Origin of the sequence: Paenalcaligenes sp. Me131 (genome assembly GCF_050487225.1) — a bacterium.
Taxonomy (GTDB): domain Bacteria; phylum Pseudomonadota; class Gammaproteobacteria; order Burkholderiales; family Burkholderiaceae_B; genus Paenalcaligenes.
Genome location: NZ_JBKQGY010000001.1, coordinates 1260089 through 1317759 on the forward strand (window position 1 = coordinate 1260089; position 57671 = coordinate 1317759).

A 57671-nucleotide genomic window follows, 5' to 3' on the forward strand; every position below is an offset into this window, starting at 1 on the left:
GTGTGAAGTCAAAGAAAAATAGCAAAACGCTATTCTACCATTGCCAGAGCATGCCTTTATCTACTCATCCCACAAGCAACAATCCGACCTACCCGAAAGCATCGACATTAACAAGGTGAAGTACATAGAGGGGGTATTTCTAGACATATAAACCACACTCTTCTGTAGTTACTCGATGCTGTATGCCCAGACAGGTGATTTAACATGTTTTCGCGTCCCTTCCTGCTATACTTTTCTCGGATTGGATTGATGTAATACCTATGAAACTTCTCGGTTCTCTAACAAGCCCCTATACCCGCAAAGTCCGGGTAGTGATGGCAGAAAAAAAACTGGATCATGAGCTCATACTGGAAAACGTATGGTCAGCTGATTCCGACATTAGTCGTTATAACCCCCTAGGCAAAATTCCTTGCCTGTTGGCTGACGACGATAGCTCCCTGTTCGACTCCCGCGTAATCGTTGAATACCTGGATACGCTTTCCCCGGTTGGTAGACTGATTCCCCAATCAGGCCGTGAACGTGCCGCTACCAAATGCTGGGAAGCTATTGCGGATGGCTTGCTTGATGCAGCCGTAGCGATTCATATAGAACGCAATCGTCGCCCCCCTGAGCTGTATTACGCAGATTGGGTTACCCGACAAGAAGGCAAAATTCATGCTGCTCTTGAGCACATGAACACTGCACTTGGCGAGCAGCCATTTTGCACCGGTATCAGCTTCACCTTAGCGGATATCGCCGTAGGCTGTGCCTTGGGTTTTCTGGATCTTCGACTGCCCAGCATTAACTGGCGCGAGTCCTTCCCAAACCTAGATCGCCTGCACGAGAAATTGTTAGAACGCCCATCGTTCTCCAGCACAGTTCCTCCGCAACAAGCCTAAAAAAAAGCACTGTATTTACACAGTGCTTTTTTTCTGTACTAGCGCTTAGCCTATTAGGCCACCGCCCAAACACACATCACCGTCATACATCACCACCGATTGGCCGGGAGTGACGGCCCATTGTGGTTCTGTGAATTCCAGCGACAACGTTTGGTCATCGCCTTGCATCAACATGCATTCGGCATCAGGTTGTCTGTAGCGTGTTTTAGCGGCGTACATGCCTTTGGCAGGCGCTTCCCCGGAAACCCAGCTCACGTGATCTGCTTTTAGTTGGCGATCCAACAACCACGGGTGATCGTGTCCTTGCACCACGTAAAGGGTGTTGTTCTCCAAATCTTTGCGTGCGGCGTACCATGCATCAGCCGTACCATCTGCATTCTGATGGCCTTTGATACCGCCTATACCCAAGCCCTTGCGTTGCCCGAAAGTATAAAAAGCCAAACCTACGTGCTGCCCTAAAACTTGCCCTTCTGGAGTTTTGATAGGGCCTGGCGCGGTAGGCAAATAGCGATTCAAAAACTCTCTAAAAGGACGCTCACCAATAAAACAAATACCGGTAGAGTCTTTTTTCTTGGCATTCGGCAATTGCAGTTCTTCGGCAATACGACGCACCTCGGTTTTAGGCAACTCGCCTAAGGGGAACAAGGTACGCGACAATTGCGCCTGATTTAGCCTATGCAAGAAATAGCTTTGGTCTTTGCTGCTATCTAAGCCTTTCAACAACTGGTACTGCGTACGGCCAGCTTCCTCAACAGCCCGCACACGTGCGTAATGCCCCGTCGCGATGAGGTCTGCCCCTAGGGACATGGCATGGTCCAAAAACGCTTTGAACTTGATTTCCGCATTACACAGCACATCGGGATTAGGCGTACGACCAGCCGAGTACTCGCGCAGAAACTCTGCAAATACTCGGTCTTTATATTCTGCAGCGAAGTTCACTGCCTCAATATCAACGCCTACCAGGTCTGCTACGCTGGCGGCATCTAGCCAATCTTGCCTAGACGAACAGTATTCTGAATCGTCATCGTCTTCCCAGTTTTTCATGAAGAGGCCGATCACTTCATAGCCTTGCTGCTTCAGCAGCCAAGCACTTACCGAGGAGTCCACACCTCCGGACATCCCCACTACCACACGACCTTTTTTCATGGATGAATGCTGCATAACACCTTACCGTTTCCTATTTAGGCTGTTTCACCAGCCTCTTGTTTGGCAGCCAACACGCTACGACGTGTACGACGCGCTTGTGCCAAACGCTCCATCACTGCAATGGAGCTTTCCCAACCTATACAACCATCGGTAATACTTTTACCGTAGGTCAACTCTTGGCCCTCTACCAAATCTTGACGGCCTTCTACCAAGTGGCTTTCTACCATCACACCAAAGATACGCTCATCGCCATTTTCGATTTGCTCACAAATCTCGTTAATGACTTCAGGCTGACGACGGTAGTCTTTGTTGCTATTAGCGTGGCTAGCATCAATCATAATACGAGCACGCAAACCATTGGACTCCATTTCTTGGCTAGTTTTTTCTACGCTTTCTGCATCGTAGTTAGCCGTTTTCCCACCACGCAAAATGATGTGGCAATCTTGGTTACCCGTTGTAGACACAATGGCAGAATGGCCGCCTTTGGTCACGGACAAGAAATGGTGTGGTGATGCCGCAGCTTTAATAGCATCTACAGCAATACGTGTGCTGCCGCCTGTACCGTTTTTGAAACCTACTGGGCAAGACAAACCAGAAGAAAGCTCACGGTGAACCTGACTTTCTGTCGTACGCGCACCAATCGCGCCCCACGATACCAAATCAGCAATGTACTGAGGTGTGATCATATCCAAGAACTCACAACCAGCAGGCAAGCCCAAGGAGTTCACTTCCAACAACAACTCACGTGCGGTACGCAGACCTTGATTGATGTTGAAGCTGCCATCCATATTGGGGTCATTGATCAAGCCTTTCCAACCCACCGTGGTACGAGGCTTCTCAAAGTACACACGCATGATAATCAGCAAATCATCTTTGAAACGTTGCTGCTCCACTTGCAAACGACGCGCGTAATCCATGGCGGCTGCCGTGTCGTGAATAGAGCAAGGCCCAATCACGACGACGAGTCGATCATCTTTGTCATGCAAGATGTCGTGAACCTCACGGCGTGTTTGGTGCACGGTAGAGGCTACTTCGGTGGAACAAGGGAACTCGCGCATGACATGGGCAGGCGGGCAAAGCTCTTTAATTTCTTTAATACGCAGATCATCTGTATTGTGCGACACGATTTCACTCCATTGAACTGTGCCGGTAGCAAATAAGTGCGGCACAAAAAAAGCCGCCTTTTTTGCTGGCGGCTTTTTTAAGGATTTCGTTTACTAGTTTGCGTGTGTAGCAGACATCCTTCCTAGCGCCAGCGGCCTCGGAAAAGCAAAAAAGTAAGCGAAAAAATAAGATTTCTGTAAAAGCATTCAATCATGCTAGCACAAAGAAAAATGCACTACAACGATAAATTGAACAAAGCGCAACACCCGCGCACATTCTACGGACACGCTTACGCGTGACCCATTTACTCACACTATGTCAACCTCAATTATTATCTATACATACAATTTGAACTGAAATCATTTTTCAGTGTACGATTTCAATGGAAATTATTTGCATGTCGCATTATTTTTCTGCGGCACCCAAAAGGAGTTTGCAATGAAACGTCCCCTCTTACGCTCAGCCATCGCCACATCGTTGGCATTGAGCTTTACCGCCCTCTTACCCGCTCACGCCGTTAGCGTAGAAGATCTACAAAAACGTGGCACCGTGCGCATTGCTGTTGCCAATGAAATCCCCTACGGCTATATGGACATGAATGGTGAAGCCAAGGGTCCAGGCCCAGAGGTAGCCGCTGCCATCATGAAAAACCTGGGGGTAGAACGTATTGAATGGGTGACCACTAACTTCGGCTCACTTATCCCTGGACTGCAAGCAAATCGCTTCGATATGGTAGCCGCCGAAATGGCTATCTTGCCTGAGCGCTGTAAACAAGTGCTGTACTCCAACCCTAACAGCTCGTATGGCGAAGGCTTGCTGGTTGCTAAAGGCAACCCCAAAGACGTGCACACCTACGAAGAGTTTGCCAAGGGAGATCACACTATTGCCATCATGGCTGGTGCAGACCAATTAGAAATGATGCAAGCCTTGGGCGTGGATGAAAGCCGTTTGGTGACTCTGGCCAATAATGCGGATGCTATTTCTGCCGTTTCCACAGGGCGCGCCGATGCGTATGCCGCCACCAGTTTAACCGTGAGCGAACTCGCTTCTAAAAGCGATAAAGTCGAACCAGCCGCTGATTTTAAAGACCCCATCGTCAATGGCGAACCAGTGCGTAGTTGGGGTGGTTTTGCCTTTGCCCAAGACTCAGAAAGCCTACGTGATGCAGTGAATGACGAACTACGTTCATTTAAAAGCACACCAGAATGGCAAGACATACTCTCGCGTTACGGATTTAGCGACACCGACATGAGCCAATCTAACGAGCGTACAACTGAACAGTTGTGCGCTGGCTAAGATGGATTGGTTTAGCTATTTGCCCCCGTTACTTGAAGGGGCTTGGGTTACGGTACAGCTCACGCTGTACTCCAGTGTATTGGGGCTGATCTTTGCCTTTGCTTTTGGGCTAGGCAAACTCTCCTCAAACTGGGTAGTGAAAGGCTTTTCCATCGCCTTTATAGAAATATTCCGAGGCACCTCGCTACTGGTGCAGTTATTCTGGCTCTATTTCGCTCTACCCGTACTAGGCGATTACCTAGGCATGGATCTACGATTGCCTGCCGTGGTGGCCGGTACCTTAGCCCTTTCATTAAACATAGGCGCTTACGGCGCAGAAGTTGTGCGCGGTGCCATACAGGCAGTGCCCCCAACGCAATTAGAAGCCGCCCTCGCCCTAGACTTCACCCCACGCCAAACCTTATGGCGTATTAGCGTCCCCCAAGCCATCCCAGAAATGATGCCCAGCTTTGGTAACTTGGCGGTTCAAAACCTTAAAGACACCGCCTTAGTATCCCTGATTAGTTTGGGCGATCTGGTGTTCAGGGCCGAACAAATACGCAACTTCACTCAAGACAGCACCACCATCTACAGCCTATTGCTATTTATGTATTTCGGTATGGCCTTGGTCTTAACCGCAGGCATCAAGCTCGTAGAACGCTACGTTTCGCGCTGGCGTCAGGGGGAACTCTAATGTTATTTGGTTATACCTGGAACACCAGTTCCAACTGGGCTTTTGCCGAATCCATTTTGCCCATCCTGCTACAAGGGATGGTGGTCACACTACAAGCCACACTATTAGGCTTTGTTGTCGCTGCACTGTTAGGGTTGGTGCTGGCTGGACTGAAAAGCGCCCCCTTTAAATGGATATCTTGGCCTGCCACCTTCCTGACAGAATTCATACGCGACACCCCGTTATTGGTGCAACTATTCTTTCTGTACTACGTACTGCCCGATTATGGCCTCGTGCTACCAGCTTTTCTAACCGGTGCCTTAGCGTTGGGGTTGCAGTACAGCGCCTACACCGCCGAAGTCTACAGAGCAGGCATTCAATCGCTGGCCAAAGGGCAGCTAGAAGCCGCTCGAGCGTTGGATATAGCACCGCTACGCACATTCACGATTGTGGTACTACCGCAGGCTATCCCACGGGTTATTCCAGCCTTAGGGAATTATCTAGTCTCTATTATGAAAGATGTACCCGTGCTGTCAGTAGTATCGGTACTAGAAATGTTGAACGTAGCAAAAATCATCGGCGATCGCACGTTTAACTACCTGATCCCCCTCTCTATGGTGGGAGGCCTATACCTGTTGATGACGTTGGTGGCCTCGTGGTTGATACGGCTACTGGATCAACGTTTACCAAAAGAAGGAATTCCACTGAAATGACTATTGCTACCCCCGACCCTGATGACATCATACGATTCGACGGTGTCAGCAAACGCTTTGGCGACCACACCGTATTGGACCAATTAGACTTTACGGTAAAGCGCGGCGAGAAGGTCACCATCATTGGTCCCTCTGGCTCAGGTAAATCCACCGTCTTGCGCATTCTGATGACCCTAGAAAACATCCAAGAAGGTGTGATCTGGGTAGCCGGGAAACCCTTGTGGCACCAAGTGGAAAACGACCAATTGCGTCCTGCTAGTGCCAACCACCTGCGCGACATGCGTAAGGAAATGGGCATGGTGTTTCAGCAGTTCAATCTGTTTCCCCACATGACGGTCAAACGCAATATCACGGAAGCACCTAGGCACGTGCTGGGCCTGAGCAAAGAGAAAGCGGATAAACGGGCTGAAGAGTATTTAGAGCTGGTGGGGTTGTCTGACCATGCCCACAAATTTCCGTGCCAACTGTCTGGCGGTCAGCAACAACGTGTTGCCATTGCTAGGGCGTTGGCGATGCGCCCTAATATCATGCTGTTTGATGAGCCTACGTCAGCACTGGACCCTGAGTTAGTAGGCGAAGTACTTAACGTCATTCAACGTTTGAGTACCAAGCATGACCTGACTATTTTACTGGTGACGCACGAAATGCAATTTGCCAAAGAGGTCTCGGATCGTGTGTGCTTTTTCGATCAAGGAAAAATGGTAGAAGAAGGCCCACCTGAGCAAATATTTGGCGCGCCACAACAAGCCAGAACACAAGAGTTCTTAAGCAGCTTTTTACAACACGCTTAACCCCTTCCTACCCCACACACATTACAGGCCCGAAAACCGGGCCTGTAATGTTTTCTGCGCCGCCGTACTGATGACTACATCAGTGGCTGCACATGCTCTCTAGCTGCCACATATTCAGGGCGCGGTGCCAAGCCATACTTAGGTTGGCGTAGCTGATTTTCTACGCTGTTGTACACCACAAAGACATTGGCTCGCGGCCACGGCGATAAATTCCCCGCCGAGGCATGCAACGTATTGCAGTCAAAAAACACCACCGAACCGGCTTTGGCCTCTACCGCCTTCAACCCACCTTGATCCGAAAGCAAGCGTAAACTCAGCTCATCTGGCACACCTACCTCTTGTTGCCGCAAAGAGGTTTTGTAGTTTTCCTCTGGCGTTTCCCCCTGACAACTCACAAACTGTCTATGCGATTGCGGGATCAACATCAATGGACCATTACACGCGGTATTGTCGGTGAGCAAGAGTGAGCAACTCACTGCTCGCATCGCAGGCATACCGTCTTCCACATGCCAGGTTTCAAAGTCTGAGTGCCAGTAAAACTCTTTGCCATTGAGGGCCGGTTTTAAGTTGATACGCGATTGATGCACATAGACTTCTGAGCCCAGAATCTGCTTGGCCACATCCAGCACTCTAGGATCTCGCACCATTTGCCCTACCGCTTCAGCCAAGTAATGCACTCCAAACACAGAACGCAGTATCTGGCTATTTGGCTCTCGCACACACTCCGGTCGTTTGCGTAGTTGAGGATCGCTCTCTAACTGTTGCAAGGTTTGCCAGAGCTGCTGCACCTCGTCAGTATCAAACAAGCCATCCAGAACCAGAAAACCCTGTTCTTCGTAGCGCTGCAATTGTTGGGCCGTCAGCCCTTGTGCATACTCACCTTGTTCGTACACCACCGGTTCTTGGCGCACAATCAGTGCGCCGCCACGGTCTGTACGAGATACATAAGGATCTGCTACAGACACATTCATGTCATTACCTCCTTTACCTCTTAGGAAGACTGCAAAGGGTACACCCCTTTTTCGTCGTGTACTTCCTGACCTGTAAGGGGCGGGTTAAACACACAAATCACCCGCAATGGCTCTTTACCTCCACGCAGCCAATGCTCGTCATGCTCATTCAAGGCATACACCACACCATCGTGCAATGCGTACTTCTTGCCATCTTTGATGGTTTCTATTTCCCCATCACCTTCTATGCACCACACGGCTTCCAAGTGATTTTGATAATGAATGTGTGTTTCGGTACCTGGAAAAATCACCGTTTCATGAAATGAGAATCCCATACCGTCCTTGCTCAGCAAAACGCGTCTGCTGAGCCAATTGTCGGTACGTACCTCATCCACAGTGCCTTTTACATCCTCTACATTTCTCACAATCATGTTCTGTCTCCTTAGGTTAGTGGGTTAGGACAGCGCTGCAGTCACGCTGTTTTCAAGAATGGCTAAGCCTTGCTGCAATACCTCATGCTCAATCGTGAGCGCGGGTAACACTTTGACTACCTCGTCTTGTGCACCGGCTGTTTCAATCACCAAACCGCGCTCAAAACATCCTTGCGTAATGCGTTCAGCCAAACCATTCGGTGGGCACACTAAGCCTTGTATCAGGCCACGCCCTCGTACACTCAACCCCGCTTCGGGGTGACTCTGTACGATGTTTTCCAAGAAATCAGCCACACGTTCGGCCTTTTGCTGCGTTTGTTGTACAAACTGCCCGTCAGACCAGTAATGCTCTAACGCATGGGTAGCCCCTACAAATGCGAGGTTGTTGCCTCTAAAAGTGCCGCTGTGCGCACCCGGCTTCCACACATCCAACTCTGGCTTCAACAGTAGCAACGACATAGGTAAACCAAAGCCCGACAACGATTTGGACAACGTAATCATGTCTGGCTCTATGCCCATACCATCAAAGCTAAAGAAATTACCAGTACGGCCGCAACCCACTTGTATGTCATCAATAATCAACAACATATCGTGTTGCTTGCACAAACCTGCCAGCTCTTGCAGCCACGCTTTAGTCGCTACATTCACGCCGCCTTCACCTTGTACGGTTTCCACAATCACCGCCGCAGGTTTATCTAAACCACTGCTAGGATCGGTGAGCATGCGCTCAAAGTAGGCGAGCGTATTCACATCTGGGCCCAAGTAACCGTCGTAAGGTAAAAAGGTCACGTTACCCAGTGCCACGCCAGCCGCTTCACGGAATTTTCTATTGGCTGTCACCGCCAACGAACCACTGCTCACCCCATGAAAGCCGTGCGTAAATGACACCACATTGCTTCTGCCTTTGACCTGTCGTGCCAGTTTTAACGCGGCCTCCACCACGTTGGTTCCAGTAGGTCCGGTAAATTGCAGTACATACTCCCATCCACGGGGCTGTAATAAATGACGCTCTACTGCTTGCATGAATGCACGCTTGGCGCTGGTCGCCATATCCAAACCGTGCAAAACACCGTCAGCAGCTATGTAATCAATAATTTTCTGCTTAAGAAAAGGGTTGTTATGGCCGTAATTCAGCGTGCCTGCGCCGCTAAAAAAGTCCACATACTGTTTGCCTTGTTCATCAAAGAGTATGGAACCTTTTGCTTTGCTAAACACCACAGGAAAAGACCGTACATAACCACGTACCTCGGACTCCATCGTTTCAAAAATTTTAAGATCGGTCACAAGTTCGTTCTCCTTTTTTAGGGTGCATGTTTCCCTCCCACCTGATTCTCAGGTAGGTCTTACACACACCGTGATAAAACGTCACCCTCTAGTGGGGTGCCTTAGATTGCCGCACGCGTTGGCAAGGGGCCAATGCGCAGCAGCGGTTCTTCTGCATGTTGCTGTGGTCCAAAATGCTCAGCACCAAACCAAGCCTCTTCATTGAGGTCAGTGGAGTAATGCTCTGCCACCCGTGCAAACATGGCACGAGAAGCTGGATTGTCAGGACTAACCGTCGTTTCCACGTACTGAATGCGCGCAAGAGAAGCCCGCCGCAGTAATCGTTTGAGCATACGTATACCCAACGCTTGTCCACGGCACTGCTCATGCACGGCAACTTGCCATACAAACAGCACATCAGATTTAGAGGGAGGAATGTAGGCAGACACAAATCCGACGATGCGGCCCTGCTGTTCTGCTACGAGACTGGTTTGCGAAAAATGCGTGGTGAGAAGAAGGTAGGCGTACAGTGAATTTACGTCCAAAGGTGGACACGCCTGAATGAGTTGATGAATGCGTGCCCCGTCTTTCTCTGACGGGGCACGCAGAACAACATCTGCGTCTGTCTCCGCCAATTTCGCCGGCTGTGCCGGCTTGGCTGATGTTACGAATGTAGTAGTGGTATCACTCACACGACCAACCCGGATTCGGGAGGAACACCCCCGACCGGGACCTCCAGAATTGGTGTGATGGAATCCAATGGCTCAGAGGCCACTTCAGGATCCGAATCAATTAAGTGAACAATGCGCTCTAATGACAATGTAATAGTCGCCCTTTCTTGCTCAGGCAAATCATTGAGCGCATCCGCTAATTTCTTCTGCAATGGGGAAGGTGTGTCTTTCGCTAACTGAATACCTTCTTCAGTTGGGGTGACATACACGATACGACGGTCTTCTTTACCTCGTTCACGGCGGATTAGATTTTTGTCTTCCAATCTATCCAAAATACCCACAACCGTACTAGGGCTGACATGCATTTCACGACTAATAGCCGTTGCCGTCAGTGGCGCCTTATCAATGACCGCTCGTAAACAGATCAGCTGCGGAGCAGTGATTTTGTTGTACGCCGATAATTGACGTGAGTGCAGTGCAATAGAACGAGTAATCATGCGCAGTGCACGTAGAATGCGCAAATCGTATCCATCTTCAGTCTTCATTGACAACACATAACCCAAAACAAAAAATAGTTTGAACTGAAATAATATGACTTCTAATAATTTTAGTCAAATGCTTACCGCCTAAACGGTCCAAAAAAATGCCGAACATGTAGATGCTCGGCATTCTGTACTACACAGACCAAGCGCTATTCCTAGCCGCCGGTACCGCCAACGGTTAGGCCATCAATACGCAGTGTTGGCATGCCTACGCCCACTGGCACGCTCTGCCCTTCTTTACCGCATGTACCCACGCCCGAATCCAGCGCCATGTTATTACCAATCATGCTGACTTTATTCATGGCATCAAAACCGTTACCAATTAGCGTTGCACCTTTAACCGGGCACACCAACTTACCGTTTTCAATCAACCATGCCTCAGAGGTAGAGAACACAAATCGACCACTGGTGATATCCACTTGGCCACCACCAAAGTTAGACGCATAAATACCGTTTTTCACCGAGGCAATAATTTCATCGTGCTCATGCTGACCACTGAGCATGTAGGTATTGGTCATGCGCGGCATAGGCACATGCGCGTACGACTCTCGTCTACCATTACCGGTTAGTGGTGCATTCATAAAGCGCGCATTGCGACTATCTTGCATGTAACCCTTTAAGATACCGTCTTCGATAAGCACGGTGCGTTGTGTAGGGTTACCTTCGTCGTCCACATTCAAGGAACCACGCCGATCAGCCAAGGTACCGTCGTCAATCACCGTAACGCCGGATGCCGCTACTTTTTCACCAATGCGTCCCGAGAACATACTGGAGCCTTTATGGTTAAAGTCGCCCTCTAGACCGTGACCCACGGCCTCATGCAGCAAAATACCCGGCCAACCCGACCCCAACACTACCGTCATCTGCCCAGCAGGCGCAGCAATAGCATCCAGCGAGCGCATCGCCGAACCCACCGCTTGCTCTACGTATTGATCAATAATCTCATCTGAGAAATAGGCCAACCCAAACCGGCCACCGCCGCCAGAGGAACCCATCTCTCGTCTACCGTCGCGCTCAACCACCACATTCAGCGACAAACGTACCAAAGGACGCACATCGGCCACCAAACGGCCATCGCTGCCAGCAATCAGCACTACATCGTATTCAGCGCCCAAACTCGCCATCACTTGGATCACAGCAGAATCTGCCGCTCGTGCACGGTTTTCTACGCGCTCTAGCAAGGCTACTTTTTCAGCCGCACTCATGGTGAGCAAAGGGTCTTGCGCAGGGTATAACAAAGCTTGCGCCTGAGCAGGTGCTACATACCCTTTTACGCGTTTGTTTTGCCCTTGACGACCAATGCTGCGCACTACACGAGCAGAAGACAGCAAGGCATCTGGGCTTAAGGTATCGGAATACGCAAACGCCGTTTTCTCACCAGACAGCGCACGAACACCCACACCTTGCTCAATAGAGAAACTACCGGCTTTAACAATACCTTCTTCCAGACTCCAACCTTCGCTGCGCGTATATTGAAAATACAGATCAGCATAGTCCACTTTATGCTCAAAGATTTCGGACAACGCTTGATCCAAATTTGCTTCGTTTAACCCCCAGGGTTCCAACAAAACAGATCGGGCAATTCCTAACGCTTCAGTGGTTGGATTACTCGGTTTCATATATGCTGCACATCCTTTAAACAACTTGATTACATAACACGGTGTGCCAACGCTGGCAGGTTTTCCCGTATTTGTCGTAAATAATTCAGGTCAAGTACACCAGAAACACATCCCGGCCCCTCACCCAATACATTTTGCACCTCACCCCACGGGGTAATCAACATGGAATGCCCCCATGTGCGGCGGCCATTTTCATGTTTGCCGCCCTGAGCCGGTGCCAACACATAACATTGATTTTCTATAGCACGCGCACGCAGCAAAATCTCCCAATGCGCCTGCCCAGTAGTATAGGTAAAAGCAGAGGGTATCACTAATAATTGTATGTCGCCCATCGCCCTGAACAACTCAGGAAAACGCAGGTCGTAGCACACTGCTACCCCCACTCGACCAAACGGCGTCTCGAACACATGCGGCTCTGGTTTTCCGGCTTGAATAGAAATCGCTTCGTTATAGGATTCACTACCTTTGCTAAAACTAAATAAGTGTATTTTGTCGTAGCGCGTAATTCGTTGACCGTCCGGACCATAAACCAATAATGAATTGTAAATACGATTTGGATCATTCGTTTCTATAGGTAATGTTCCACCTATTATCCAGATAGCATATTTTTTGGATAATTTATATAGAAAATTCTGAATTTGCCCACTACCATCTGACTCTTTTAGCGCCAGTTTGTCACGGTCCTTATGTCCCATGAAACAGAAGTACTCTGGCAGTGAGACCAATTGGCAACCAGACTCCGCTGCCTCGCGAATCAACTTTTCGGCTTGGTACAAATTATCATCTAGTAAAGATGATGAAACCATTTGCAAAGCAGCAACTTGAAATGAAGAAAGCATGACTACGGGTTTCCTAAACGAAAACAAATTAAGTATTTACAGGGCTCAAAAAAAAACTATAATTTCATACTAGTGCAAAAATCTCAGAATTAAAAAAGCTTCATTTTTAAGATTGCGCTAGATTCAAATCCCTAACTAACAAAGGAACTATAATGCCACAAGAGTCCTACACTGCTGAAAAGCAAAAAATCGAGAAAGAAATTCTCAAGCTACAGCGTCAAATGCGTACACTGCAAACACGTCAGCGTCGCCCTGTAATCAACTCCATCATCCGTTCAATGGTGGATTACGATATTACGTTGGAAGAAATCACCGAAGCCTATAGCCGTCGCGGTACACGCAGCGCTACAGCCGGTGAAGGCGCTGCTAAAAGCGCACTGCCACCAAAATTTCATAATCCAGCAACGGGTGAAACATGGACAGGCCGTGGCCGTCCACCTCGTTGGATTACTGACGCTGAAGCAGCTGGTAAAAGCCGAGACAGTTTTTTGATTAAAGATTAAATCAACGTTAACTGTCTGGCTTTTCCAAAGCGCAAGTATTCATTTACTTGCGCTTTATTTTTACCTCTCGCACCTGCCCATTACTACCAGGAAAATCTTCAAAAATCGATTGCGCTAGGCTAGCCATTTCTGCCAATAGACCGCGACCATCATCATCGGTAACAGCCGTAGCACGATACACCTCTTTGTTGTCCTGTGTCGTATCCAGAATCAACACGCTCAAGCTGTACTCTTTATATTCAACAGGCACATTCACGACACGTGGACTGTAATAAATACCGCCGCCCCACCCGCCATAGTAGCCCATATACCCCCCCCAACCTGGCCAGAAAGGCCCCCAGCCATCAACATAAGGATCGGCAAAACGTTGTGCCCAGCCTTTTTTGTTTTGATCGCTGTAGTCTAAATGCACAATAAAGCGGGCATTTTCAGCACCCTCTACTAAACCTGTAGGCCCCATTGCGGCGCGTACAGTATCAGCAATAGACTCAAATTCTATTTTCCCTGCCTGCGCTGGGCCTGGTTCTATACGATACGTTTGTCCCATCGTATTTTCTGGCCAAAACTCAAACGTAGACACTTTTGCTGACCACGTATTGGCACACCCAGTCAATAACAGACCGGCAAATACCCAGATCAGGGCGCGCATTCCACTAAAAATCCGTTTGCCCATTTTCAGCCTCTTTTAATGTAAATGGTTCCTAAAAAACCAGCACAAAATAAGCAAATGCTCATCACGCACATCATACCGTCAAAATACAGCTGAATGCGGTTACAGTTAGCAATACTGAAGAACTTAGCTATTCGCACTACAATTAAGGCTGACTCAAACCTGTTTCACTTCATCCGTCATGCGTACTGAAATCAGCCCTACTATTAATCGCCACGATTGGAAGGCTTTTGCGTTCCAAATCCCAGATATCAGCCTGACGCTGGAACTGGATAACGACCTCACCACCGTCACCACTCAATTCACCGCATCCATGCTGCAAGCAGGCCCTCAGGTCTTAGAGCTGCACGGCGAGGAATTGACTCTGGTCAGCCTAAAGGTAAATGGCCAGCTTTGGGATGCATCGCGTTATTCGCTTGATGCCCAAATGCTGCGTATCCCTCTGGATTCCCTACAGAGTGAGATCGAAATTATCAGCCAATGTTCCCCATCACAAAACAGTGCCTTGATGGGGCTATACGTTTCTAACCAACAGCTATTCACACAATGTGAACCTGAAGGCTTTAGACGTATTGCTTGGTTTGCTGACCGCCCTGATGTGATGTCACGTTATCACGTAACGCTGATTGGCGATGCCACCCGTTACCCCATGATGCTCTCTAACGGCAATCTGATTGATTCTCAGCCATTGCCAGACGGTCGCCAACAAGTAGTGTGGGAAGATCCCTTTCCAAAACCCTCTTATTTATTTGCAGTAGTTGCTGGTAACTTTGATTGCCGCGAGAAACGCGTCAACACAATGTCTGGCCGTGATGTGCTGCTGCAAGTTTATAGCGACCCCGGTGATGGCGATAAAACAGCATGGGCACTAGAAAGCCTAGAGCGCTCATTACGCTGGGATGAACAACGTTTTGGCTTAGAGCTGGATCTGGACCGCTACATGGTCGTGGCCGCCCGCGATTTCAATATGGGCGCGATGGAAAATAAAGGCCTGAATGTTTTTAACTCTGCCTATGTATTAGCCGACCCGCAAACCACCACAGATGCCAGCTACAGAGATATAGAAGCTGTCATTGGTCACGAATACTTCCATAACTGGACAGGCAACCGTGTTACCTGCCGCGACTGGTTCCAACTATCGCTGAAAGAAGGTCTGACTGTTTTCCGTGAGCAAGAGTTCTCGGCTGATATGTTGGCTGCCGGCTTAGACAGCGCAGAGGCAGCTAGCGCCAAAGCCGTCAAACGCATTGATGATGTGTGTACATTGCGCGTTGCCCAATTCAGCGAAGACCGTGGCCCTATGGCCCACCCTATTCGCCCAGAGAGCTACGAAGAAATCAGCAACTTCTATACTGCCACCATTTATGAGAAAGGCGCAGAAGTTATTCGCATGCAGCACACGCTGTTAGGCGAAGAGGATTTCCAAGCGGGTATTAAAGAGTATTTCCATCGCCATGATGGGCAAGCCGTTACCTGCGATGACTTCATCGCAGCGATGGACTCGGTGTATAGCCGCACCCATCCCGGCAAAAACTTAGACGTGTTCCGTCGTTGGTATCAACAAGCTGGCACACCAACAGTGTCGGTACAAGAGCACTACGACGCCACCACACGCCAATACAGACTGCAACTGCGTCAACATAACCCTGCTGTAGGCATAGAGCGTCTAGAGGCTGCCAAAACGCCCAAACTGCCGTTGCTGATTCCTATCAAAATGGGCTTGTTAGATCTGCAAGGCAACAGCTTAAGCGTAGAGCTAAATGGCGAGCGTCATACCGAGTTCTTGCTAGAACTGGATACAGAAGAACAAAGCTGGACCTTTGATCACGTAGAAAGCCAACCCGTGCTGTCTATACTGCGTGACTTCTCCGCCCCCGTACAACTGCAACACAAACAAAGCCTAGACACCCTACAGTTACTGGCACGCTTTGATAGCAATAGTTTTGGTCGCTGGGAAGCGGCACAACAACTGGCCCGTATGGCACTGCTAGAGCTATCTACTGACACCTCAGCACCTCTGACGCACGCAAGCGTACAAGCGGTTGTGCAAGTATGGGAAGAGCTGTTGCACGATCACAGCCTATCGCCTGCATACTTAGCACGTGTTTTGTCGCTGCCATCGGTACGCGAACTGCAAACCTTGCAAAACCCGATGCGCCCCTTGGACTTGGCACACGCTCGCCATCGTCTGCAGGTACATTTGGGTGAGCGTTTGGCCGCCTTGTGGCAACAACGCTTTGCACAGCACCAACTGCCACAGCAACCCTATTCGCCTGATGCCTTGTCAGCCGGCCACAGAGCATTAAAAAATCTGGCGTTGCATTACCTGTGCGCTACGACGGATGCACAAGCCTTGGCTGCCGCACAAAAGCAATACGAAAATGCCAACAACATGACAGACTCTCTAGCAGCATTGCAAGCTATAGTCTATTATGCGAAACCTTCGGACAGTAAACCCTATCTAGATAGCTTTTACACCAAATGGCAGCACAATCCCTTGGTGGTAGATCGCTGGTTTAGCGTACAAGCCTGCTCACCCCAAACGGATGTTGCCGCCCTGCGTGCATTGATGCAGCACCCGGCCTTCACACTGCGCAATCCTAACCGTGCCCGTTCCCTGATTTTCCAATTCTGCATGAATAACAGCACTGCTATACATCAAGTAGAAGGTTACGAGTTCTGGGCCGAGCAAGTCATTGCTTTGGATGCGCTGAATCCTGAAATTGCCGCGCGCCTTGCACGTGCTTTTGACAACTGGGCGCACTACGCTGAGCCCCAACGCCATGCTTTGCACAGCGCCTTTTTGCGACTGCAAGAGCAGGCACAATCTGCCAACGTGACTGAGATCGTTGGCAAAGCACTCAATATCTGATCCCCCGGAGCATTACGTTGAAAAAAAACCTGACTCAATATTTGATTGAACAAGAACGTCAGACCCAAAGCGTTCCTACTGAACTGCGTCTGCTAATTGAAACCATTGCACGCACCTGCAAAGCTATCGCTCAAGCGGTAAACAAAGGCGCTTTGGGCAATGTGCTGGGTAGCCAAGATACCGAAAACGTACAAGGTGAAATCCAGAAAAAACTGGATGTAATTTCCAACCAAATGCTGTTGGACGCCAACGAGTGGATTGGCTGCTTGGCAGGGATGGCATCAGAAGAAATGGAGTTGCCCCACCCTATTCCGGCACACTACCCCACAGGCGACTACCTGCTGTTGTTTGATCCTCTGGATGGTTCTTCTAACATCGACGTCAACGTATCCATCGGTACTATTTTCTCGATTCTGCGTCAGCCTGAAGCCGCTAAAGGCCGTGTGGCCACCGAGCAAGACTTCTTGCAAGCTGGTACACAGCAAGTGGCTGCTGGTTACGCCGTCTACGGCCCACAAACCATGCTGATCTTGTCTATTGGTCAAGGCGTAGTAGGCTTTACGCTAGACCGTGAAACAGGCTCTTGGTTGTTGACTCAAGAAAACATTCGTATCCCAGAAGAAACTCAAGAGTTCGCCATCAATATGTCGAATATGCGCCACTGGGAAGCCCCCGTAAAACGCTACATCGACGAGTGCTTGGCTGGTAAAGAAGGCCCGCTGGGTAAAAACTACAATACCCGCTGGATCGCCTCTATGGTGGCTGATGTGCATCGCATTCTGAACCGTGGCGGTATTTTCATGTACCCACGTGACCACCGCGAGTCTGTGCGTCATGGCAAGCTGCGTTTGATGTACGAAGCCAACCCAATGAGCTTCTTGGTAGAGCAAGCCGGTGGCGCATCGGTAGATGGCAGCCGTCGCATTCTGGATCTGCAACCCGAACACCTACACCAACGCACTGGTGTGATTTTGGGTTCCAAGAAAGAAGTTGAGCGCTTGCAAAAATACCATCAAGAAGCCAACTAATCATGTGCTGTGGGCCGTACGCCCACCATGCTGCACTCATAACGATGCAACGTGACGCCTTATAAAAAAAGCCGGATGCTCTATAAGAGATCCGGCTTTTTTGTATGTTGCTGATTTAATCCAGCGTCAAAATAGTAGAGCCCACTGTTTTACGTGATGCTAATGCCTCATGTGCTTTAGCCACGTCGCGCAGAGGGAAACGCTGACCAATATCTACCTTGATATTGCCGGCCAAAATCTGCGCAAACAAATCATCCGCTGCCGCTTGCATCGTTTCTAGCGTAGGCACAAAACTCGCTAAGATAGGACGTGTCACATACAACGAGCCATGCTGTGCCAGCACGCCCAGGTTCACCCCTGTCACCGCACCCGAGGCATTACCAAAGCTCACCATCAAGCCGCGAGGACGCAAGCACTTCAATGAAGTTTCCCACGTTGCTTTACCCACACCGTCGTACACCACAGGAACCATTGCACCGTCGGTAAGTTCGCGTACTCGCTGCACTACATCTTCGGTACTGTAGTTGATGGTTGCCCACGCGCCATTGTCTTTAGCCATCTGCATTTTTTCAGCGCTAGATGCTGTACCAATCACACGTACACCCATGGCATTCGCCCATTGGCATGCCAAAGAGCCTACGCCACCGGCGGCGGCATGAAACAAAATAGTGTCGCCTTTTTTCAGGTCATACACTTGGCGCAACAAATACTGAACGGTTAGCCCTTTCAGCATGATGGCAGCACCTTCCTCAAAGCTAATACCCTCTGGCAAGCGCACAACGCGATTAGCGGGGATATTACGCGCTTCGGCATATGCACCCAGCGGGCCTTGGCCGTACGCCACTCTATCGCCCACTTTGACGTGATGTACGTCTTTACCAACAGCCTCAACAATACCGGCGGCCTCAAAACCCAAGCCATGTGGCAATGGGCTAGGATACAAACCATCACGGAAATAAATATCAATAAAGTTGAGACCTATGGCTTTGTGGCGAACACATACCTCGTTATCGGCTGGAGCGGACAGTGGTACGGACACCCACTTCAACACTTCTGGACCACCATTTTTCTCTATACGTATTGCGTTGACTTCTGTTGCCATGACGAACTCCTTCTGTCTCTACGTTATGATTTAAGCATCATTAACTGTTCAACCCTTAAATCTACCCTGTTCACCTATATTCGACAATGACCCATCAACGCGCCTTACTCCAGAGCCATCTGGCCGCTGTACTTTTTGGTCTCACTGGTATTCTGGGGGAGTTGATCAAGAGCGATCCCATCATGATCACCACCTTCCGCGCATTCTTTGCGGCCATGGTGCTGTTTTTGATCATTCGCTCTCAAGGTAGACGACTCACTGAAGGCTTGAACAAAAAAGATGCTGGCATGCTACTGCTGGCCTCTATTATGCTGGCCATACACTGGGTCAGCTTCTTTATTGCGGTCAAAACTGGCGGTATTGCCATCGCCACACTGGGGTTTGCCAGCTTCCCTGCTTTTATCACGTTAAGTGAATGGCTAGTACTACGCGAGCGCGTTCGTACGGATGAATGGTTAATTCTGGGGCTGGTCACATTTGGGTTGATTCTGGTGACCCCAGAATTCGATCTCGCCGCTGAAGCCACCATAGGTTTGCTTTGGGCTGTGTTATCGGGCTTTACCTTTGCGCTCTTTACGATCATCAATAGACGCACGGCTTCGCACATGCCAGCCCTACAAGTGGCCTATTGGGAAAACCTCTTTGTCACGCTCTTGTGCTTGCCCTTTGCCCTACCCTATTTGGGGCAACCTAGCACAGCGGACTGGTTCTGGATGGCCATGCTAGGCATATTCTGCACGGCACTGTCACACTACTTGCTGGTCTCTAGCCTGACACGTATGAATGCTCGTAGCGCTGGCATTATCATTGCGCTAGAGCCCATTTACGCCATCGCCTTTGCGGCACTACTCTTTGCACAATACCCTAGCATTCAAGCCATACTGGGTGGGACGATCATTGTGGGGGCTATAGTTTGGTCAGGCATGCGTAAACAGCCTGACCAAAGCTAAGCGTTATTTACTGCGTAACAACGAACCCAACACGCCACGTAAAAACTTTGTGGCACCTCGTCTGGCTTCGGTTTTGATGGTGGCTTGTACCAAACCATCTTTACGCCCCCCTCTAGGCCCGGTAGAGCCAAACAGGAAGTCATTCAGCATGCCCACCACCCCTGAATTCTTTTCAGCGGAGGCTTGAGTTTGCTGAGCGGCTTCTTGCTCTTGCTTCATCAGCACCTCATAGGCCGATTCTCGGTCAATGCTGGTGTCGTATTTCAGACCAAACAACGACGCTGCCAAAATTTGTTTTTTCTCTGCTTCCGTGGCTGGGCCAATGCGGCTACCAGGCGCATACATCCATACACGCTCCGTAGGTGTAGGAATCCCTTTAGCATCCAACATCGAGACTAACGCCTCACCCACACCCAACTCGGTAATGGCTGCCTCAATATCCAGCCCCTGATTAGGACGCATCGTTTGTGCAGCAGTTTTCACGGCTTTCTGATCACGTGGTGTATAAGCGCGCAAGGCATGCTGTACTCTATGACCCAACTGTCCCAACACAGCCTCAGGAATATCCAATGGGTTTTGGGTGACAAAGTAAATCCCCACCCCTTTAGAGCGCACTAAACGCACCACTTGTTCGATTTTTTCCACCAAGGCTTTGGGGGCTTCATTGAACAGCAAGTGCGCTTCGTCAAAGAAAAACACAAACTTCGGTTTATCCAAATCACCCACTTCAGGCAAACGTTCATAGAGCTCTGCCAACATCCACAATAAAAAGACAGAGTACAGACGAGGCGACTGTATTAAACGATCCGCCATCAGCACGTTGACCGTCCCTTTGCCTTGCGCATCGGTACGAATCCAATCGGCAATATCCAATGCAGGTTCACCGAAGAACTGCTCGGCACCTTCACTTTCCAAACGTAGTAGCGCACGCTGAATCGCCCCTACCGAGGCAGCAGACACATTCCCATATTTGGCTCGTAGCTCTGTGGCTCGCTTGGTCACATGATTCAGCATGGCGCGCAGATCTTTCATGTCCAACAACAGTTGGCCTTCATCATCTGCCAGTCGGAAGGCAATATTCAAAATACCTTCTTGGGTGTCATTCAGCTCTAGGATACGAGCCAACAACATAGGGCCCATGTCGGACACCGTCGCACGTATAGCGTGACCGGATTGCCCAAACACATCCCAAAACACTACGGAGTTACCGGAGAATTCTGGTGTAGGTAACCCCAACTCTTGTAATCTGGCTTCCAGCTTGGGGTTAGTTTCCCCTTTCATGGCGATACCGCTTAAGTCGCCTTTGACATCAGCCACAAAAACCGCTGTGCCTTGACGGGAAAAAGCCTCAGCCATCAACTGTAGACTAATAGTTTTCCCTGTACCCGTCGCGCCTGTAATACAGCCGTGCCGATTTGCCATACGCGGCAACAGCACAACCTCAGCCGCCTTTCCTCGTGCAAGATTGATTGTTTCTGCCATGACTCTATCCCAGATAAAAAATAGCCTGCTATATACTACAGGTACCTGATGCTGCCAGTGTAGTGCAGGCGAAGTTTTACGCACAGGTTAAAATAGTGATCTGAAACGTAATTTTATAATTTTTAAATTGGTACGAAGTTATGGCCGGACATAGTAAATGGGCGAATATTCAGCACCGTAAAGGGCGTCAAGATGCCAGACGCGGCAAGCTGTGGACTAAAATCATCCGTGAAATCACCGTTGCTGCACGCGAAGGTGGGCCTGACCCCGACTCCAATCCCCGTCTACGTTTAGCCTCTGAAAAAGCCGCTGCGGCGAACATGCCTAAAGACAACGTTAACCGTGCGATTCAACGTGGTGCTGGTGGCGCAGATGGCGCTAACTTCGAAGAAATCCGGTTTGAAGGTTATGGCATTGGTGGTGCTGCCGTCATTGTGGACTGCATGACCGATAACCGTCAGCGTACCGTCTCCGATGTGCGTCACGCTTTTAGTAAACATGGCGGAAATCTGGGTATTGATGGCTCAGTTGTGTTCCAATTCCAACACTGTGGGCAGTTTCTCTTTGCCCCAGGCGCTGATGAAGACAAAATCATGGAAGTAGGCCTAGAGGCCGGGGCAGATGACATCATGACCGACGAAGAAGGTCTGATCGAAGTCGTTTGTTCTCCATCCAACTATGCAGCAGTCAACCAGGCCTTTAACGATGCAGGCCTGAAACCCGAAGTCAGTGACGTCATCATGAAAGCGTTAAGCGAAACTGAGCTAGAAGGCGATGACGCTGAAAAAATGCAAAAAATGCTAGATGCCCTTGAGGGTCTAGACGACGTGCAAGAGGTGTACACCACTGCCGTCATGGATGAAACCGAATAATCCTGTTAACCCTGTGGGGCGTCTAGCCCCTTTTTCTTTGAAATCCTATGAAGTTACTCGTCATTGGCGGCGGGGGCCGTGAACATGCACTGGCCTGGCGCCTCGCCCAATCACAACGTGTCAGCACGGTGTTTGTTGCTCCTGGTAATGGCGGCACGGCAACTGCCGAACGTCTACAAAACGTACCTATTACCGATGTAGACCAATTGGTAGAGTTTGCCCAAAACGAAGACATTGCACTGGCCGTTGTTGGCCCTGAGGCCCCTCTGGCGGCTGGTGTAGTAGATGCTTTCCGTGCAGCAGGCCTAAAAATCTTTGGTGCAACCAAAGCGGCCGCTCAGCTAGAAAGCTCCAAAGACTACGCCAAAGCATTCATGGTGCGTCACCAGATTCCCACGGCTGAATACCAAACCTTTACCGACCTAGAAGCCGCTAAAGCGTACGTACGCGAAAAAGGCGCTCCTATTGTTGTGAAAGCCGACGGTTTGGCCGCAGGTAAAGGCGTTATCGTCGCCATGACCGAAGACGAAGCTCTGACAGCTATCGACGATATGTTGGGCGGTGGCATGTTTGGTAACGCCGGTGCGCGCGTGGTGGTAGAAGAGTTCCTCACCGGTGAAGAGGCTAGCTTCATCATTATGTGTGATGGCAAAAACGTGCTGCCATTGGCCACCAGCCAAGACCACAAACGTCTGAAAGACGGTGACGAAGGCCCGAACACTGGCGGTATGGGTGCGTACTCCCCTGCCCCTATCGTTTCACCCACCTTGCACAACCGCATCATGCGCGAAGTCATTTTGCCTTCCATTCAAGGTATGGCAAAAGACGGTATTCCTTACACAGGCTTCCTGTACGCAGGTCTGATGATTGGCGATGGCCCAGACAGCACTCGTACGCTGAAAGTCTTGGAATACAACTGCCGTTTGGGCGATCCTGAAGCGCAACCTATCATGATGCGTATCAAGAACGACTTTAGCGAAGTGCTGGAACAAGCTATTGCAGGTGACCTAGATACCGCCAATATTGATTGGGACCGTCGCACTGCGCTGGGCGTAGTCATGGCTGCTGCCAACTACCCAGAAAACCCACGCAAAGGTGATGTCATCCAACAATTGCCGGAAGACACCGACAACTGCATGGTATTCCACGCAGGCACTGAGCTGGTAGATGGCCAATTGCTGACATCGGGTGGCCGCGTATTGTGCGTAACCGCATTGGGTGACTCCATTCGTCGCGCTCAAGACAAAGCCTATGCTGCTGCCGCTCAAATCCAATTTGATGGCAAACAATTCCGCAGCGATATTGGCTGGCGAGCCATCCCTAGTACCGACGAGTCCTAAGCCGTAAAAGAGGATATTGCATGAACCATTCCGTCGCCGACGTCCGCGAATATTTCTTGGACCTACAACAGCGTATTGTTAAACACCTAGAACTTGCCGATGGTTGCAAGTTTCAAGCTGATCAGTGGGAACGTGAAGAAGGAGGCGGCGGTCTGTCGCGTTACTTGGAAGCCGGCAACCTGTTCGAGCGTGGTGCAGTGTTGTTTAGCCATGTCAAAGGTAAAACACTGCCTCCGTCCGCCACAGCACAGCGCCCTGAGCTGGCAGGCCGCCCATGGGAAGCCATGGGTGTGTCATTGGTTCTGCACCCTCACAACCCCTACGTCCCCACCACCCACATGAATGTGCGCTTGTTTATTGCCGAATCTAGGCATGAAAGCGAAGCAACCATTTTCTGGTTTGGTGGTGGTCTGGACCTCACTCCTTATTACGCTTTTGAAGAAGATGCCCGGCATTTTCACCAAAAGTGTGCCGATGCCTTAGCGCCATTTGGTGAGCAGAAATACCCCGCCTATAAAAAATGGTGTGATGAGTATTTCTACCTGAAGCACCGTGACGAAACCCGTGGCATTGGCGGTATTTTCTTTGACGACTTGAACGAAGAAGGCTTTGATCGCAGTTTTGAACTGGTCAAATCCGTAGGCGATCATTTCCTTAAAGCGTACATCCCCATTGTGGAACAACGCCGTCACCTCAGCTACGGTGAGCGCGAACGTGACTTCCAAGCATACCGACGTGGTCGTTATGTGGAATTCAATTTGGTATTTGACCGAGGCACCTTGTTTGGACTGCAATCCGGTGGTCGTACCGAATCCATTCTGCTCTCCATGCCTCCTATAGTGAAATGGCGTTACCAATGGGCACCTGAAGCTGACTCTCCAGAAGCCAAATTGGCCGATTTTCTGAAACCACGCGAATGGCTGAGCAACAACACATAGGATTACTCGGTGGCAGCTTTGATCCTGTACACCGAGCCCACATTGCTCTGGCAGAACGTGCTCTGACAGAGCTACAACTGGACTCGCTGCAGCTAATCCCTGCTGCCAATCCGTGGCAGCGAGCGCCGCTGGCGGCAACCCCTGAACAACGTGTACACATGCTAGAACTTGCCTGTGCACACAACCCAAAACTACACATCAACCGTAGTGAAATTAACCGCGGCGGTGCAACATATACGATTGACACCTTGCGACAGCTACTCAAAGGACCGGTATACTACTGGATATTGGGTGCTGATCAATTACAGAACTTCTGCAGCTGGAATCACTGGCAAGAAATTCTAGAGCATGTTGAGCTGGCTGTAGCCCAGCGCCCCGGGTCTTCTTACAACACACCAGCAGCCTTGGCTGCGGAACTGCAACAACAACACAAAACCCTGCATCAGCTGAACCTTCCTCCCATGGATATTTCGGCCAGTCACATTCGCCACATACTGGCACTACACCAAGATCCTACCGATTTACTGGATCCTGCCGTGGCTCATTACATACAGGCTGAGGGGCTTTATCGCCAAACGGCCAACTCAACAGATACTGATTTATGAAAGATTTAGAAAAACAGCAACGCGTTGTGATCGACGCTTTGGAAGATGTCAAAGCACAAGACATTCGTGTCTTTGACAGCACCCACCTAACAGGCTTGTTTGATCGTGTGATCATCGCCAGCGGTACCTCTAACCGTCAAACCCGTTCTATGGCTAGCCACATCATCGAAAAAGCCAAGAAAAATGGCATGGAAGTTCTGGCTCACGAGGGTGAGGACACCGGTGAATGGGTACTGATAGACTTGGGCGATATCGTGGTGCATTGTATGCAGCCTACTATTCGCCAGTACTACAACCTAGAAGAACTCTGGGGTGACAAACCTGTAGCCGTAACACTGCTACCAGAGTCCACCCGCCCAGTACTGCACGAACCCTTCCAGCACGATCAGTCCGACGAAGACTAATCCCTACCTTTGGAGCATCCCCAGCGGATGCTCCAGCCATATTCGCTCATGAAAATCCATGTTATTGCTGTAGGCACGCGTATGCCGGCCTGGGTAGAACAGGCTTGGGACGACTATGCGCGCCGCATGCCTGCCGACTACGCTGTCGTACTCAAAGAAATCAAACCCGAACCCCGCACCAGTGGCAAAACGCCTGCACAAATGATGCAAGCCGAAGCCAAACGCATACAAGCCGCTATCCCTGAACGGGCCTGGTGCATTGCGCTGGATGAACGCGGTAAAGACCTCACTACCGAACACCTCAAAACTCAACTGGAAACCTGGCGTGATAAGACAGGCGATATAGCGCTTATCATTGGTGGCCCAGATGGTTTGGACCCTAGCTTTAAGGCACAATGTCAGCAGCAGATACGCATCTCGTCGCTGACCTTACCGCACCCTATGGTGCGTATCTTGCTGGTAGAACAACTCTACCGAGCATGGTCTATGCTCACTGGTCATCCCTATCATCGCAGTTGAGGAGCGCTTGTGTCCAAACGTCGTACCAAAATTGTTGCCACCCTAGGGCCGGCTTCAGAGTCCGCCACCATTATTGAACAACTGATTCTGGCTGGCATGGATGTGGCCCGCCTGAATTTTTCACACGGCAGCGCTGACGACCATCGACGCAAAGCCAAACTGGTGCGCGAGATTGCGACACGACATCAACGCTATGTCGCCATTATGGGTGACCTGCAAGGCCCCAAAATTCGTATTGCCCGCTTTGCCAATACACGCGTAGAGCTAAAAAATGGCCAAGCCTTTGTGCTCTCTAATGATCACCCTGCCGATGCTGGTAATGAAAACATCGTAGGCATTGATTACCCGCCACTGGTTCAGGATTGCGCCCCCGGCGACGAATTACTGTTGGATGATGGCAGAATCATTCTGCAGGTAGATAAAGTAGAAAATAATGCCGTCTACACCACCGTAACAGCGGGCGGTGAGCTATCCAACCACAAAGGCATTAACCGACGTGGCGGTGGTATTTCAGCCCCTAGCCTCACCGACAAAGACCGTGCTGACATCCTGCTCGCCGCTGAGCTAGAGGTAGACTACATCGCAGTGTCTTTCCCTCGCTATGGTCGCGATATGCAACAAGCTCGCGAGCTTGTACAGCAAGCAGGCAGCAACGCATGGATCATTGCCAAGATTGAACGTGCCGAGGCTGTTGCCGATGACGAGGCCTTGGACGACATTATTTCTGCCAGTGATGGCGTGATGGTTGCCCGTGGCGACTTAGGCGTTGAAGTAGGCGATGCGCGCTTGGTAGGCATTCAAAAACGCATTATCCAACATGCTCGCACCCTGAATAAATTGGTCATTACTGCCACGCAGATGATGGAATCCATGGTGAGCAGCCCCATTCCAACACGAGCCGAAGTCTCTGACGTCGCGAATGCAGTGCTGGATCACACCGATGCGGTAATGCTGTCGGGTGAAAGCGCCGCCGGGAAGTACCCTGTAGAGGCCGTTGCCGCGATGGCACGCATTTGTGTGGGTGCTGAACAAGAACCCGTCAATAAGCGCTCACAGCACCGCTTATGGGAGCGTTTTGACCGCTGCGACGACACCATCGCACTCTCTGCTATGTACGCCGCTAACCACTTCCCTGGCATCAAGGCCATCATTAGCCTAAGCGAAAGCGGTAGAACACCTTTGATCATGTCGCGCATACGTTCCAGCGTGCCCATTTTTTGCTTCACCCGACACGTATCCACCCAAAACCGTGCCGCGCTATTCAGAGGTGTCTATAGCATGCCCTTTGATGCTGCTGCCCACGCGCCTGAAGCCGTCAATCAAGCAGCCATCAACTGCTTGCTAGAACACCATATTGTGCAATCAGGAGACTGGGTGATTTTGACGCAAGGCGATCTGTATCACCCGCAAGGTGGCACAAATGGCATGCAAATACTGCAAGTACACTAATCATGTATAAACTCGCACACCCTTTACTACTAGCCTCTGCCAGCCCTAGACGCCACGAGCTGCTGCAACAAGTAGGTATTGCACATAAAGTGGTTGATATACCCTCTCCCCCCGGTGAGGATGAGCCTCACTACGCCAACGAGTCTCCTCTAGACTATGTTTGTCGTACAGCTCAAGAAAAAGCACAACGCGCTACGGTGCACTTACACGCTCAACAGCTCATCGTTCCAGGCCAAGCTATTTTGTGCGCCGACACCACGGTAGAGCTGCAAGGCGATGTCTTAGGCAAACCAGACAGCCCTGAACACGCCGCCAGCATCCTGGCGCGCTTATCTGGGCAGACTCATCAGGTACATACAGCTGTTGTACTCGTTCACGGGCAATTAGAGTTTCGTAGCATCTCTACCAGCCACGTACGCTTTAAAGCCCTTTCTACCGATGAGATCCACGCCTACTGCGCCAGTGGTGACTGCATGGGCAAAGCAGGTGCTTATGGCATACAAGGTTTGGCTGCTACGTTTGTGGAGCATTTAGACGGCAGCTACAGTGGCGTGATGGGGTTGCCTTTGTACGAGACGGCCCAACTGTTGCAAGAGGCTGGCTTAGTTTCCTTTGATTAAGTCAATCGCTGACTCAACACAGCACACTCAACGTCATCAAGCCTAAAAAAGCCTGCTGGACTCTTTCCCTGCAGGTTTTTTTGTCTTCACAACCAACAACTAAGCTCACCACTTTGCCATGTTGGACTCTTTCAGCAGCGTAGAGAATGCGTCAAAGCTCATGGTTGTACCATTCAACACCACATTACCGTCTGCAGCGTTATATTGCAGCGCTATGGTGGCATTGGTTCTGTCGTACTGAATCAAGCCCAACTTAGCATATTGTTGAGCCCCTTTATCAAAGATTCTATCCACCATGGTACGCATCACCGCTTCGGTAGGTTTCACAATGGAACCAACCATGCGTCTGGACAATGAGGCATTCAACGACAAGTCTTTAATCATCGGCCACGGCGCTGTGTCATCTGCTATAGGCTGAAAAGCAACCGTGGCAGTGATCTCACTTTCACCCCCCGAGTTTTGCCAGGCCAGCGGACGAATGGAGACTTCAGGGTGGGTTTTCACCAAATCCTGCACATAACCTTTAAGCACTTCAGGATTATCTTTGAACTCTACTCTGGCTTGCTTCCATGCTCGCTCAGCGTGTATATCTACGTTTTTCAACTCAGCACCAAAGGTGATGCTGCCAAAGTCGTAACCATTCAGCAGCAGCGCCTCTAGGTCATAGTTCACCGCTGCATGGCTAATAAGCTGATCGCTCCACGTCCCTGACATTTGAAGAACCGTATTATCCATCACCACAGCAACACTTTCTGCTGGAGAGCTAAACTCAAAACGCCTGCTACCACTTTTATACTGCCCAGAAACCACGCCATCCTCATGCTCGGTGCGCGCCACCCTCAGATGAGCCCCCTCAAAGCGTAAATGCCTGACGGGCAAAGTCTCATTGATCGCGATGCTATCTATATCCAACGAGCCATCTACCGCACGAAAGTCTTTACTCACATCCAAATAAAGATGGGCCACAGAGGTTTCTAAGGTAGTGCCTTTGGCAGACACCACCTTCGCAGGTGCAACGGTTATGTGGCTTTTTACTGCGCCATTAAATCTTACTTGGCTGTCTGCCTTAACAGGTACCTCCCCATTCGCGGCCTGGTACAACTCAGTAGCCTCTGCTTCATTCATCACAATGATCTGGCTGTAGTTCAGCATCGGCGAGAACACACCTGCCGATAACGCCGCAATAGGAAATGGGCCATGGCTGTACTGTGCCGCGAAGCGTATTTCACTGTCGCGCTTTTCCGTGCTCACTTTTAACGCATAGACCGCTGATGATGAAAACACCCCGCGCTCATAACTTACTTCTTCCAGGCGTATAGATTCATTCTCATGGGTGATTTGTTGCGCCAGTTTCTCATTCACTGAGACCAAACGCTTTGCAATCATCGCTTCGGTCTTCGTACCTATATACCAACTTGCCCCCACATAGGCAGCGCCCAGCACAACTACCGAACCTAGGACTATTTTCTTTTTACTCATCATTCCCCCTAAGGCGATATATCTGTTTGTCATTATTAAGCCGTTGTCTTTTCACGCAAGGCCACACGCTGTCTGGCAGAACAGATCCTCGCTTACTAACCCCATCAACAGCAAACTATTTAACGCATAAAAAAACCTGCTGGAAAATTTCCCAGCAGGTTTTTTATCATCTGTACTACCAGCTTACATCAACAGATTGCCCAAGCCGGATTCCATCAACAGCATAAAGAACTCTTCAAAGCTCATTGTTTTGCCGTTCAACACCACGGTACCGTCAGCGGAGTTGTATTTCAGGTCCATTTTGGTGGTTTTACCGTCATAGCTCACCAAGCCCATGCCAGCATACTCTTTGGAACCTTCGTCAAACGCCATGTCGATCATGGAGCGCATGAAGCCTTCTTCGGAACCGAAAATGGCGCTAACCATGCTACGAGACAAAGAAGCATCAATAGTCAGGTTATTCACAGCAGCCAATGGGTCTTCTTCATCCAAGGCAGATTGTAAAGCAACCATAGCGTTAACTACGCTCTCGCCACCTGTGTTTTTCCAGGAAGCAGGTTTGATGCTGATTTCTGGTTTGCTTTCCAACAAGCGCAGCAAGTAAGTTTCAGCAACTTCTGGATTGTCATCCAACTCATCGCTTACTTCACCCAATTCTTGCAGTGTTTTGATATCGATGTTTTTCAGACCAAAACCGAAATCAAAACTACCGTAGTCGCCGCCATTGATCTGCAATTTGCTCAAACCGTAGTTCACAGTGGCTTCGTTCAGCATTGTGCCTGTTTGAACGCCTTCACCATCAAAGCTCAGGTTATCCAACACTACCACTACGTCTTCAGCCGCTGCACTGTACTCTGTGCGTTTCACTGTACCTTTATAGGTGCTAGAAACAACGTCTTCTTTATCAGTGCTAGCAGCCTCTAAAGTGATGTCGCTCAGCAGCATGCGTTCGCCTTTGCCGGCTTCGCTGATACCAACCCATGCCAAATCAGCAACGCTATCTGTGCTGACGTAGTTTTGGCCAATGTTCAAGTGCACATTTGCCAACGAAGTCTCTAGCAACACACCACGTTTGGACTCTACTTTGATAGGAGCAAAAACAAGGTGGCTTTTTACAGCACCGCTGAATTTCACTTGGCTGTCGGCTTTTACGGGCACTTCGCCATTAGCTACTTTGTACCATTCAGCACCGTCAGCTTCGTTCATCAAGATGGTCTGGCTGTAGCTCAGCATTGGTGAGAAAACACCAGAAGCCAGCGCTGCCATAGGGAATGGGCCGTGGCTGTATGTGTCAGCAAAGCGGAACTCGCCTTCTTTACCGTTCAGGCTTACTTTTAGAGCATACACAGCAGACGAGGAAAACACGCCACGCTCGTAGCTGATTTTCTCCATGCGCATGTAGTCGGAGCCAGCCACTTGTTGAGCCAGCTTGGCATTGCCTTTTTCTAGCTGTTCAGTAATGACCTGCTCTGTTTTGGAACCCACATACCAGCTAGAGCCTACGTATGCAGCCCCCAATACAACCACCGCACCTACGACTATTTTAGTTTTACTCATTGATCACCTTGATGGAGCAATAATTTAGATTAAAGATTCAAAACTGTATCATCATAACGAAATTCCAGTATAAACCCCGATGTTTTACGGTCATGATTTGAGTTATTTAACACTTTGAAACCATGACCCAATCAGAGCAACATCTTGAAACCTAAAATTTCGTTACTTGGTTTCGATTTTCCGGGACAACTCTCGAGGCAGGGGGAAAGAAATGGTTTCTTCCACACCATCTAAGGTACGCACCGAACGAGCACCTAGTTCTTGTAGGCGATCCAACACTTTAGCAACCAGTTCTTCAGGCGCCGACGCACCTGCTGTCACACCAATACGCTTACCGCCATCCAACCATTCAGGTTGAATCATGGCAGGGTCGTCCAACAAATAGGCACGCGCGCCTTTGCGTTCAGCCACTTCACGTAAACGGTTAGAGTTAGAGCTGTTCACACTACCCACCACCAACACCACATCACATTGCGGCGCCATGAACTTCACCGCATCTTGACGATTCTGTGTGGCATAGCAAATATCGCTTTTCTTGGGCTCTACAATATTCGGGAAGCGCTCACGCAAAGCCTGAGCCACCTGAGCAGCATCATCCACCGACAAGGTGGTTTGCGTCACAAAAGCCAAGTTATCAGGATTAGTGACTTCCAAGCCCTGCACATCCTCTACCGTTTCCACCAAGTACATGCCGCTATCTGCTTGGCCCAGTGTGCCCTCTACTTCGGGATGCCCCTTGTGACCGATCATGATGATCTCGCGGCCATCTTTACGCATGCGAGATACTTCCACGTGTACTTTGGTCACTAATGGACAGGTGGCATCAAATACTTTCAGTCCACGCTTCTCGGCTTCTTCGCGCACTTGCAGCGACACACCATGAGCCGAAAACACCACGATGGAACCGGCAGGCGCTTCGTCTAATTCAGCAATGAAAATCGCACCTTTATTACGCAGGTTTTCTACCACGTAGCGGTTATGCACAATTTCATGACGTACATAGATGGGACGGCCATGTAGTTCTAAGGCTCGCTCCACAATATCAATGGCTCTATCTACCCCAGCACAAAAGCCACGCGGCTGTGCCAAGACTATATCTAGTTCAGTCAGTGACTCGTGTTGTGTCGTAGTCATAACACTCCCAAAATCTTTGCATCCAGACGGATTTTCGCCCCCGCCAAGGGGTGATTGAAATCAAATAACGCAGCGTGTTCATCCAACTGCTTCAACACGCCAGAATAGCGCATGCCATTAACCGCCTTGAACTCGACCATATCGCCAGGTGCAAAGTGTTCGTCTTGCGCGACATTCTCGGCCAGCATTTCACGGCTAATCCACTGCAACAAGGCGGGATTACGTTCGCCATAAGCGTCTTCAGGTGCTAAATCAGCATGCAAGGTTGCGCCCTCAGGCTTACCTAGTAATACGGCCTCCAACCCTGCAGACCATTGCCCCACCCCCATCTGCAAGGTAGCTGGGTGGCCATCAAAAGTATTAGCAAACATGGTTCCCGCAGCGGGACCCGACATAATCTGAATGCAATAGTGCAGTGTCAGGTAAGAGTCCTCACGGACAATCACATCACTGGCATCGGTTTGAGCGTCCAAGGCCTGTCATCCTATCTGTAATTCAACAATCAACCTGCTATTTTAGTGCTACTCATGGCATCAAGCGTCAAATCCTTAAATAATTTACGGCCTAGAGAACGACTATTGCGTCACGGGGCCTCCACGCTCTCTGATGCAGAGTTGCTTGCCATTGTACTTCGCACTGGCTCTAGGCAGGGAGATGTGCTGCACTTGGCCCACGCGCTCTTGCAGCATTTTCACGGCTTCCAAGGGCTATTAGCCAGCACGGCTGAGCAATTACAGGCACTACACGGTATAGGCCAGGCAAAAAGCTGCGAAGTATTAGCAATCAGCGAAATCAACCGGCGCGCCTTACAAGAACACTTACAGCGCGGCCCCACCCTCAACCAACCTCAAACCGTCAAACAATACTGTATTGCTCGTATAGGCCATCACCCTATAGAGCATTGCCTGGCTCTCTATCTAGATAACCAACTACAACTGATTACCGCCGAAGAAATCGCTAAAGGCACAATCAACCAAGCCTCAGTCTACCCAAGAGAACTCGTACGTGCGGCGCTACAACACCATGCCTGCGCCATCATTTTGGCGCATAACCACCCATCGGGTATTAGCACCCCCAGCCAAGCGGATATCTCATTGACGCAACATTTAAAACAAGCGCTACAACTGGTAGATATCCAATTAGTGGATCACTTAATTATTACGCCTGGGTACGCCACTTCCATGGCTGAAAACCATTTGCTGTAACAAACCAACCATCACCGTAAAACAACATCCTGTATTTCTTAACAGGTATAAAATGCTTTTTTTCGTTGGCTGTGCTTTATTAAAAAAGCAGTCAATGCTAGAATTCTGTGATTATTTAGGGCACGTGGCAGATCATTTTATACATCTGTTGGCGATCCGTTTACGAAAAACAGGAAGGCATCATGAAAAAAGGCATCCACCCAGAATACCGCGACGTTGTATTCCTGGATCAACAAACAGGTAACAGCTTCATCTCTCGTTCTACTGTTAACACACGTGACACAGTTGAACGCGATGGCAAAACATACCCACTGTTTAAGTGTGACGTAACATCCGAGTCCCACCCATTCTACACAGGTGCTCAAACTCGTATCGTTGAAACAGGCCGCGTTGAACAGTTCCGCGCCCGTTTTGCTCGCACAGCTGGCACACGCAAAAGCAGCTAATTTGCTTTGCATGGGTAAAAAAGGCAGCCACGGCTGCCTTTTTTTATGTCCTGCACATACCCGCCTACGCCTCCGCTATAATTCTTGTCACGAATCATTCATTCCGCCTGACTTGTGCATACCTCACAACCATACTCCCCCGCGCGCTTAACCTCACCCGGTGCCGCCAAGCTCCCTCGCAGTATTCTGATTGCTGTGGGCCTGATTTATATACTTTCGGGGCTGATTTTCCGTGACCCATGGAAAACCGATGATGTGATTGGTTTAGCCACGATGCTAACCGCCATGAACAACGATGGTGTGATGTCGGTGTTACTGCCTCAAGTAGGTAGTTTGGCCTATGCGGAAAATGGCCCGCTGGTCACTTGGGTAGGCTTAGCGTGCATGACGCTATTCGCCCCCATTTTTGCGCTATTCACCACCGAACTTAACAGCCTGATTCTTGCCTCTCGCGTGCCCAACCTGCTGTGGTTTGGCCTCATGAGTTATTGTGTATGGCACGGAACCTTGCGCTTAGCCAAACGCAGAGAAGCGCAACCCCTACCGCTACCCTTTGGTGGTGAACCCACCCCTGCGGAATACGGCCGCATGTTGGCAGATGCCGCCTTGCTATTCCTGATTGCGACGGTAGGTATTTTGTGGCGCATGCACGAAACCTCGCATGTACCAGCCATCATGACATTCCAAGCTCTGGCATTTTTTGCCTTAAGCTTGCAACTCTATAGACCTGCTGCCGGCACATTACTACTGGGCATTGCTTTAGCTTGCGCCCTGTTGACTCGTGGCGCGGTAGGTGCCACGCCAATTCTGTTGGCCAGCTTGTTATTACCTATTTTCCATAGCCCTTTCCGCTCTATTCTCAAATGGCAGATTGTGGCAATTGTGCTTGGAATTGCCTTGTTTTTACTCTGGTGGTTTCCCGCTCGTGCCTTCAGTCTGTACTGGACTCAGCAATGGGTGCTGTGGAATCAATCCAGTTTTGGATGGCCTAGCGTCATAGGCCTGTACAAACCCCTGCGTGATTTACTGTGGTTCTTGTGGCCCACGTGGCCTATGGCCTTGTTAGCTGTATGGAACTGGAGACACTGGCTGCGCTCACCACACTTGCTGCTGCCCGGTTGCTTGTTTATCACTGCGCTACTGACGCTATTGGTACAAACCAACCCTTCTGAGCCTGAGCTTGCCCTATTAACCATACCTAGCGCGGTACTAGCAGCCTTTGCTCTGCCCACCCTACGACGCAGCATTATCAATACATTAGATTGGTTTGCTGTCATGTGTTTCTCACTCACTGCAGCGACAGTATGGTTGGGTTGGGTAGCACAGCAAAGTGGCTGGCCACCAAAAATCGCAAAGAGCATTGAACGCCAAACCGTAGGGTTTGAAACCTTTGTATCCGTACCTGCCTTAACGCTGGCCGTTCTGGGCTCCCTAGGCTGGATTGCCTTGGTGGTATGGCGCACTCGTCGTCACCCACCAGGCTTGTGGCGTGGCACGGTGTTATCAGCAGGTGGGTTATTGGTCACCTGGTTGCTGTTAGTCACCCTGTGGCTGCCATCATTGGATTACGCGCGTAGTTACCGCAGTGTATCCAACGAGCTATCAACAGCTTTGCAAACCCACAAAGGCGCCAACGAATGTGTACGTGGCCAAGGCGTAGGTCTAGGACAACGCGCTTCTTTCTATGCCTTTAGCAATATAGACCTCGTGTTTAACCAACGTTGCGATTTGATTCTTCAACAAGTCAACCGCCGTGACCTTGAGAAAGGCGAGCTCCCCCTCCCACCCAACACCAAAGAGCTATGGGTAGGCCATAGAGGTGGGGACAGACACGAAGCATTCCGTCTACTACGTGTGGTACCAGCCGCTGGCAACACACCGTAAATCAACCCGTGCAGCCTATATTATGGGCTGCACTTTTTATTTGTATCGAGGAGAACCATCGATGATCACCCGTTTGCATAGCAATGCCCGCATGAGCCAAGTCGTTAGCTTTCCCCTGAGTGGTGAAATGGTTGTGTTGGCCGGTCAAGTCGCCAAAACTCAACGTGATGGTGACACTACAGCTCAAGCCACAGAAATCCTGGCAAATATTGACCAGTTGCTGGCCGATGCTGGCACTGACAAAAAAGCCGTAGTTTCTGCCTACGTATGGCTCACTGACATGGCTGACTTTGCTGCTTTTAACGCCGTATGGGACGCATGGGTTCCTGCTGGTCACGCACCTGCTCGTGCTTGCGTAGAAGCCAAACTTGCTGCCCCAGAACTGACTGTAGAAATTCAAGTCATTGCAGTAAAGAGCTAAATTCGAATACGCCACCATTGCGCTCTGCAGTGGTGGTTTCCCCCTATCTCCCCAAAGCAGAGCACCATCCCTCTTAGCTCTCGCCACCCTCGTGTAGCAAAAAACTGTGCACTCGTCGCGGCACACCTTGCCTGTACACCAGCTTCAGCCGTTTTCTCGTCATTGTTCTAATGCGCTTAACGACATAGTGCGTAATACACACACCCCTCCAGCCTCTAATTGAGAACGGTTATCATTAATGATAAAATCCAAAAGATTTACAATTTATAATAATTGTTATTATTCTTATTATCATTACAAGGTAGTTTATGTTGTACTCCAATTCGGCTCCAGCCACGGCCGATAGCTCCAACCAACGACATCATCTGGGGCAGCAATTTCTAAAGCACTCTTTGCTTTTTGCTGCATTATTCAGTATCCAAAGCGCTGCACCTCTGTGGGCACAGACAGCAGTACAGCTAGATAAAATCGTCGTTTCCTCTAGTCAACGTGAACAACAGGCCATTGATGCTCTGGATAACGTATCCGGTTTAGACCAACACGATATCAACCTGCTCAATGCCTCTAGTCCTGCTACGCTGTTGAACCAGATTCCTGGCGTGAATGCTGCGAATACCGGTGACGATCCCGGCACGGTCGTGAACATCCGTGGCTTGCAAGAGTATGGCCGAGTCGTAGTCACCATTGACGGCGTACGACAAGACTTTGGTAGACCCAGCCATGCTGGTAACGGTTCGTTCTACATTGACCCCGACATGCTAAAAGCCGTGACTGTCATCCGTGGCCCTGTTGCTGGTGTTTACGGTTCGGGCGGTATTGGCGGCTCTATCAGCTTTGAAACTATTGATGGTCGTGACTACCTTGAAGATGACGAAGATGTAGCCGTTGGCGTGAAAGGCGGCTACGAAAGTAATGGTAAAGGCTGGGTCGCCCGCACAATTGGTGCGGTACGCGTCACAGACAACGCAGAAATTTTGGTGAGCACCGTCAACCGCGGCCGTGACGATCAAAAAGACGGCGACGGCAATAAAATCCTTTACAGTGACCAGAACCAAAACTCGCAGTTAGTGAAAGCCAGCTACCGCCCCGCTCCCGGCCATGAAATCAAAGCCGGCTGGTTACGTTACGGCAGTGGTTATAAAAGCAGTCGGTCCGCAGGCTCTAGTAGCTCTACGCTAAGCGTAGATGACACCGATACTGACACCTACACCGCCAACCTGCGTTACAGTTTCAACAGCCCAACCAACCCACTCATTAACTTACAGGCTGAACTCTACCGTAGTTCTACCACTAGCGACCAAAGCCGCGTCACAGATGGTGATAGCCGTGAGTACCGTGTACGCACCAATGGTTGGGCACTGAAAAACCGTTCCAATATCGCCGCAGGAAGCTGGAATCACACCCTAAACTACGGTGGTGACGGTTTTGAAATCAAAGGCAGATCGGACCACGAGAACTTTGGTTCAGGCGACAGTAAAGCCTTTGGTGTATATGGCCAATGGGAAGCAGACTACAACCAATGGATACAGGTAATTGGCGCTTTGCGTTATGACCGCTTCAAACTGCGTGGTCAAGATACCGATCAAGTCACTCACAGCTTCACCAAAGATCGTGTTTCCCCTCGCCTGACCCTAGGTATCACGCCCATAGAAGGCGTCACCACCTACATTACCTATGCTGAGGGCTTTAGAGCACCTTCATTGGCTGAGGCCTTCCGTGTGGGTGGCCACGGTTCCAGACTCGAGTACCTGCCCAACTTCAACTTAAAACCCGAAAGTGCTTCTACCGTAGAAATTGGCCTGAACCTCAAGCACAATGCCGTCTTCATGCCTAATGATGCGCTGCGCACCAAGCTGTCGTTCTACCATACGCGCGTTCGTGACTACATTGACCGTGAGCAGTTCACCGTAGCCAAACAAAGCTATAGCCAATACCAAAACGTAGGCAAGGTAACCCTAAAAGGGATAGAGCTGGATAGCAGCTACGACACAGGGAACTTCTACGCTGGCTTGAATGGCTCGCTGGCAACCGCAGACACTTATAGCGGTCGCCCCCTGAATAACGCGCCACTCAAACGCGTTGTGCTGACAGTAGGGGCACGCGCTTTAGACAATGATCTGGATTACGGCGTACGCTGGTCATCCACCGCGTCTACCGAGCGCTCTTCAGCAACCGCACCACGAGCAGCCGGTTACAGCTTGCTGGATATGTACGCTTCATGGCAGATCAACAAACAAGTAAGCGTGAACTTTGGCATTGATAACCTGCTGAACAAGGCCTACACCGACCCACAAGCGGGTTACGCCACCACCAACCCTAGCTCTTGGCAAGGTACGGGTCGCAACGTCAAACTGAACGTAGGCTGGCGTTTCGGCGGCTAAGCGTTCAATCAAGCCCTAACTCCCTTAGAGCTCTGTTCTTGACAAACACGGGTCGCAGATTTAAAACCTTCTTTTCTCTGCGACCCGTTCTTATCTGGCACTTCCGTTACCCTCTCCCCTACTATGCAAATTACTTCTCTGCAGCTGGGCGTTGATATCGCCACCAGCTTAGCCATTCTTGCATCGGCTATTACCTTCCTCATCAATCAACGCTTAAAAAACAGGGAAACCAAAAAGCGCCAACTGGATGAGTCGGTACGCGCAGTCACCGTTAATGAGTTCCAAGCTGCACTGGGAACGCTGTCTACCCTGTACATCAAGCAGATTGTGGTACAGGCATCACCACTGCATAACGCGACTAGTCGCGGCACGGCCAAACTGGCAGTCATGCTGGAAAACCGTCCTGAATACCTAGACACCTTAAAGCTGTCACTGAAAAACACCTCGGACAACATCAGCGATTTCTTCCACACGATTTGTGCCTACAACTACCAAATCACACCGTTGCTGGACAGCATTGAGGATGGGCAAAAGCAGATTACCGAATTCAGGGAAGGTTTGGCACAATTAATGCAAAGCTATAACCACTTGAATGCCAGTCATATGGCGCTACTGGATGAAGTCTGCACCCTAGCCACTTATTGCCATGAACACCCTATAGAATCGGCTGACCAAGATGTGTTGCGCCAAATGGTGCTTTCAATTTTGACGGATAGCGACTACAGACAATGGGTAGATTCATTTATCCCAGCGGGCCAAGAAGATCTATATTGGCAGCACATTAGCCAAAAAGACTTTGGTGAACACACCAACCTGCTCTCTCAAGTGCACACCAATTTGCTGCAGCACTTCTACACAGAGCCTAATCAGATGAAAGCCCAAGTCCTAGGGATTGCCTACCACGCCACCAGCCAAGCTCGACAACACTGTAAAGATTTTCTTATTAAGATGTCGGCGTTGAACTACTGGTTGATACGTAAAGGTGGCAGCGATGAAACGCTGGAAGATGTGATTGAGCGCTACCGCAGCCCAGACGTATTTGCAGCGACTACTGAAATACGCTAATCAAAAAATAAGGCCCCGCGTGGGAGTTCACGATCGGGGCCTTTGCTTACGTCAGCGAACAGGCAAGTTCACTTTGAGTAAACGCTCTTTAGCACCCGCTACAAAATCGCCCGTAGACGAGTTGGGGCTATAAACCTCTTTCAAACCTACAAACAACTGGTTATTACTGCTGTCTAACGCCATTTCGTTAGGCAGTGGCCCTATCGTAAATTGACGGCTAACGTGGTAATCCTTGCCGTTGATCACACTAATTGTTCCCGCACGGAAGTTCGCCACATACGCTTTGTTGCGAATAGGATCATAACTAACACTGATACTGCCACGGCCTGTGCGCACAAACGCTAACTGCTCGCCAGTTTTCAGATCAAACACATACACACCATCATCTTCGCCCTCAGAGCGGAAAATGTTGTGCGCAGCAAATACGCGGTTATTGGCACTGTCTACCGCCAAACCCAAAATATTGGTGATTGCTGGATCAGCTTTCGTCACATCCACTGAACCCACCACTTGGCGACTAATAGGATCAATCTTGTTAATAAATTGTCCTGCGGTGTACAGCATTTTCTCTGCGGGATCGTACGACAACGCATAACCTGTAGAAGGATAAGCACCTTCTACTTCACCAATGACTTCTAAACTTTGTGGGTCTACTACCAGTAGCTTATGCGTTTTTTGTTTGCCGGTTTGCTCAGAGCTGGTAGAGCTGTACACCACAAACAGCGCATTCGCTTCTGGCACATACACCATGTGACGCAAGCCCTCAGTACCCTCAAACCCTTCAGGCTGTACTTTCAAGCGTTCACCTGTTTTTTCTAGCTCACCCGTTGCCACATTGATGCGACTAATGCGTAAAGGTTTGTTCTTACCGTGGCCGACAAACAATTTATGGTTAGCCGCGTCTTGTGCTAATGAAAAAGACTGATGTGGCATCGCTATTTTCCAACGAGGCTCCATCGTCTCTATATCAAAGGCATACACAAAGCCCAAGTCCTCACTCGCTTTGGCCCTGTCTATCACAGCCGTCATCACCAGTGCATTTTCAGGATTCACCTGCACTTCATACAAACCTTCACCAGCATCCTCTAAATACCCCACTTGCAAGGCATATTCAGGGCCAGGCGCAGATTCTGGTGTTACCGCCATTGCAGGCTGAGAAAAAACACCACACAACACTAATGCTGTGCTACACAACCATTGACGCGGCAGACTACGCACAGATGATGCGACAAACATAAACTTCCTTTAGCAATATCAAAAATCCAGGTACAGAGACCTCTGCGTAGGATTATAAATGATAACAATTCTCATAACCATGTTTTTTAATAACCACTTAGAGCACATCCGTCCCTCATAAAAAAATGGGGGTAATACCACGCTATAGCATGTGTATTACCCCCATCCCGCACTTACACCTTAGGTGTCAGTATGATGCTGCCGCTTATCGCACACCAATAAATGGCAATGCTGACCCTGGTACTTGCGTGGTTGGCAACGCACCATCCCATTTTTCGGCAGCGATCAAATCCACCAAACCACGGTTAGCCGCCAATGCACGACCACGCGCTTCAATAGCCTCTGCCTCTGCATCGCCTCGCATACGGATAGAGTCCGCTTCAGCTTTGGCATGCTCACGTTGTGCATCTGCTTCTGCTCTGGCTTGCACAACACGAATATTGGCTTGAATCTCTGCTGTTTGTTCTTGCTGACGTGTGGTTTCAATTTGCACCTGCGCCAACATACGCTGTTCAATAGATTGCTCGTAGGCTTTAGAAAAACCCACTTCCTCTACTTGCACACCCACCACTTGTACGGGCGCATCGCGCATCACAGCAGACACCGCTTGCACTGTCTCTACGCCCAGTTTTTCACGTTCCTGAATAGCACGTGCTGCAGTGAATTTACCAAACACGTTTTTAGCGGCATCGGGCGTACGGCGCTCAATCACACGTGCTTGCAAGTTTTCCAACGTACCATACTCGCTGTACAAATCTGCCACTCTATCCACTGGCACACGGTATGTCACCGACACTTTCATATTGGCTGGCTGCTGATCAAATGAGTAGGCTTCCAGCGGCATGGTGACGTTGTGATCACGTACGGAAATAAAACGTACAGAATCCAAAATTGGTGTTTTAAACCCTAGCCCTGGTTCTGCCACATTCACGATTTTCCCGTTACGTAGTACCACGCCACGCTCACCTTGGTCCACCTGAAAGAAAGCATCAAATGCTACCAACATGACCACCACAAACAACACTGCCACCACACCAAGAAAGCCCAATACCTTCCCAGATTTCGCCTGGATACTCATTATCAATCCCTACTTACTTATGTTTTTTATAAAAAATGGCCCACAAACCTTTGGCCAACAAATAGGCCACAACTGCAGCCCCTATAACGATGAAGACTGTTTTCATACTCCACCTATAACGCAAAAAAAACGTCCCGCTGCGATCATACGAAGCTTCATCCACCTATGACAAGCCGCTTTTTCAGAAAATAACGCTTACCCAGCCACTTACAAATTAAAACAAAAAGGCATGCAAATTCTGCATGCCTTTTATTGTCTGAGCCTTGCGGTGCTTAGAAGCGCACGCCCAAACCCAACCAGTAACGACGACCGTCTTCTACGTACTCGTAGTCATCGTAAGTGACTTGTTTATCAAACACGTTATAAATACCAGCGTACAGATCTACGTTTTTACTCCACTTGTAACTGGCACCTAGATCAACAAATGTGTAGGAAGGCGCTCTAAAATCAGATGAAGAGGCCGATGTTACAGGCTGGCTTTCTTTACCACGGTAGTTCAAACGTGCCCATGTATTGATTTGCTCTGTTGGCGTCCAATCCACGCTCACACTAGCCATGTGCTTAGGCAACTGATTCAAAGGCTGGCCTTTATTAGGGCCACTTTTCTGTTTGGAATGCGTAAAGGTGTATGTACCTTTAAGCGTCCAATCTTCGGCCACATCCCAACTAAAGTTAGTTTCTACGCCTCGTGTAATTGCTTTATCCACGTTCTCGTAGGTAGTTGGGTTAGAACCGAACTGATTAGGACCATCTGTACACTTAGTCAGCGGGCAAGCTACGCGGGTAATTTTGTCTTTGAAGTCATTATTAAAGACAGTTACCCCGGCGGAAAACCCTTCCAAAGTGTCATACATGACAGACAATTCTTCAGATACAGACTTCTCAGCCTTCAGGTCAGGGTTACCGTACATGTTGCCCCCACGGCTAACCTGCCCCCAACCCGCTACTGTTTGACGTAAATCTGGAGCACGGAAACCAGTGGATACACCACCTTTCACCGTCCAGAAATCATTCACTGACCACACGCCATAAATACGTGGGCTGAAATGTTCACCAAAGTTCTCATCGTGATCAAAGCGCAGACCACCAGTCAGTGCAAAGCTGTTTGTTAAGCTCCATTCATCTTCAAGGAACAACGCCCACTGAGTACGATCAATTTTTTCAACGCCAGTACTGAGTTGGTTACCAGTTTTATCTGTCAGTTTCTGATACTGATACATCCCACCCACTGTCAACAGGTGGTCACCCAGAGGCACTACCCAAGAAGTACGAGCATCCGTATTTCTGATGCGCATTGAGCGTGACTTATTATTGAAGTCTTCTTGCTGCACATAGCTATCAGAAGTCCCAAAACCCCAATCACCGTTATGCGTTAACGAATACTTCTCGCCACGGTAATCTGTTTCAGAGCTATCTGGGCAGCCGAAACGACCACATGACTCGCCCGGGGCTACCGGCTCAACAGTCTTACCCAATGTTGAGTTGTATTGCTGACGTTTAGAACTGCCTTCCAATACAAAGCTGTGATTTGCTGATGGTGTGAAGCTTAATTTGGTACCTATTTCGTAAGCATTACGTTTACGGTAACCGTTATAGATATTATCTTCATCACGGTGTGTGTATTGCCCATACACTTGTAAGCCCAGCAACCCCTCTTGAAGAGGACCGCCTAGCGTGAAATTACCTTGGTGGATATCACCCGAACGGCTATGTGATTGCAGGGTAGTATCCAAGCGAACAGAACCGCCCCACTCTGCTGGTACTTTACGGGTAATGATGTTGATCACACCGCCCATCGCATCGGAACCGTACAGTGACGACATTGGACCACGCACCACTTCAATACGCTCAATCTCGGACAATGGTGGAGTCCAACCGCCCTCTACACCTGACGAGTCAGAGTTTGTACGTGTTTCAGCAGAACTTTGACGTTTACCGTCAATCAAAATCAGCGTGTACTTAGAGCTCATACCGCGAATACTGATATCGCGTTTATCCCCACCACCTGTCACGATCACCCCAGGCACATCCTGTAGTGCATCGTATGCATCACGATAAAACTTGTTTTCCAAGTCTTCACGAGTAATTACAGAAATAGAAGCGGGCGCTTCCTTAATATCCTGCTCAAAACCCGTAGCCGTCACCACGACGGAATTCAGTTGAACTGCACGGTTTTCTTGAGCCACGGCTCCGCTGGCAACAAACACACCAGCCACAAGTAGCGGCAAACGCTTGACGGTAAATATAGATTTCATTCAGCACTTCCAATTTTTTTCTGGGTTTAGCCTTTGCTGTTGGCCTGCTGCTCTTCTGGCAGCGTTTCTCTCACAGCGGAAACAATGATACCCATTCTCATTACCAATTCAAATCAAGAACTTAGTATTGATAACAATAATGAGAACAATTCGTAGATTAGTAGCAGAAAAGAGACGATACCCACTTTGATCAAGAGGAGATAAAAAACAACCAGTAAATGAAAATGATTTGCATTTGTATTTCATGATTAATAGAATCTGTGTCACAAATTAATACATAAATTTATCAACAGGGAAGTTAATCAAATGTCACACCCTACTCTTGCCCTCACACCGAACACAGTGAGGCAGTTGCTTCGTTTCGCTCTTTTCGGGGCCGCGACGCTTAGCGCTACACAGCTATACGCACAAACGGTTACCACTCAAACCGAAGAAGCCACTGAACAAGCCGCTAGCGTCAGTCAGTTAAACAACATCGTGGTGACGGCTACTGGCTCGGATATAGACATTAAAGATGCGCCGGCCAGCATCAGCGTGATTACTCGTGAGGAAATTGAGCGCAAGCCTGTGTCTTCACTGGCTGAGATCCTCAGCACACTACCCGGCGTAACCGGTGGTTATGCCTCAACGGGTGCGCAATCCAAGATCAAACTACGTGGTATGCCTGAGCAATACACGTTGATTTTGGTAGACGGTAAACGTCAAGGCTCATCGGCTCACACCAACTACCGTCCTGACTTGGGGCAACAGGATCTGGACTGGATCACGCCAGAAATGATTGAGCGTATTGAGGTAGTGCGTGGCCCAATGTCGTCACTGTACGGTTCCGATGCGATGGGCGGTGTGATCAACATCATCACCCGCAAAACGTCTAAGGTATGGACAGGTAGCGCCTCCAGCGACTACAGCAAACCAGACACCTCGAATCGTGGTGATGAGTTCAAATTGGGTGTAAACCTAAGCGGTCCTATTAGCGAGCGCTTTGGTCTGCGCGTAGGTGGTAGCGTATCTAGACGCTCCTCTGATGACATTCCTGGCGGTTCATCCGGTAGCCGTAAACAAAATGCCAACGTCTTGGTGAATTGGGATATTACAGATAACCAATCCATCAGCATTGAAGCCGCACAAGGTATTCAGCGCTCGTTGGGTTCGTCACAGCTCAATGACAAAGGTAACCCTATCGTCAGCGCTTGGGGCTCTGAAAAAATGGTGCATACGTTTTATGGCCTTAGCCATAATGGTACGTACGGCCAGTACTCTTCCAAGCTGAACCTGTACCACAACAAATACGAGAACAAAGGCAGCTCTATCGGCAGCAACTCAAACGAAACTGTTTTAGATGGTAGTTTCGATCTGCCCTACACCCTGGGGGTAGACAGTCTGCTGACTACAGGCTTCCAGTGGAAACGTGAAGAGCTAGATAATGCGGACACCATTGGTACATTACCTAACAGCTCTGGCTCAACAGCAGACAACTCTACCAAACTTAGCCGCAATAACTGGTCTGTGTTTGCAGAAAACCAATCCTACTTACGTGACGACCTGACCCTGACTCTGGGCTTGCGTATGGACCACGACTCTAAGTTTGGCTCACACTGGTCACCACGTAGTTATTTGGTGTATCACCCAACGTCCAACTGGACGGTTAAAGGTGGTGTATCCAAAGGGTTCCGTGCTCCTAACCTGAAAGAAAGCTCCCCCAACGCTGCCACACAATCTCGTGGTAACGGTTGTAATGGGCTTACCGGTATGGGCTACCCCAACAACCCACCCAACATCAATGGCGCCTCCGGTTGCTACATGATTGGTAACGCTGACCTCAAACCCGAGACAAGCACCAACTATGAGTTAAACGTAGGCTACGATTATGAAGGTTGGGCAGCTGAAGCCACATACTTCCACACAGACTTCAAAAACAAAATTGACTATCAACCACTGGGCTACGTCAACGGTTACTGGATGACACGCATGGAGAATGCGCAAAAAGCCAGAACCCGAGGTTTGGAAGCTAGCGTTAGATTGCCTATTTTGTCTACCCTCAGCTGGAACACCAACTTGACTCGCATGTTTGAGTCCAAAAACTTAAGCACTGGTGCTGATCTGCTGGTAGTACCTAAACTGACTGTGAACTCCAACATCAACTGGCGCATTACTGAAAAATGGTCCACCAACTTTAGTGCACAGTACATTGGCAAACAGTTGACCATGCCTGATCCAGGCGCACGAGGCGGCCCAACCTTCGCTGGTGGCTACACCACTTACGATTGGACTACGCATTACAACGTCAGCAAAGACTTGACGTTGCGTGCAGGTGTGCTGAACCTAACAGGTAAGAGCACACTGGATGGCGACAACAGCTATGACAACGGTGACCGCGTCTACTTTGTTGGCCTAACCACTCGCTTCTAAACTCAAGCACGTAAAAAAAGCCCCATCTTGGTTATCCCAAGTGGGGCTTTTTTGATGCACTTCCACGCACCCTATCTACTGCGCTTCTACTGCACGCCACAGCAGAAAGGTTACTTATTACTTGTAGATATAGTCTCTACGCCATGGATACGCCAAATCAGCAGGATTATCCAACTCATCCGACCGCCCTGTAGGGGTATGTTGCGCCAGCACCTGATGCAGCGCAATCCAGCCATACTCAAAACCCATTGCACATCCCGCCAAATACACACGGTATGCACGCAAGGATTTCAAGCCCTGCTCACCGGCCAGAATAGTACTAGCTTCGGCTAGTTGCTTTTCTAATGCATCACTCCACGCCCACAATGTTCGCGCGTAATGCGGACGCAGGTTTTCTACATCAAGGTCTTCCAAGCCGCCTTCAGCCAAATGACGCAACACATAACTAATATGAGTAAGCTCACCACCTGGGAAAATATATTTCTCGATGAACTCCCCCATACCTGCACCTAGCTGATCGTGCTCTACTCCACCCGACGTAATACCGTGATTTAAAATCAAGCCACCCGGCTTTAACAAACTGCGCAACGTAGAAAAGTAACCACCCAACTGCGCCCGTCCCACGTGCTCAAACATGCCTACGGAGGCGATTTTGTCGAACTGTCTGGTACCGACCAACTTGCGGTAGTCCAACAGTTCCATCCGCACCCTGCCGCCCAAGCCTTTTTCCTCGATGAGCTTGTTGACATACGCATGCTGGTTCTTAGATAAGGTAATCCCTGTGGCATCCACATCGTAATGCTCTGCCGCCCACAACAGTAGACCACCCCAGCCGGCCCCCACATCCAGAAACTGCTCACCAGACTGCAGTTTCAATTTACGGCAAATATGATCCAGCTTTGCCTCTTGCGCTTGTGCCAACGTGTAATCCTGCTCTTTATAGTAAGCGCACGAGTACACACGCCGTGGATCTAGCCACAACCCATAAAAATCATCGGATAAATCGTAGTGGAACTGTATCTGCTTGGCATCGCGCTCAAGCGTATGTCGCCAGATGGAACGTAAGCGACTGATTAGTCCTGTAAATGCACCAGCTTTGGCTTGATTAATAGGGGTGTCAGGCAAGATAGCCGCGGCAGCTATCATCAAATCACGAATGGAGCCTTTAAAATCAAAGGTCCCTTCTACATACGCCTCACCCAGACTGCCTACCTGCCCCGTTGATAACAACGCTAAAGTGGCTGTATCTTTTACGTGCAGGGCCAACTGCGCGTCCTCAGGCCCCACCCTGCTGCCATCTGGCAACGTCAGACTAACCACCACTGGCAACTTTGCCAGCTTTGACTCAACCATCGCTGAAATAGAGCTCAAACCCGCCTCCCAAGTCCTGTTTTTAACTGAAGAATGCGTTACGCCTGCTACCTCTATGGCGCCTCGAACACTACAGCCTCGTGCTACACTTGGCCGCAGCATCTATGCAGAATTACTGTAGCACTGAACTCTGCTTTTGTGCTCTCCTTCCTCGGTGTGTACCTCACTTTCACCCTCCTCAAGCCTACCTACATGTCTGCAGCATCATCTCGTTCAAGCCTCAATAAAAACATACCTAAATGGTTGATACTACTAGGATTGCTAACTGCTCTTGGCCCCCTAGCCATTGACATGTATTTACCCGCATTTCCTTCTATTGCGCGTGACTTGAACACCACGGAAGGTGATGTAGAACGCACCCTAGCCAGCTATCTCATTGGTATTGCCTGTGCGCAACTGATTTATGGTCCGGTAGCAGATAGATTTGGTAGAAAAATCCCGTTAGTCTTTGGGGTTGCCTTGTTCTCGCTAGCCTCGTTTGGCTGTGCTCTGAGTACATCGATTGAAGAACTCAGTATGTGGCGTATTGTTCAAGCCTTTGGTGGGGCTGCGGGCATGGCCATTCCACGCGCCATTATTCGCGATAAGTTCGAAACCCGTGATGCGGCCAAGGCCCTTTCCATGATTATGCTAGTGATGGGGGCGATGCCTATCTTGGCCCCCATTATTGGCGGCCAATTACTGCGTTTAGGCAGTTGGTCATTAATTTTTGTGCTGATGGGTGTTGCCAGTCTGTGCTTGTGCATTGCCACCATTGTTAGTTTGAAAGAAAGCCTGACACCAGACCGAGTCAACCCACTACGTCCTGGATTCATTGCTCGCACCTATGTAGAGCTACTCAAAGATCGCAGCTTCATCTTCTACAGCCTTACTGCGGCACTGGGCTCAGCCAGTATGTTTGCTTACATCAGCGGCTCAGCGCGTGTCTTTATTAGTCAGATGAATATAGACCCCGCCTATTTTGGCCTACTCTTCGGCTTGAATGCCCTGTCATTCATCATTTCATCGCAATTTAGTGCGCGATTACTTAGCCGCTTTACACCATCACAACTGTTGTTAGCAGCCGAAAATACGCTGGTAAGCTTTATTTTTCTTTCACTTGCCCTCACACTAGCGGGCTGGATCAATTTGTATAGCCTCATGTTCTGCTTGATGGGCTTTATGGCGAGCCTAGGCTTTATCTATCCCAACGCTTCAGCGCTCGCGCTAAACAAGCAAGGACACCGCCTAGGCATTGCGTCTGCCTGCATGGGCACCCTACAAATGATGGGGGGTGCACTCGCTGGTTTGTCCATGAGCATCTGGCATAGCGAAAATGTGCTCCCAATGGTGAGCGTATTGGCGTGTTGCGCCTCTTTGTCGTGGCTTTCAAGCCGCATCGCTCACAGACTCAATCCAGAAACTTGATTTAGCAGCTTTATTCATATTAGAATATTCTGCTTTAGAACGATTTTATTAGTCCTGCAGTTTTTGTTTGGGCTTTGAAGTGCTTAAACCGCGTTACTAACAGTTCAGCATCTCTTATTTTTGACTGGCTTATGGTGCGGTAGCCGAATTAGACTCTTAAGGGGTATTACCATGGCACGCGTATGCCGAGTTACCGGAAAAGGCCCAATGTCGGGCAACAATGTTTCGCACGCTAACAACAAAACCAAGCGTCGTTTTCTTCCAAACCTGCAATCCCGTCGTTTCTGGGTTGAAAGTGAAAACCGTTGGGTTCGTCTGCGTCTTTCCACACAAGCTGTTCGCCTGATCGACAAGAACGGCATTGATGCTGTCTTGGCTGATATGCGCGCTCGTGGCGAACGCGTTTAAGCGTTAGCCTGCACTGATTAAAAGGAGCCCATCATGGCCAAAGGCATTCGTGAGAAAATCAAACTGGAATCCACAGCGGGTACCGGTCATTTCTACACAACAACTAAAAACAAACGTAATACACCAGAAAAAATGGTGATCAAAAAGTTTGATCCAGTTGTACGTAAACACGTAGAGTACAAAGAAACACGACTGAAATAAGTCTGTTTCGGTGCGGTTAACCCCGTATCCGTGAGCTACTACGGCACGAAAAAGCTCTGTTTTCACAGAGCTTTTTTTGCGTCTATTTCTTTTAGCCTCATCACACTAGCCTTTCAGAAACTCTCTGGGCGTACAACCCAACATACCTTTAAAAAACGCTACAAAAGCGCTTTCACTCTGAAAGCCCAACATCGTCGCGGTATAGCCGTAATTTTTACCAATAGCCAACAACTCGATGGCACGCATCACCCGCCATTGCTGCCGCCACTGCTGATAACTCATTCCCGTTTCTTTACTAAAAATACGGCTGATGGTTCTGGCACTTGCCCCCACCTCACGCTCCAGCTCCTGCAACTCAGGTGGCAAGCGCTCAGGTTGATCTACCAGCCACTGTAACCGCCTATCACGCGGCAAAGGTAGTAGCGTAGGCTGCCTAGATGCCTCTCGCATCTCATACAAACACAAACCCAATAAATGCGCATAACGCCCCTCTGACCAATCTTGATCAAACGCCGCCTGCGCCATTGGCTCTAGTACCGCCTCTAACAGCGCACTCACTGTTAACACACACACCGCCGTGCCCAATGTGTTACTGAGCTCAGCCGAGAAATACAACGAACGGTAATCCACCACCTCTTTCATCACTGCCCTATGCGCTGTTGAGGGTGGAATCCATGCCGCACGCGACGGCGGCAATAAACACACCTGATCCGCCAAGGTAATACGTATGCATCCCTTACGCGCATAGAGCAACTGGCCTCGCCCATGCTGATGCACACCCGAGTCATGCTGCCCCAAGGTGGCCGCTATGCCTACCACAGCCGCCTTATGCGCATCTGCATCAAAAAAGTCATCCGCTTGCAACCAGGCCATTTGTCTTACTTCATAGGTAAATTGTCATTAAATCGATAATAGGACAAACCCAAAACACGCACAATACCGTCATTATTCTTGAATTACACAAAAAAATGATGACCACGAACAAAGCCCCGCTTGCACTATTAATTGTGTTGCTCATGTTTCCGCAACTGGCACAAACACTGTATAGCCCCGCCCTCACCGACTTTAGCAAAGCCTTTAATGTGCCCGCAGAAGCCGCCTCACAAGCCATGACTGTGTATTTTCTGGCCTTTGCCGCAGGCGTTATGCTGTGGGGCTACGTGAGCGACAGAATAGGCCGCCGACCGGCCATGCTAGCCGCCCTGCTGCTATACAGTGCCGCAACCCTAGCCGCCTTAATGGTGAGCTCGTTCACCCAGCTATTACTGACACAAGCCGTAGCTGCTATAGGTGCTGCTGCAGGCTCTGTTGTCAGCCAAACCATTTTGCGCGACCACTACAAGGGCCCAGAACTAGCCAAGGTTTTTTCATTAGTGGGGATGGCATTAGCACTTAGCCCAGCCATTGGGTTATTTACAGGTGCCGGACTAACCCGCTGGTTTGGCTACAGCGGTGTTATGCTCAGCCTACTTACTCTCGCGCTGGTACTCGTTAGCTGGAGCAGTGTTTCTCTAGCTGAAAGTCGTCCAGCCGATCAGGCCAAAGTCTCGTTTTACAGCACGCTACGCACGATGCTAATAGACCTAAATATTTGGCGCTCTGCACTATTAGTGGCCGCGTTCAATATTGCCCTACTGAGCTATTACGCAATCGGCCCATTTTTGTTTCAACGCGCAGGTTTAGATGCCGCCCTATATGGATACAGTGGCGCTGCCTTGGCAGCAGGCTCCGCTCTAGGGGCTTGGTTAAATCGACGTCTTTTACAACGCAACTTCACCAGCAATCAACTGCAAACCTTAGCCGCTTTCCTCGTAGCTGCTGGTGGAGCTGGCGTGCTCGCTTTACAACAATCGCTGTGGCTCTTAGCGCCTATGACGGTGGTTGTTATCGCCTTTGGTATGGCCATACCCAACGTCTTGGGCCAAGCGCTCACAGCCTATGCAGGGCAATTAGGTAGCGCAGGCGCTGTATTTGGACTGATGTATTACCTATTAATAGGCTTTGGTTTATTGCTCACAGGTTGGTACCAAGCACTGGGCTACACCATCGTGTTATGCGGCCTGCTCTGCTGCGTATTATGCGGGCTACCACGTTACACAGTACGCCGCTAACCAGAAGCGCTATCGGGTATTAGCACAACAAAAGCACACATATCTACCCACACCCTCTGTCCACCTTGACAATGCAGCATATAATGGAGGTTTGCCCACCATTTTTTTGGTCATATACATGCAGGAACGTTATAGTCACACCGAAGTCGAGCATCGCGCCCAGGAGAACTGGCAATCACGCGATGCATACCGTGTCAGTGAACATGCCACGAATGCTGATGGATCGCTAAAGCCCAAGTTTTACGCGTGCTCCATGCTGCCTTACCCCAGCGGTAAGCTACACATGGGCCACGTACGTAACTACACCATCAACGACGTAATGGCACGCCAGCTACGTATGCGTGGCTATAACGTACTCATGCCTATGGGCTGGGATGCTTTTGGTATGCCCGCTGAAAATGCAGCGATCAAATCCAAAGTCCCACCCGCAAAATGGACATACGACAACATCGCTTACATGAAGAAGCAGATGCAGTCCATGGGCTTAGCCATTGATTGGTCCCGCGAAATGTGTGCGTGCGACCCAGACTACTACAAGTGGAACCAATGGCTGTTCCTGAAAATGCTAGAAAAAGGCATTGCCTACCGCAAAACTCAGGTAGTGAATTGGGACCCTGTAGACCAAACTGTACTGGCTAACGAACAAGTCATTGACGGTCGCGGCTGGCGCTCCGGTGCTCCCGTTGAGAAACGTGAGATTCCTGGTTACTACCTGCGCATCACCGATTACGCCGAAGAGCTACTGGATCACGTACAGCACAAACTGCCAGGCTGGCCTGAGCGTGTACGTTTGATGCAAGAGAACTGGATTGGTAAAAGTGAAGGTGTACGCTTTGCGTTCACGCACGATATCAAAGGCGACGATGGCAAACTCATCCAAGATGGCCGCATGTATGTCTTTACTACACGCGTTGACACCATCATGGGCGTTACCTTCTGCGCAGTGGCTCCAGAGCACCCACTGGCTAGCCATGCCGCACGCAACAACCCAGAACTGACTGCCTTTATTGAGCAATGCAAACTGGGCGGCACCTCCGAAGTGGATATTGCCAACCGTGAAAAAGAAGGCATGCCTACTGGCCTGTTCGTTACACACCCCTTAACGGGCGAACAAGTCGCCATCTGGGTGGGTAACTATGTATTGATGAGCTACGGCGATGGCGCCGTCATGGGCGTACCTGCTCACGACGAACGCGACTTTGCTTTTGCGCTGAAATATGACCTGCCTATCAAGCAAGTCATTGCCGTAGAAGGCAAAGAATACAGCACCACGCAGTGGGACGACTGGTATGGCGACAAACAGCAAGGCCAAACCATTGAGTCGGGCAAATACAATGGCTTGAACCATAAGGCCGCTGTAGATGCGATTGCTGCCGACCTGAATGCTAAAGGCTTGGGCGAGAAACAAACCACCTACCGTCTGCGCGACTGGGGTATTTCTCGTCAGCGCTACTGGGGTACACCTATCCCTATCATTCACTGTGAATCCTGCGGCCCCGTACCCGTACCAGAGAAAGATCTGCCCGTGGTACTGCCTGAACACCTGATTCCTGATGGTAGCGGTAACCCGCTGAACAAAGACGAAGCCTTCCTGAAGTGTGCCTGCCCATCGTGCGGTAAGCCTGCTCGTCGCGAAACCGACACCATGGATACCTTCGTGGATTCCTCATGGTACTTCATGCGCTATGCCTCGGCTAAAAACCCCGATGCCATGGTAGATGCTCGCAACGATTACTGGATGCCTATGGACCAGTACATCGGCGGTATCGAGCACGCCGTATTGCACTTGCTGTACGCACGCTTCTGGACCAAAGTCATGCGTGACTTGGGTATGCTCAACTTTGACGAGCCCTTTACCAAGCTGCTGTGCCAAGGCATGGTCTTGAACCATATTTACTCACGCCGCACTGAAAAAGGCGGCATTGAGTACTTCTGGCCAGAGGACGTAGAAGACGTACACGATGCTAAAGGCGCGGTGATTGGTGCCAAACTGAAATCCGACGGTTCTGCAGTGGATTACGGTGGTATTGGTACCATGTCCAAATCCAAAAACAACGGCGTAGACCCGCAATCGCTCATCGATAGCATGGGTGCGGATACTGCTCGCTTGTTCGTCATGTTTGCCAGCCCGCCAGAGCAAACGCTAGAGTGGGCTGATTCCGGTGTAGACGGTGCTAACCGCTTCTTGCGCAGACTCTGGTCGTTCGTACACAAACACAACGCCAACTTGCGCACAGGTTTGCAACAGCCTGTTGATGCGACCAACCTTAGCTCTGCCGCGAAAAAACTGCGTTTAGAAGTACACGGTCTACTCAAACAGATCGAGTACGACTACCAACGTATCCAGTACAACACCGTGGTTTCCGGTTGCATGAAAATGCTGAACACACTGGAAGACGCCACATTGGAAGACACTGCGGCGGATCACAGCGCTCTAGCTGAAACCACATCCGTCTTGTTGCGTGTGCTCTACCCCGTTGTACCGCACATTTGCTGGCTGCTCTGGAGTGAGCTGGGCTATGCCGCCCAACACGGCGACCTGTTAGATACCGCTTGGCCTTCTGTTGATGAAAAAGCGTTGATTGCTGACGAAATCGAATTGCCATTGCAGGTAAATGGCAAGTTGCGTGGCAACATTACGGTTGCTAATGGCGCTAGCAAAACAGACATAGAGCAATTGGCCGCAGCACACCCTGCCGTTGCCAAGTTCTTAGAAGGCCGTGAACCCAAGCGCATCATTGTGGTGCCTGGTCGTATGGTCAACGTTGTAGGATAACCCTCATGACAAACCTTCACTCCATGTCGTTTTTTTCTGCCAGACAACGCGTCCTCTGGGTGGGGGTTTGCTTAATGGCGGTCATGCTACTCAGCGCCTGCGGTTTTAAGCTGAAAGGCGCAACACCGCTACCGTTTCAGGTGATGTACACCAACATCCCCGAAAACTCGGCGTTTGGCTCTCAGCTTAGACGCGTACTGCAAGCCAACACACCCGGCTTGCAGTTCGTTAACGACCCCGCGCAAGCACAAGCGCAACTGATTCAGTTAAGCAACCAACGCCTCACGCGCGAACTGGCACTGGACCCTAACGGTCAAGTAGAGGAATACGAACTGACCGTCAGACTGCAATACCAGTTAAGCGATGCTAGCGGTCACTTGATTATTCCTCCCACCATCCTGCAAACCGTACGTGATATGCCGTACAACGCTGATGCCGTACAGGCTAAACAGGGTGAGATCGCTACGTTGTTTGCTAGCATGGAGCAATCGCTCATCGACCGGCTAGTACGTCGTTTAACCGCTCCCGATGTGGCTGAACGCTTCCGCAATCCGGACGATTTACCGTTGGCACCTGAGCTATTGGCTGACCCTAACCAGCCGCAGCAGTTGCCATCAGAAGAACTTCTGCTGAACAACATCCCAACCTCTGAGGTGTTCTAGTATGGGGCAGACGCTAGATGCTGAAGGCCTGCAGCGACTGCTGCAGGCACCAACAACGCCTTTAGCGCAATGCTTTGTACTCTGTGGCGATGAAATTCTGCTACAGGTAGAAAGCGCTGATACCATCCGTGCGCGTGCTCGCGAGCAAGGCTATGTAGAACGCCATCGCTTTGACATGGATGGTCGCAGCGACTGGGCTCCGGTATTTGCCACCACGCAAACCGTATCCTTATTTGGCGACAAGCAGCTGATAGAAATCAGCATCCCTACTGGCAAGCCCGGCAAGGCTGGCGGCGACGCCATACAAGAGCTCAGTACACAGTTAGCAAATCAGCAATTACCTGACTCGCTTTTTATCTTGCAACTTCCCCGTTTAGATCGTGCGACGCGTAATAGCAAATGGGCACAGTCTTTGGCTAACCAAGCTATCTGGGTAGATGTACCTCTGGTAGAGCGCCGCGCGCTACCTAACTGGATACAACAACGTCTAAAACGCCAACAGCAACACGCTGAACCTGAAGCGCTAGAGTGGCTGGCCGAAAAAGTGGAAGGCAACCTGTTAGCCGCCTTTCAAGAAATCGCCAAATTGGGGCTGTTATACCCTGAGGGGGCACTAAGTATTGAAAATGTGCAAACGGCGGTACTGAATGTGGCCCGTTACAACATTTTTGATTTACGTGACGCTATGCTTGCGGGGCAAGCCCAACGCGCACTCACTATTTTGCGTGGTCTGCAGGGCGAAGGCGAAGCGCTTCCCTTGGTGCTGTGGGCTGTAGGTGATGAAATACGATTACTGGCGCGCTTAGCCGCCATACAAGCCAGTGGTGGTGATGTCTCTGCGGCGATGCGAGCAAACCGTGTCTTTGGCCCTCGCGAACAACTGCTGCGCCAAACCTTACAACGTACACCGGCTCGCGCATGGCCACCCGCACTGAAACACGCTCACGAAATAGACAGGCTGATTAAAGGGTTAGCACCTGCCGATTTATTGGATGATGCATGGGAAGAAATGGCCCGCCTCACCCTGCGCATAGCCTTGGCCGGACAACGCGCCACACGCCCCTAACGCACACTGTCATACTACGATATAGTAACGAGTAGGCACCCGCCTAATCTTTAGTGAATCACACGTTTATGTCTGCCCATACCTCTACCTCTTCCGCTCAGCAGTCTACTCTGCAAGAGCACATGAACCTATTGGGGCAACAAGCCCGACTCGCAGCCCGTTTGATGCGCAGCGCTTCCGGTAGTGCCAAAGCCTTAGCCTTGCGCAGCATGGCCGACGCCATCCAAGAGCAAAAAGCCCAGCTACAAGCTGCTAATGCGTTGGATATAGCCGCCGCAGAAGAACGCGGTTTAGAGCCCGCTATGCTAGAGCGCTTAAAGCTGTCTGACCGCGCCTTGGAAATCATGGCCACAGGCTTACGTCAAATTGCTGACATGCCAGACCCCGTAGGCACGGTAGGCCCTAGCACCACACGCCCTAACGGCATGCAGGTAGCACAAATGCGTGTACCACTAGGTGTGATTGGCATCATTTACGAGTCGCGCCCTAACGTCACGATAGATGCAGCGGCACTGTGCTTGAAATCAGGTAATGCCACCATCTTGCGTGGCGGTAGCGAAGCCTTCCACTCTAATGTGGCATTAGGCAAAATCATTCGTCACGGCCTAGATGTGGCCGGCCTGCCTGCTGATGCCGTGCAAGTGGTAGACACCACAGACCGCGCTGCGGTAGGCATGATGGTGCGCCTTACCGACTACATTGATGTGATTGTTCCTCGTGGTGGCAAGGGCCTGATTCAACGTCTTAACGAAGAAGCCAAAGTACCTCTGATCAAGCACTTAGATGGTAATTGTCACCTGTACCTAGACAAAGCCGCTGATCCTGCTAAAGCATTACCTATAGTCATCAACGCCAAAACCTACCGTTATG

Annotated in this window: 53 protein-coding genes (1 of these 53 cut by a window edge); 32 read left to right on the top strand and 21 right to left on the bottom strand. The window is 49.9% G+C overall.

Annotated features, from left to right (window positions below; genetic code table 11):
- Positions 1 to 260 precede the first annotated feature (260 nt).
- Positions 261 to 878 carry a glutathione S-transferase C-terminal domain-containing protein gene (locus ACLPHM_RS06210; protein WP_135865665.1) on the top strand — a complete coding sequence of 206 codons (618 nt, stop codon included), beginning with the start codon at positions 261 to 263 and terminating at the stop codon, positions 876 to 878.
- Between the two features lie 45 nt (positions 879 to 923).
- Here ACLPHM_RS06210 and mnmA read toward each other — a convergent pair whose 3' ends face one another.
- Both mnmA and aroG read right to left on the bottom strand, forming a co-directional pair.
- Positions 924 to 2039: a tRNA 2-thiouridine(34) synthase MnmA gene (gene mnmA, locus ACLPHM_RS06215; protein ID WP_430220381.1), complete on the bottom strand. Its 1116-nt coding sequence runs from the start codon at positions 2037 to 2039 to the stop codon at positions 924 to 926.
- Positions 2040 to 2059: 20 nt separating this feature from the next.
- Positions 2060 to 3151, bottom strand: coding sequence for a 3-deoxy-7-phosphoheptulonate synthase AroG (gene aroG, locus ACLPHM_RS06220; protein ID WP_430220756.1), 1092 nt, complete (start codon positions 3149 to 3151; stop codon positions 2060 to 2062).
- 415 nt (positions 3152 to 3566) lie between these two features.
- Between aroG and ehuB the strand changes: the two genes are divergently transcribed.
- The 4 genes from ehuB to ehuA are packed head-to-tail and all read left to right on the top strand — an operon-like array spanning position 3567 to position 6580.
- A complete protein-coding gene (gene ehuB / locus ACLPHM_RS06225) occupies positions 3567 to 4424 on the top strand; it encodes an ectoine/hydroxyectoine ABC transporter substrate-binding protein EhuB (protein ID WP_430220382.1) in 858 nt (285 codons plus the stop codon).
- 1 nt (position 4425) lies between these two features.
- The gene (ehuC, locus tag ACLPHM_RS06230; protein ID WP_430220383.1) at positions 4426 to 5097 is read left to right on the top strand and encodes an ectoine/hydroxyectoine ABC transporter permease subunit EhuC; all 672 of its coding nucleotides are present in this window, start codon (positions 4426 to 4428) and stop codon (positions 5095 to 5097) included.
- Positions 5097 to 5789 (top strand): ectoine/hydroxyectoine ABC transporter permease subunit EhuD, encoded by a 693-nt coding sequence (ehuD, locus tag ACLPHM_RS06235; protein WP_430220384.1) that lies wholly within the window; start codon positions 5097 to 5099, stop codon positions 5787 to 5789. Before ehuC ends, ehuD begins: the two co-directional genes overlap by 1 nt.
- Positions 5786 to 6580 carry an ectoine/hydroxyectoine ABC transporter ATP-binding protein EhuA gene (gene ehuA, locus ACLPHM_RS06240; protein WP_430220385.1) on the top strand — a complete coding sequence of 265 codons (795 nt, stop codon included), beginning with the start codon at positions 5786 to 5788 and terminating at the stop codon, positions 6578 to 6580. Before ehuD ends, ehuA begins: the two co-directional genes overlap by 4 nt.
- A gap of 74 nt (positions 6581 to 6654) precedes the next feature.
- Here ehuA and thpD read toward each other — a convergent pair whose 3' ends face one another.
- From thpD to ACLPHM_RS06275, 7 genes are all read right to left on the bottom strand, one after another.
- The gene (thpD, locus tag ACLPHM_RS06245) at positions 6655 to 7551 is read right to left on the bottom strand and encodes an ectoine hydroxylase (RefSeq protein WP_430220386.1); all 897 of its coding nucleotides are present in this window, start codon (positions 7549 to 7551) and stop codon (positions 6655 to 6657) included.
- 20 nt (positions 7552 to 7571) lie between these two features.
- Positions 7572 to 7961 (bottom strand): ectoine synthase, encoded by a 390-nt coding sequence (locus ACLPHM_RS06250; RefSeq protein ID WP_430220387.1) that lies wholly within the window; start codon positions 7959 to 7961, stop codon positions 7572 to 7574.
- Positions 7962 to 7985: 24 nt separating this feature from the next.
- A complete protein-coding gene (gene ectB / locus ACLPHM_RS06255) occupies positions 7986 to 9245 on the bottom strand; it encodes a diaminobutyrate--2-oxoglutarate transaminase (RefSeq protein WP_430220388.1) in 1260 nt (419 codons plus the stop codon).
- Positions 9246 to 9346: 101 nt separating this feature from the next.
- Positions 9347 to 9859 (bottom strand): diaminobutyrate acetyltransferase, encoded by a 513-nt coding sequence (gene ectA / locus ACLPHM_RS06260; protein WP_430220757.1) that lies wholly within the window; start codon positions 9857 to 9859, stop codon positions 9347 to 9349.
- Positions 9860 to 9912: 53 nt separating this feature from the next.
- Positions 9913 to 10440 (bottom strand): MarR family winged helix-turn-helix transcriptional regulator, encoded by a 528-nt coding sequence (locus tag ACLPHM_RS06265; RefSeq protein ID WP_135865395.1) that lies wholly within the window; start codon positions 10438 to 10440, stop codon positions 9913 to 9915.
- 152 nt (positions 10441 to 10592) lie between these two features.
- Positions 10593 to 12056 carry a metalloprotease TldD gene (tldD, locus tag ACLPHM_RS06270; RefSeq protein WP_430220389.1) on the bottom strand — a complete coding sequence of 488 codons (1464 nt, stop codon included), beginning with the start codon at positions 12054 to 12056 and terminating at the stop codon, positions 10593 to 10595.
- Between the two features lie 29 nt (positions 12057 to 12085).
- Positions 12086 to 12895 carry a carbon-nitrogen hydrolase family protein gene (locus ACLPHM_RS06275; protein ID WP_430220390.1) on the bottom strand — a complete coding sequence of 270 codons (810 nt, stop codon included), beginning with the start codon at positions 12893 to 12895 and terminating at the stop codon, positions 12086 to 12088.
- Between the two features lie 152 nt (positions 12896 to 13047).
- Between ACLPHM_RS06275 and ACLPHM_RS06280 the strand changes: the two genes are divergently transcribed.
- Complete coding sequence (locus ACLPHM_RS06280; protein ID WP_430220391.1) at positions 13048 to 13398, top strand: H-NS histone family protein; 351 nt, start codon at positions 13048 to 13050, stop codon at positions 13396 to 13398.
- Between the two features lie 43 nt (positions 13399 to 13441).
- Here the strand turns inward: ACLPHM_RS06280 and ACLPHM_RS06285 are convergent, their stop codons facing one another.
- Positions 13442 to 14071 carry a DUF4136 domain-containing protein gene (locus tag ACLPHM_RS06285; protein ID WP_430220392.1) on the bottom strand — a complete coding sequence of 210 codons (630 nt, stop codon included), beginning with the start codon at positions 14069 to 14071 and terminating at the stop codon, positions 13442 to 13444.
- Positions 14072 to 14249: 178 nt separating this feature from the next.
- Between ACLPHM_RS06285 and pepN the strand changes: the two genes are divergently transcribed.
- A complete protein-coding gene (gene pepN / locus ACLPHM_RS06290) occupies positions 14250 to 16940 on the top strand; it encodes an aminopeptidase N (protein ID WP_430220393.1) in 2691 nt (896 codons plus the stop codon).
- 17 nt (positions 16941 to 16957) lie between these two features.
- On the top strand, positions 16958 to 17968 hold the full coding sequence (locus ACLPHM_RS06295) for a class 1 fructose-bisphosphatase (protein ID WP_430220394.1): 1011 nt from the start codon (positions 16958 to 16960) through the stop codon (positions 17966 to 17968).
- Positions 17969 to 18083: 115 nt separating this feature from the next.
- Here the strand turns inward: ACLPHM_RS06295 and ACLPHM_RS06300 are convergent, their stop codons facing one another.
- Positions 18084 to 19070, bottom strand: a complete 987-nt coding sequence (locus tag ACLPHM_RS06300) for a quinone oxidoreductase family protein (protein WP_430220395.1) — start codon at positions 19068 to 19070, stop codon at positions 18084 to 18086.
- A gap of 86 nt (positions 19071 to 19156) precedes the next feature.
- Between ACLPHM_RS06300 and ACLPHM_RS06305 the strand changes: the two genes are divergently transcribed.
- A complete protein-coding gene (locus ACLPHM_RS06305; protein ID WP_430220396.1) occupies positions 19157 to 20020 on the top strand; it encodes a DMT family transporter in 864 nt (287 codons plus the stop codon).
- Between the two features lie 3 nt (positions 20021 to 20023).
- Here the strand turns inward: ACLPHM_RS06305 and ACLPHM_RS06310 are convergent, their stop codons facing one another.
- Positions 20024 to 21502, bottom strand: coding sequence for a helicase HerA-like domain-containing protein (locus tag ACLPHM_RS06310; protein WP_430220397.1), 1479 nt, complete (start codon positions 21500 to 21502; stop codon positions 20024 to 20026).
- Positions 21503 to 21642: 140 nt separating this feature from the next.
- Here ACLPHM_RS06310 and ACLPHM_RS06315 point away from each other — a divergent pair, with 140 nt between their 5' ends.
- The 8 genes from ACLPHM_RS06315 to ACLPHM_RS06350 are packed head-to-tail and all read left to right on the top strand — an operon-like array spanning position 21643 to position 28249.
- On the top strand, positions 21643 to 22374 hold the full coding sequence (locus ACLPHM_RS06315) for a YebC/PmpR family DNA-binding transcriptional regulator (protein WP_430220398.1): 732 nt from the start codon (positions 21643 to 21645) through the stop codon (positions 22372 to 22374).
- A gap of 47 nt (positions 22375 to 22421) precedes the next feature.
- On the top strand, positions 22422 to 23714 hold the full coding sequence (purD, locus tag ACLPHM_RS06320; RefSeq protein WP_430220399.1) for a phosphoribosylamine--glycine ligase: 1293 nt from the start codon (positions 22422 to 22424) through the stop codon (positions 23712 to 23714).
- A gap of 20 nt (positions 23715 to 23734) precedes the next feature.
- Positions 23735 to 24652, top strand: a complete 918-nt coding sequence (hemF, locus tag ACLPHM_RS06325) for an oxygen-dependent coproporphyrinogen oxidase (RefSeq protein WP_430220400.1) — start codon at positions 23735 to 23737, stop codon at positions 24650 to 24652.
- Positions 24631 to 25257, top strand: coding sequence for a nicotinate (nicotinamide) nucleotide adenylyltransferase (nadD, locus tag ACLPHM_RS06330; RefSeq protein WP_430220401.1), 627 nt, complete (start codon positions 24631 to 24633; stop codon positions 25255 to 25257). The genes hemF and nadD overlap by 22 nt, the downstream gene beginning before the upstream one ends.
- A complete protein-coding gene (rsfS, locus tag ACLPHM_RS06335) occupies positions 25254 to 25661 on the top strand; it encodes a ribosome silencing factor (protein WP_430220402.1) in 408 nt (135 codons plus the stop codon). The genes nadD and rsfS overlap by 4 nt, the downstream gene beginning before the upstream one ends.
- 48 nt (positions 25662 to 25709) lie before the next feature.
- Positions 25710 to 26180, top strand: coding sequence for a 23S rRNA (pseudouridine(1915)-N(3))-methyltransferase RlmH (gene rlmH, locus ACLPHM_RS06340; RefSeq protein WP_135865592.1), 471 nt, complete (start codon positions 25710 to 25712; stop codon positions 26178 to 26180).
- A gap of 9 nt (positions 26181 to 26189) precedes the next feature.
- Positions 26190 to 27629, top strand: coding sequence for a pyruvate kinase (gene pyk / locus ACLPHM_RS06345; RefSeq protein WP_430220403.1), 1440 nt, complete (start codon positions 26190 to 26192; stop codon positions 27627 to 27629).
- Positions 27630 to 27631: 2 nt separating this feature from the next.
- A complete protein-coding gene (locus ACLPHM_RS06350) occupies positions 27632 to 28249 on the top strand; it encodes a Maf family protein (RefSeq protein WP_430220404.1) in 618 nt (205 codons plus the stop codon).
- 105 nt (positions 28250 to 28354) lie between these two features.
- Here ACLPHM_RS06350 and ACLPHM_RS06355 read toward each other — a convergent pair whose 3' ends face one another.
- The 4 genes from ACLPHM_RS06355 to ACLPHM_RS06370 form a co-directional block, all read right to left on the bottom strand.
- Positions 28355 to 29761, bottom strand: coding sequence for a YdgA family protein (locus tag ACLPHM_RS06355; RefSeq protein ID WP_430220405.1), 1407 nt, complete (start codon positions 29759 to 29761; stop codon positions 28355 to 28357).
- 150 nt (positions 29762 to 29911) lie between these two features.
- Entirely contained in the window at positions 29912 to 31285 is a 1374-nt protein-coding gene (locus ACLPHM_RS06360; protein ID WP_430220406.1) for a YdgA family protein, read from the bottom strand.
- 162 nt (positions 31286 to 31447) lie between these two features.
- Positions 31448 to 32419 (bottom strand): 4-hydroxy-3-methylbut-2-enyl diphosphate reductase, encoded by a 972-nt coding sequence (ispH, locus tag ACLPHM_RS06365; RefSeq protein ID WP_430220407.1) that lies wholly within the window; start codon positions 32417 to 32419, stop codon positions 31448 to 31450.
- On the bottom strand, positions 32416 to 32892 hold the full coding sequence (locus tag ACLPHM_RS06370) for an FKBP-type peptidyl-prolyl cis-trans isomerase (RefSeq protein ID WP_430220408.1): 477 nt from the start codon (positions 32890 to 32892) through the stop codon (positions 32416 to 32418). The genes ispH and ACLPHM_RS06370 overlap by 4 nt, the downstream gene beginning before the upstream one ends.
- Before the next feature lie 54 nt (positions 32893 to 32946).
- On the opposite strand from ACLPHM_RS06370, the gene radC reads away from it, so the two are divergent.
- From radC to ACLPHM_RS06400, 6 genes are all read left to right on the top strand, one after another.
- Complete coding sequence (gene radC / locus ACLPHM_RS06375) at positions 32947 to 33624, top strand: RadC family protein (RefSeq protein WP_430220409.1); 678 nt, start codon at positions 32947 to 32949, stop codon at positions 33622 to 33624.
- A gap of 182 nt (positions 33625 to 33806) precedes the next feature.
- Positions 33807 to 34070, top strand: a complete 264-nt coding sequence (locus ACLPHM_RS06380; RefSeq protein WP_430220410.1) for a type B 50S ribosomal protein L31 — start codon at positions 33807 to 33809, stop codon at positions 34068 to 34070.
- Positions 34071 to 34184: 114 nt separating this feature from the next.
- Positions 34185 to 35954: an ArnT family glycosyltransferase gene (locus ACLPHM_RS06385; protein WP_430220411.1), complete on the top strand. Its 1770-nt coding sequence runs from the start codon at positions 34185 to 34187 to the stop codon at positions 35952 to 35954.
- A gap of 61 nt (positions 35955 to 36015) precedes the next feature.
- A complete protein-coding gene (locus ACLPHM_RS06390) occupies positions 36016 to 36375 on the top strand; it encodes a RidA family protein (protein ID WP_166407733.1) in 360 nt (119 codons plus the stop codon).
- Positions 36376 to 36683: 308 nt separating this feature from the next.
- A complete protein-coding gene (locus tag ACLPHM_RS06395) occupies positions 36684 to 38756 on the top strand; it encodes a TonB-dependent hemoglobin/transferrin/lactoferrin family receptor (protein WP_430220412.1) in 2073 nt (690 codons plus the stop codon).
- 123 nt (positions 38757 to 38879) lie between these two features.
- The gene (locus ACLPHM_RS06400; RefSeq protein ID WP_430220413.1) at positions 38880 to 39821 is read left to right on the top strand and encodes a hypothetical protein; all 942 of its coding nucleotides are present in this window, start codon (positions 38880 to 38882) and stop codon (positions 39819 to 39821) included.
- Between the two features lie 51 nt (positions 39822 to 39872).
- Here the strand turns inward: ACLPHM_RS06400 and ACLPHM_RS06405 are convergent, their stop codons facing one another.
- The 3 genes from ACLPHM_RS06405 to ACLPHM_RS06415 form a co-directional block, all read right to left on the bottom strand.
- The gene (locus ACLPHM_RS06405) at positions 39873 to 41057 is read right to left on the bottom strand and encodes a YncE family protein (RefSeq protein WP_430220414.1); all 1185 of its coding nucleotides are present in this window, start codon (positions 41055 to 41057) and stop codon (positions 39873 to 39875) included.
- Between the two features lie 205 nt (positions 41058 to 41262).
- A complete protein-coding gene (locus ACLPHM_RS06410; protein WP_135866811.1) occupies positions 41263 to 42135 on the bottom strand; it encodes a prohibitin family protein in 873 nt (290 codons plus the stop codon).
- Positions 42136 to 42407: 272 nt separating this feature from the next.
- The gene (locus ACLPHM_RS06415; RefSeq protein ID WP_430220415.1) at positions 42408 to 44390 is read right to left on the bottom strand and encodes a ligand-gated channel protein; all 1983 of its coding nucleotides are present in this window, start codon (positions 44388 to 44390) and stop codon (positions 42408 to 42410) included.
- Positions 44391 to 44696: 306 nt separating this feature from the next.
- On the opposite strand from ACLPHM_RS06415, the gene ACLPHM_RS06420 reads away from it, so the two are divergent.
- On the top strand, positions 44697 to 46799 hold the full coding sequence (locus tag ACLPHM_RS06420; protein ID WP_430220416.1) for a TonB-dependent receptor domain-containing protein: 2103 nt from the start codon (positions 44697 to 44699) through the stop codon (positions 46797 to 46799).
- A 117-nt stretch (positions 46800 to 46916) separates the two neighbouring features.
- Here the strand turns inward: ACLPHM_RS06420 and ACLPHM_RS06425 are convergent, their stop codons facing one another.
- Positions 46917 to 48170 carry a class I SAM-dependent methyltransferase gene (locus ACLPHM_RS06425; protein WP_430220417.1) on the bottom strand — a complete coding sequence of 418 codons (1254 nt, stop codon included), beginning with the start codon at positions 48168 to 48170 and terminating at the stop codon, positions 46917 to 46919.
- Positions 48171 to 48362: 192 nt separating this feature from the next.
- Between ACLPHM_RS06425 and ACLPHM_RS06430 the strand changes: the two genes are divergently transcribed.
- The 3 genes from ACLPHM_RS06430 (at position 48363) to rpmG (ending at position 50186) form a co-directional block, all read left to right on the top strand.
- Positions 48363 to 49577 carry a multidrug effflux MFS transporter gene (locus ACLPHM_RS06430; protein ID WP_430220418.1) on the top strand — a complete coding sequence of 405 codons (1215 nt, stop codon included), beginning with the start codon at positions 48363 to 48365 and terminating at the stop codon, positions 49575 to 49577.
- Between the two features lie 171 nt (positions 49578 to 49748).
- Positions 49749 to 49985: a 50S ribosomal protein L28 gene (gene rpmB, locus ACLPHM_RS06435; protein WP_430220419.1), complete on the top strand. Its 237-nt coding sequence runs from the start codon at positions 49749 to 49751 to the stop codon at positions 49983 to 49985.
- A 33-nt stretch (positions 49986 to 50018) separates the two neighbouring features.
- Complete coding sequence (gene rpmG, locus ACLPHM_RS06440) at positions 50019 to 50186, top strand: 50S ribosomal protein L33 (RefSeq protein ID WP_135865097.1); 168 nt, start codon at positions 50019 to 50021, stop codon at positions 50184 to 50186.
- A gap of 105 nt (positions 50187 to 50291) precedes the next feature.
- On the opposite strand, the gene ACLPHM_RS06445 is transcribed toward rpmG, so the two are convergent.
- Positions 50292 to 51059 (bottom strand): AraC family transcriptional regulator, encoded by a 768-nt coding sequence (locus ACLPHM_RS06445; protein WP_430220420.1) that lies wholly within the window; start codon positions 51057 to 51059, stop codon positions 50292 to 50294.
- Positions 51060 to 51154: 95 nt separating this feature from the next.
- Here ACLPHM_RS06445 and ACLPHM_RS06450 point away from each other — a divergent pair, with 95 nt between their 5' ends.
- The 5 genes from ACLPHM_RS06450 to ACLPHM_RS06470 form a co-directional block, all read left to right on the top strand.
- The gene (locus ACLPHM_RS06450) at positions 51155 to 52297 is read left to right on the top strand and encodes an MFS transporter (protein WP_430220421.1); all 1143 of its coding nucleotides are present in this window, start codon (positions 51155 to 51157) and stop codon (positions 52295 to 52297) included.
- A gap of 118 nt (positions 52298 to 52415) precedes the next feature.
- On the top strand, positions 52416 to 55073 hold the full coding sequence (gene leuS / locus ACLPHM_RS06455) for a leucine--tRNA ligase (RefSeq protein WP_430220423.1): 2658 nt from the start codon (positions 52416 to 52418) through the stop codon (positions 55071 to 55073).
- A gap of 5 nt (positions 55074 to 55078) precedes the next feature.
- Positions 55079 to 55735: an LPS-assembly lipoprotein LptE gene (locus ACLPHM_RS06460; protein ID WP_430220425.1), complete on the top strand. Its 657-nt coding sequence runs from the start codon at positions 55079 to 55081 to the stop codon at positions 55733 to 55735.
- 1 nt (position 55736) lies between these two features.
- The gene (gene holA / locus ACLPHM_RS06465; RefSeq protein WP_430220426.1) at positions 55737 to 56801 is read left to right on the top strand and encodes a DNA polymerase III subunit delta; all 1065 of its coding nucleotides are present in this window, start codon (positions 55737 to 55739) and stop codon (positions 56799 to 56801) included.
- Between the two features lie 122 nt (positions 56802 to 56923).
- Positions 56924 to 57671, top strand: the 5' portion of a protein-coding gene (locus ACLPHM_RS06470; protein ID WP_430220758.1) for a glutamate-5-semialdehyde dehydrogenase. Its footprint extends 491 nt past the window's final position; the window shows 748 of its 1239 coding nt (coding positions 1-748); the start codon lies at positions 56924 to 56926; its stop codon lies off the right edge, out of view.

Bases quoted from the DNA above. Each gene is read 5' to 3' on its own strand.
- rsfS (WP_430220402.1), top strand. From the start codon at position 25,254: ATGAAAGATTTAGAAAAACAGCAACGCGTTGTGATCGACGCTTTGGAA.
- ACLPHM_RS06400 (WP_430220413.1), top strand. From the start codon at position 38,880: ATGCAAATTACTTCTCTGCAGCTGGGCGTTGATATCGCCACCAGCTTA.
- ACLPHM_RS06445 (WP_430220420.1), bottom strand. From the start codon at position 51,059: ATGGCCTGGTTGCAAGCGGATGACTTTTTTGATGCAGATGCGCATAAG.
- nadD (WP_430220401.1), top strand. From the start codon at position 24,631: ATGGCTGAGCAACAACACATAGGATTACTCGGTGGCAGCTTTGATCCT.
- ehuA (WP_430220385.1), top strand. From the start codon at position 5,786: ATGACTATTGCTACCCCCGACCCTGATGACATCATACGATTCGACGGT.
- pepN (WP_430220393.1), top strand. From the start codon at position 14,250: ATGCGTACTGAAATCAGCCCTACTATTAATCGCCACGATTGGAAGGCT.
- ACLPHM_RS06350 (WP_430220404.1), top strand. From the start codon at position 27,632: ATGTATAAACTCGCACACCCTTTACTACTAGCCTCTGCCAGCCCTAGA.
- ACLPHM_RS06355 (WP_430220405.1), bottom strand. From the start codon at position 29,761: ATGACAAACAGATATATCGCCTTAGGGGGAATGATGAGTAAAAAGAAA.
- ACLPHM_RS06390 (WP_166407733.1), top strand. From the start codon at position 36,016: ATGATCACCCGTTTGCATAGCAATGCCCGCATGAGCCAAGTCGTTAGC.
- ACLPHM_RS06395 (WP_430220412.1), top strand. From the start codon at position 36,684: ATGTTGTACTCCAATTCGGCTCCAGCCACGGCCGATAGCTCCAACCAA.
- ehuD (WP_430220384.1), top strand. From the start codon at position 5,097: ATGTTATTTGGTTATACCTGGAACACCAGTTCCAACTGGGCTTTTGCC.
- ACLPHM_RS06210 (WP_135865665.1), top strand. From the start codon at position 261: ATGAAACTTCTCGGTTCTCTAACAAGCCCCTATACCCGCAAAGTCCGG.
- ACLPHM_RS06360 (WP_430220406.1), bottom strand. From the start codon at position 31,285: ATGAGTAAAACTAAAATAGTCGTAGGTGCGGTGGTTGTATTGGGGGCT.
- ACLPHM_RS06315 (WP_430220398.1), top strand. From the start codon at position 21,643: ATGGCCGGACATAGTAAATGGGCGAATATTCAGCACCGTAAAGGGCGT.
- mnmA (WP_430220381.1), bottom strand. From the start codon at position 2,039: ATGCAGCATTCATCCATGAAAAAAGGTCGTGTGGTAGTGGGGATGTCC.
- ACLPHM_RS06275 (WP_430220390.1), bottom strand. From the start codon at position 12,895: ATGCTTTCTTCATTTCAAGTTGCTGCTTTGCAAATGGTTTCATCATCT.
- ACLPHM_RS06380 (WP_430220410.1), top strand. From the start codon at position 33,807: ATGAAAAAAGGCATCCACCCAGAATACCGCGACGTTGTATTCCTGGAT.
- holA (WP_430220426.1), top strand. From the start codon at position 55,737: ATGGGGCAGACGCTAGATGCTGAAGGCCTGCAGCGACTGCTGCAGGCA.
- ACLPHM_RS06415 (WP_430220415.1), bottom strand. From the start codon at position 44,390: ATGAAATCTATATTTACCGTCAAGCGTTTGCCGCTACTTGTGGCTGGT.
- ACLPHM_RS06460 (WP_430220425.1), top strand. From the start codon at position 55,079: ATGACAAACCTTCACTCCATGTCGTTTTTTTCTGCCAGACAACGCGTC.
- leuS (WP_430220423.1), top strand. From the start codon at position 52,416: ATGCAGGAACGTTATAGTCACACCGAAGTCGAGCATCGCGCCCAGGAG.
- ACLPHM_RS06305 (WP_430220396.1), top strand. From the start codon at position 19,157: ATGACCCATCAACGCGCCTTACTCCAGAGCCATCTGGCCGCTGTACTT.
- purD (WP_430220399.1), top strand. From the start codon at position 22,422: ATGAAGTTACTCGTCATTGGCGGCGGGGGCCGTGAACATGCACTGGCC.
- hemF (WP_430220400.1), top strand. From the start codon at position 23,735: ATGAACCATTCCGTCGCCGACGTCCGCGAATATTTCTTGGACCTACAA.
- ACLPHM_RS06300 (WP_430220395.1), bottom strand. From the start codon at position 19,070: ATGGCAACAGAAGTCAACGCAATACGTATAGAGAAAAATGGTGGTCCA.
- ACLPHM_RS06450 (WP_430220421.1), top strand. From the start codon at position 51,155: ATGATGACCACGAACAAAGCCCCGCTTGCACTATTAATTGTGTTGCTC.
- ACLPHM_RS06265 (WP_135865395.1), bottom strand. From the start codon at position 10,440: ATGAAGACTGAAGATGGATACGATTTGCGCATTCTACGTGCACTGCGC.
- tldD (WP_430220389.1), bottom strand. From the start codon at position 12,056: ATGAAACCGAGTAATCCAACCACTGAAGCGTTAGGAATTGCCCGATCT.
- ACLPHM_RS06285 (WP_430220392.1), bottom strand. From the start codon at position 14,071: ATGGGCAAACGGATTTTTAGTGGAATGCGCGCCCTGATCTGGGTATTT.
- ACLPHM_RS06430 (WP_430220418.1), top strand. From the start codon at position 48,363: ATGTCTGCAGCATCATCTCGTTCAAGCCTCAATAAAAACATACCTAAA.
- ehuB (WP_430220382.1), top strand. From the start codon at position 3,567: ATGAAACGTCCCCTCTTACGCTCAGCCATCGCCACATCGTTGGCATTG.
- radC (WP_430220409.1), top strand. From the start codon at position 32,947: ATGGCATCAAGCGTCAAATCCTTAAATAATTTACGGCCTAGAGAACGA.
- ACLPHM_RS06280 (WP_430220391.1), top strand. From the start codon at position 13,048: ATGCCACAAGAGTCCTACACTGCTGAAAAGCAAAAAATCGAGAAAGAA.
- rpmB (WP_430220419.1), top strand. From the start codon at position 49,749: ATGGCACGCGTATGCCGAGTTACCGGAAAAGGCCCAATGTCGGGCAAC.
- thpD (WP_430220386.1), bottom strand. From the start codon at position 7,551: ATGAATGTGTCTGTAGCAGATCCTTATGTATCTCGTACAGACCGTGGC.
- rlmH (WP_135865592.1), top strand. From the start codon at position 25,710: ATGAAAATCCATGTTATTGCTGTAGGCACGCGTATGCCGGCCTGGGTA.
- rpmG (WP_135865097.1), top strand. From the start codon at position 50,019: ATGGCCAAAGGCATTCGTGAGAAAATCAAACTGGAATCCACAGCGGGT.
- ACLPHM_RS06310 (WP_430220397.1), bottom strand. From the start codon at position 21,502: ATGGCAGAAACAATCAATCTTGCACGAGGAAAGGCGGCTGAGGTTGTG.
- ACLPHM_RS06250 (WP_430220387.1), bottom strand. From the start codon at position 7,961: ATGATTGTGAGAAATGTAGAGGATGTAAAAGGCACTGTGGATGAGGTA.
- ACLPHM_RS06420 (WP_430220416.1), top strand. From the start codon at position 44,697: ATGTCACACCCTACTCTTGCCCTCACACCGAACACAGTGAGGCAGTTG.
- ehuC (WP_430220383.1), top strand. From the start codon at position 4,426: ATGGATTGGTTTAGCTATTTGCCCCCGTTACTTGAAGGGGCTTGGGTT.
- ACLPHM_RS06410 (WP_135866811.1), bottom strand. From the start codon at position 42,135: ATGAGTATCCAGGCGAAATCTGGGAAGGTATTGGGCTTTCTTGGTGTG.
- ACLPHM_RS06405 (WP_430220414.1), bottom strand. From the start codon at position 41,057: ATGTTTGTCGCATCATCTGTGCGTAGTCTGCCGCGTCAATGGTTGTGT.
- ispH (WP_430220407.1), bottom strand. From the start codon at position 32,419: ATGACTACGACACAACACGAGTCACTGACTGAACTAGATATAGTCTTG.